The sequence below is a fragment of the Carnobacterium inhibens subsp. inhibens DSM 13024 genome, from assembly GCF_000746825.1.
In the GTDB taxonomy this organism is placed as follows: domain Bacteria; phylum Bacillota; class Bacilli; order Lactobacillales; family Carnobacteriaceae; genus Carnobacterium_B; species Carnobacterium_B inhibens.
This window is the reverse complement of the sequence record NZ_JQIV01000006.1, coordinates 1-57,671: the sequence shown is the minus strand read 5'-3', so window position 1 is coordinate 57,671 and position 57,671 is coordinate 1. Positions and strand designations below refer to the sequence as shown.

Annotated in this window: 64 protein-coding genes, 1 pseudogene and 1 other annotated feature (1 of these 66 running past the window's edge); of the genes and pseudogenes, 8 read left to right on the top strand and 57 right to left on the bottom strand. The window is 34.5% G+C overall.

From position 1 onward, the window contains the following. From BR65_RS01465 to dapG, 35 genes are all read right to left on the bottom strand, one after another. Positions 1 to 402, bottom strand: the 5' end (the start) of a protein-coding gene (locus BR65_RS01465) for an ABC transporter ATP-binding protein (protein ID WP_034538566.1). It extends 1,365 nt beyond the left edge of the window; 402 of the gene's 1,767 nt are visible here — the first part of the coding sequence; the start codon lies at positions 400 to 402; the stop codon falls past the left edge of the window. Between the two features lie 37 nt (positions 403 to 439). Beyond that, positions 440 to 2,218, bottom strand: a complete 1,779-nt coding sequence (locus BR65_RS01460; protein ID WP_034536421.1) for an ABC transporter ATP-binding protein — start codon at positions 2,216 to 2,218, stop codon at positions 440 to 442. 28 nt (positions 2,219 to 2,246) lie between these two features. Further along, positions 2,247 to 2,687: a MarR family winged helix-turn-helix transcriptional regulator gene (locus tag BR65_RS01455; RefSeq protein WP_051932611.1), complete on the bottom strand. Its 441-nt coding sequence runs from the start codon at positions 2,685 to 2,687 to the stop codon at positions 2,247 to 2,249. Between the two features lie 295 nt (positions 2,688 to 2,982). After that, the gene (gene cspD, locus BR65_RS01450; RefSeq protein WP_023177406.1) at positions 2,983 to 3,183 is read right to left on the bottom strand and encodes a cold-shock protein CspD; all 201 of its coding nucleotides are present in this window, start codon (positions 3,181 to 3,183) and stop codon (positions 2,983 to 2,985) included. Positions 3,184 to 3,339: 156 nt separating this feature from the next. Beyond that, positions 3,340 to 4,329 carry a diaminopimelate epimerase gene (gene dapF, locus BR65_RS01445; RefSeq protein ID WP_023177404.1) on the bottom strand — a complete coding sequence of 330 codons (990 nt, stop codon included), beginning with the start codon at positions 4,327 to 4,329 and terminating at the stop codon, positions 3,340 to 3,342. Positions 4,330 to 4,438: 109 nt separating this feature from the next. Then, a complete protein-coding gene (gene ileS / locus BR65_RS01440) occupies positions 4,439 to 7,222 on the bottom strand; it encodes an isoleucine--tRNA ligase (protein WP_023177403.1) in 2,784 nt (927 codons plus the stop codon). A gap of 122 nt (positions 7,223 to 7,344) precedes the next feature. After that, positions 7,345 to 7,568 (bottom strand) — a binding site (T-box leader). Between the two features lie 5 nt (positions 7,569 to 7,573). Continuing rightward, positions 7,574 to 8,260, bottom strand: coding sequence for a DivIVA domain-containing protein (locus BR65_RS01435; RefSeq protein ID WP_034536420.1), 687 nt, complete (start codon positions 8,258 to 8,260; stop codon positions 7,574 to 7,576). 82 nt (positions 8,261 to 8,342) lie between these two features. Continuing rightward, positions 8,343 to 9,125, bottom strand: coding sequence for a YlmH family RNA-binding protein (locus BR65_RS01430; RefSeq protein ID WP_034536419.1), 783 nt, complete (start codon positions 9,123 to 9,125; stop codon positions 8,343 to 8,345). 20 nt (positions 9,126 to 9,145) lie between these two features. After that, positions 9,146 to 9,433: a YggT family protein gene (locus BR65_RS01425; RefSeq protein ID WP_023177398.1), complete on the bottom strand. Its 288-nt coding sequence runs from the start codon at positions 9,431 to 9,433 to the stop codon at positions 9,146 to 9,148. A 20-nt stretch (positions 9,434 to 9,453) separates the two neighbouring features. After that, the gene (locus tag BR65_RS01420; protein ID WP_034536417.1) at positions 9,454 to 9,942 is read right to left on the bottom strand and encodes a cell division protein SepF; all 489 of its coding nucleotides are present in this window, start codon (positions 9,940 to 9,942) and stop codon (positions 9,454 to 9,456) included. A 47-nt stretch (positions 9,943 to 9,989) separates the two neighbouring features. Continuing rightward, positions 9,990 to 10,664, bottom strand: coding sequence for a YggS family pyridoxal phosphate-dependent enzyme (locus BR65_RS01415; protein WP_034536416.1), 675 nt, complete (start codon positions 10,662 to 10,664; stop codon positions 9,990 to 9,992). A 2-nt stretch (positions 10,665 to 10,666) separates the two neighbouring features. Continuing rightward, positions 10,667 to 11,926 carry a cell division protein FtsZ gene (gene ftsZ / locus BR65_RS01410; RefSeq protein WP_023177393.1) on the bottom strand — a complete coding sequence of 420 codons (1,260 nt, stop codon included), beginning with the start codon at positions 11,924 to 11,926 and terminating at the stop codon, positions 10,667 to 10,669. Between the two features lie 36 nt (positions 11,927 to 11,962). Further along, positions 11,963 to 13,294 (bottom strand): cell division protein FtsA, encoded by a 1,332-nt coding sequence (gene ftsA, locus BR65_RS01405; protein WP_034536415.1) that lies wholly within the window; start codon positions 13,292 to 13,294, stop codon positions 11,963 to 11,965. Between the two features lie 133 nt (positions 13,295 to 13,427). Further along, positions 13,428 to 14,390, bottom strand: coding sequence for a cell division protein FtsQ/DivIB (locus BR65_RS01400; RefSeq protein WP_023177389.1), 963 nt, complete (start codon positions 14,388 to 14,390; stop codon positions 13,428 to 13,430). A gap of 23 nt (positions 14,391 to 14,413) precedes the next feature. Beyond that, positions 14,414 to 15,517 carry an undecaprenyldiphospho-muramoylpentapeptide beta-N-acetylglucosaminyltransferase gene (murG, locus tag BR65_RS01395; protein WP_023177387.1) on the bottom strand — a complete coding sequence of 368 codons (1,104 nt, stop codon included), beginning with the start codon at positions 15,515 to 15,517 and terminating at the stop codon, positions 14,414 to 14,416. Positions 15,518 to 15,537: 20 nt separating this feature from the next. Further along, complete coding sequence (murD, locus tag BR65_RS01390) at positions 15,538 to 16,926, bottom strand: UDP-N-acetylmuramoyl-L-alanine--D-glutamate ligase (RefSeq protein ID WP_034536414.1); 1,389 nt, start codon at positions 16,924 to 16,926, stop codon at positions 15,538 to 15,540. 67 nt (positions 16,927 to 16,993) lie between these two features. Beyond that, on the bottom strand, positions 16,994 to 17,959 hold the full coding sequence (gene mraY, locus BR65_RS01385; RefSeq protein ID WP_023177384.1) for a phospho-N-acetylmuramoyl-pentapeptide-transferase: 966 nt from the start codon (positions 17,957 to 17,959) through the stop codon (positions 16,994 to 16,996). A gap of 12 nt (positions 17,960 to 17,971) precedes the next feature. Beyond that, the gene (locus BR65_RS01380) at positions 17,972 to 19,450 is read right to left on the bottom strand and encodes a UDP-N-acetylmuramoyl-L-alanyl-D-glutamate--2,6-diaminopimelate ligase (RefSeq protein ID WP_034536413.1); all 1,479 of its coding nucleotides are present in this window, start codon (positions 19,448 to 19,450) and stop codon (positions 17,972 to 17,974) included. A 15-nt stretch (positions 19,451 to 19,465) separates the two neighbouring features. Next, on the bottom strand, positions 19,466 to 21,520 hold the full coding sequence (locus BR65_RS01375; RefSeq protein ID WP_244877139.1) for a penicillin-binding transpeptidase domain-containing protein: 2,055 nt from the start codon (positions 21,518 to 21,520) through the stop codon (positions 19,466 to 19,468). A 101-nt stretch (positions 21,521 to 21,621) separates the two neighbouring features. Continuing rightward, on the bottom strand, positions 21,622 to 22,005 hold the full coding sequence (gene ftsL, locus BR65_RS01370; RefSeq protein WP_023177381.1) for a cell division protein FtsL: 384 nt from the start codon (positions 22,003 to 22,005) through the stop codon (positions 21,622 to 21,624). A 31-nt stretch (positions 22,006 to 22,036) separates the two neighbouring features. Continuing rightward, positions 22,037 to 22,993 carry a 16S rRNA (cytosine(1402)-N(4))-methyltransferase RsmH gene (gene rsmH / locus BR65_RS01365; RefSeq protein WP_034536411.1) on the bottom strand — a complete coding sequence of 319 codons (957 nt, stop codon included), beginning with the start codon at positions 22,991 to 22,993 and terminating at the stop codon, positions 22,037 to 22,039. Between the two features lie 78 nt (positions 22,994 to 23,071). Next, positions 23,072 to 23,503, bottom strand: a complete 432-nt coding sequence (gene mraZ / locus BR65_RS01360; RefSeq protein WP_034536410.1) for a division/cell wall cluster transcriptional repressor MraZ — start codon at positions 23,501 to 23,503, stop codon at positions 23,072 to 23,074. 440 nt (positions 23,504 to 23,943) lie between these two features. Next, entirely contained in the window at positions 23,944 to 24,297 is a 354-nt protein-coding gene (locus tag BR65_RS01355; protein WP_236620752.1) for a DUF3397 domain-containing protein, read from the bottom strand. 203 nt (positions 24,298 to 24,500) lie between these two features. After that, complete coding sequence (gene rpmF, locus BR65_RS01350) at positions 24,501 to 24,680, bottom strand: 50S ribosomal protein L32 (RefSeq protein WP_023177375.1); 180 nt, start codon at positions 24,678 to 24,680, stop codon at positions 24,501 to 24,503. A gap of 70 nt (positions 24,681 to 24,750) precedes the next feature. After that, entirely contained in the window at positions 24,751 to 25,314 is a 564-nt protein-coding gene (locus BR65_RS01345; protein ID WP_034536408.1) for a YceD family protein, read from the bottom strand. Positions 25,315 to 25,440: 126 nt separating this feature from the next. After that, the gene (locus BR65_RS01340; RefSeq protein WP_034536407.1) at positions 25,441 to 26,628 is read right to left on the bottom strand and encodes a nucleotidyltransferase; all 1,188 of its coding nucleotides are present in this window, start codon (positions 26,626 to 26,628) and stop codon (positions 25,441 to 25,443) included. A 15-nt stretch (positions 26,629 to 26,643) separates the two neighbouring features. After that, entirely contained in the window at positions 26,644 to 28,464 is a 1,821-nt protein-coding gene (gene recQ / locus BR65_RS01335) for a DNA helicase RecQ (RefSeq protein WP_201768287.1), read from the bottom strand. A gap of 47 nt (positions 28,465 to 28,511) precedes the next feature. Beyond that, the gene (locus BR65_RS01330; protein WP_034536406.1) at positions 28,512 to 29,246 is read right to left on the bottom strand and encodes a class I SAM-dependent DNA methyltransferase; all 735 of its coding nucleotides are present in this window, start codon (positions 29,244 to 29,246) and stop codon (positions 28,512 to 28,514) included. A gap of 5 nt (positions 29,247 to 29,251) precedes the next feature. Then, entirely contained in the window at positions 29,252 to 29,608 is a 357-nt protein-coding gene (gene rsfS, locus BR65_RS01325) for a ribosome silencing factor (RefSeq protein ID WP_023177370.1), read from the bottom strand. Between the two features lie 10 nt (positions 29,609 to 29,618). Continuing rightward, positions 29,619 to 30,206 (bottom strand): bis(5'-nucleosyl)-tetraphosphatase (symmetrical) YqeK, encoded by a 588-nt coding sequence (gene yqeK, locus BR65_RS01320; protein WP_211251494.1) that lies wholly within the window; start codon positions 30,204 to 30,206, stop codon positions 29,619 to 29,621. A gap of 10 nt (positions 30,207 to 30,216) precedes the next feature. Next, entirely contained in the window at positions 30,217 to 30,861 is a 645-nt protein-coding gene (locus tag BR65_RS01315) for a nicotinate-nucleotide adenylyltransferase (RefSeq protein ID WP_034536404.1), read from the bottom strand. A 41-nt stretch (positions 30,862 to 30,902) separates the two neighbouring features. Next, entirely contained in the window at positions 30,903 to 31,217 is a 315-nt protein-coding gene (yhbY, locus tag BR65_RS01310) for a ribosome assembly RNA-binding protein YhbY (protein ID WP_023177367.1), read from the bottom strand. A gap of 50 nt (positions 31,218 to 31,267) precedes the next feature. Beyond that, entirely contained in the window at positions 31,268 to 32,401 is a 1,134-nt protein-coding gene (gene yqeH, locus BR65_RS01305; RefSeq protein ID WP_023177366.1) for a ribosome biogenesis GTPase YqeH, read from the bottom strand. After that, positions 32,379 to 32,924 carry a YqeG family HAD IIIA-type phosphatase gene (locus BR65_RS01300; RefSeq protein ID WP_034536403.1) on the bottom strand — a complete coding sequence of 182 codons (546 nt, stop codon included), beginning with the start codon at positions 32,922 to 32,924 and terminating at the stop codon, positions 32,379 to 32,381. Before BR65_RS01300 ends, yqeH begins: the two co-directional genes overlap by 23 nt. 176 nt (positions 32,925 to 33,100) lie before the next feature. Further along, the gene (gene dapG / locus BR65_RS01295; RefSeq protein ID WP_034536402.1) at positions 33,101 to 34,300 is read right to left on the bottom strand and encodes an aspartate kinase; all 1,200 of its coding nucleotides are present in this window, start codon (positions 34,298 to 34,300) and stop codon (positions 33,101 to 33,103) included. Positions 34,301 to 34,541: 241 nt separating this feature from the next. Between dapG and BR65_RS01290 the strand changes: the two genes are divergently transcribed. Continuing rightward, positions 34,542 to 35,183 carry a copper homeostasis protein CutC gene (locus BR65_RS01290; RefSeq protein WP_034536401.1) on the top strand — a complete coding sequence of 214 codons (642 nt, stop codon included), beginning with the start codon at positions 34,542 to 34,544 and terminating at the stop codon, positions 35,181 to 35,183. Positions 35,184 to 35,247: 64 nt separating this feature from the next. On the opposite strand, the gene thrB is transcribed toward BR65_RS01290, so the two are convergent. The 4 genes from thrB to BR65_RS01270 all read right to left on the bottom strand — a co-directional run bounded on the left by thrB (position 35,248) and on the right by BR65_RS01270 (position 38,893). Then, entirely contained in the window at positions 35,248 to 36,114 is an 867-nt protein-coding gene (gene thrB, locus BR65_RS01285) for a homoserine kinase (protein ID WP_034536399.1), read from the bottom strand. Beyond that, positions 36,111 to 37,169 (bottom strand): threonine synthase, encoded by a 1,059-nt coding sequence (gene thrC / locus BR65_RS01280; RefSeq protein WP_034536398.1) that lies wholly within the window; start codon positions 37,167 to 37,169, stop codon positions 36,111 to 36,113. The genes thrB and thrC overlap by 4 nt, the downstream gene beginning before the upstream one ends. Continuing rightward, positions 37,169 to 38,458: a homoserine dehydrogenase gene (locus BR65_RS01275; RefSeq protein ID WP_034536397.1), complete on the bottom strand. Its 1,290-nt coding sequence runs from the start codon at positions 38,456 to 38,458 to the stop codon at positions 37,169 to 37,171. The genes thrC and BR65_RS01275 overlap by 1 nt, the downstream gene beginning before the upstream one ends. 201 nt (positions 38,459 to 38,659) lie before the next feature. Beyond that, positions 38,660 to 38,893, bottom strand: coding sequence for a YkuJ family protein (locus BR65_RS01270; protein WP_007723100.1), 234 nt, complete (start codon positions 38,891 to 38,893; stop codon positions 38,660 to 38,662). Between the two features lie 173 nt (positions 38,894 to 39,066). Here BR65_RS01270 and BR65_RS01265 point away from each other — a divergent pair, with 173 nt between their 5' ends. Beyond that, complete coding sequence (locus BR65_RS01265; protein ID WP_023177359.1) at positions 39,067 to 40,248, top strand: pyridoxal phosphate-dependent aminotransferase; 1,182 nt, start codon at positions 39,067 to 39,069, stop codon at positions 40,246 to 40,248. Positions 40,249 to 40,317: 69 nt separating this feature from the next. Here the strand turns inward: BR65_RS01265 and BR65_RS01260 are convergent, their stop codons facing one another. From BR65_RS01260 to BR65_RS01245, 4 genes are all read right to left on the bottom strand, one after another. After that, on the bottom strand, positions 40,318 to 41,205 hold the full coding sequence (locus BR65_RS01260; RefSeq protein WP_034536396.1) for an NAD(P)-dependent oxidoreductase: 888 nt from the start codon (positions 41,203 to 41,205) through the stop codon (positions 40,318 to 40,320). Positions 41,206 to 41,327: 122 nt separating this feature from the next. Next, entirely contained in the window at positions 41,328 to 43,049 is a 1,722-nt protein-coding gene (ptsP, locus tag BR65_RS01255) for a phosphoenolpyruvate--protein phosphotransferase (protein WP_023177357.1), read from the bottom strand. Continuing rightward, a complete protein-coding gene (locus tag BR65_RS01250; RefSeq protein WP_023177356.1) occupies positions 43,049 to 43,315 on the bottom strand; it encodes a phosphocarrier protein HPr in 267 nt (88 codons plus the stop codon). The genes ptsP and BR65_RS01250 overlap by 1 nt, the downstream gene beginning before the upstream one ends. Before the next feature lie 171 nt (positions 43,316 to 43,486). Further along, complete coding sequence (locus BR65_RS01245) at positions 43,487 to 43,672, bottom strand: hypothetical protein (protein ID WP_023177354.1); 186 nt, start codon at positions 43,670 to 43,672, stop codon at positions 43,487 to 43,489. Between the two features lie 202 nt (positions 43,673 to 43,874). On the opposite strand from BR65_RS01245, the gene BR65_RS01240 reads away from it, so the two are divergent. Then, positions 43,875 to 46,118: an ATP-dependent Clp protease ATP-binding subunit gene (locus BR65_RS01240; protein WP_034536395.1), complete on the top strand. Its 2,244-nt coding sequence runs from the start codon at positions 43,875 to 43,877 to the stop codon at positions 46,116 to 46,118. A 72-nt stretch (positions 46,119 to 46,190) separates the two neighbouring features. Here BR65_RS01240 and BR65_RS01235 read toward each other — a convergent pair whose 3' ends face one another. After that, on the bottom strand, positions 46,191 to 47,546 hold the full coding sequence (locus tag BR65_RS01235; RefSeq protein ID WP_034538563.1) for a TrkH family potassium uptake protein: 1,356 nt from the start codon (positions 47,544 to 47,546) through the stop codon (positions 46,191 to 46,193). A gap of 162 nt (positions 47,547 to 47,708) precedes the next feature. On the opposite strand from BR65_RS01235, the gene BR65_RS01230 reads away from it, so the two are divergent. The 5 genes from BR65_RS01230 (at position 47,709) to BR65_RS01215 (ending at position 50,860) form a co-directional block, all read left to right on the top strand. Further along, positions 47,709 to 47,990, top strand: coding sequence for a DUF1827 family protein (locus BR65_RS01230; protein WP_034536393.1), 282 nt, complete (start codon positions 47,709 to 47,711; stop codon positions 47,988 to 47,990). 853 nt (positions 47,991 to 48,843) lie between these two features. Next, the gene (locus tag BR65_RS01225) at positions 48,844 to 49,191 is read left to right on the top strand and encodes a hypothetical protein (protein ID WP_034536392.1); all 348 of its coding nucleotides are present in this window, start codon (positions 48,844 to 48,846) and stop codon (positions 49,189 to 49,191) included. A gap of 185 nt (positions 49,192 to 49,376) precedes the next feature. Further along, complete coding sequence (locus BR65_RS13935) at positions 49,377 to 49,544, top strand: hypothetical protein (protein ID WP_169741889.1); 168 nt, start codon at positions 49,377 to 49,379, stop codon at positions 49,542 to 49,544. A 359-nt stretch (positions 49,545 to 49,903) separates the two neighbouring features. After that, positions 49,904 to 50,125: a glycine zipper domain-containing protein gene (locus tag BR65_RS01220; RefSeq protein WP_051932609.1), complete on the top strand. Its 222-nt coding sequence runs from the start codon at positions 49,904 to 49,906 to the stop codon at positions 50,123 to 50,125. A 96-nt stretch (positions 50,126 to 50,221) separates the two neighbouring features. Continuing rightward, positions 50,222 to 50,860 carry a hypothetical protein gene (locus BR65_RS01215; protein WP_034536391.1) on the top strand — a complete coding sequence of 213 codons (639 nt, stop codon included), beginning with the start codon at positions 50,222 to 50,224 and terminating at the stop codon, positions 50,858 to 50,860. A 157-nt stretch (positions 50,861 to 51,017) separates the two neighbouring features. Here BR65_RS01215 and BR65_RS01210 read toward each other — a convergent pair whose 3' ends face one another. From BR65_RS01210 to BR65_RS13930, 13 genes and pseudogenes are all read right to left on the bottom strand, one after another. Next, positions 51,018 to 52,010, bottom strand: a complete 993-nt coding sequence (locus BR65_RS01210) for an N-acetylmuramoyl-L-alanine amidase (RefSeq protein WP_051932607.1) — start codon at positions 52,008 to 52,010, stop codon at positions 51,018 to 51,020. Further along, positions 52,007 to 52,144 carry a hypothetical protein gene (locus BR65_RS13775; RefSeq protein ID WP_156098835.1) on the bottom strand — a complete coding sequence of 46 codons (138 nt, stop codon included), beginning with the start codon at positions 52,142 to 52,144 and terminating at the stop codon, positions 52,007 to 52,009. The genes BR65_RS01210 and BR65_RS13775 overlap by 4 nt, the downstream gene beginning before the upstream one ends. After that, complete coding sequence (locus BR65_RS01205; protein WP_034536389.1) at positions 52,144 to 52,428, bottom strand: phage holin; 285 nt, start codon at positions 52,426 to 52,428, stop codon at positions 52,144 to 52,146. The genes BR65_RS13775 and BR65_RS01205 overlap by 1 nt, the downstream gene beginning before the upstream one ends. Next, a complete protein-coding gene (locus BR65_RS01200; RefSeq protein WP_156098834.1) occupies positions 52,429 to 52,677 on the bottom strand; it encodes a hypothetical protein in 249 nt (82 codons plus the stop codon). It lies immediately after the preceding gene. After that, a complete protein-coding gene (locus BR65_RS01195; RefSeq protein ID WP_034536387.1) occupies positions 52,620 to 52,859 on the bottom strand; it encodes a hypothetical protein in 240 nt (79 codons plus the stop codon). The genes BR65_RS01200 and BR65_RS01195 overlap by 58 nt, the downstream gene beginning before the upstream one ends. Then, positions 52,849 to 53,163, bottom strand: coding sequence for a hypothetical protein (locus tag BR65_RS01190; protein ID WP_034536386.1), 315 nt, complete (start codon positions 53,161 to 53,163; stop codon positions 52,849 to 52,851). The genes BR65_RS01195 and BR65_RS01190 overlap by 11 nt, the downstream gene beginning before the upstream one ends. A gap of 141 nt (positions 53,164 to 53,304) precedes the next feature. Next, a complete protein-coding gene (locus tag BR65_RS01185; protein ID WP_034536384.1) occupies positions 53,305 to 53,502 on the bottom strand; it encodes a hypothetical protein in 198 nt (65 codons plus the stop codon). Further along, a complete protein-coding gene (locus tag BR65_RS13435) occupies positions 53,471 to 53,713 on the bottom strand; it encodes a hypothetical protein (RefSeq protein WP_051932605.1) in 243 nt (80 codons plus the stop codon). Before BR65_RS13435 ends, BR65_RS01185 begins: the two co-directional genes overlap by 32 nt. 35 nt (positions 53,714 to 53,748) lie before the next feature. Further along, positions 53,749 to 53,982, bottom strand: coding sequence for a hypothetical protein (locus BR65_RS13430; RefSeq protein ID WP_051932603.1), 234 nt, complete (start codon positions 53,980 to 53,982; stop codon positions 53,749 to 53,751). Then, a complete protein-coding gene (locus BR65_RS01175; RefSeq protein ID WP_156098833.1) occupies positions 53,983 to 55,584 on the bottom strand; it encodes a tail fiber domain-containing protein in 1,602 nt (533 codons plus the stop codon). Between the two features lie 248 nt (positions 55,585 to 55,832). Next, on the bottom strand, positions 55,833 to 56,069 hold the full coding sequence (locus tag BR65_RS01170) for a hypothetical protein (RefSeq protein WP_156098832.1): 237 nt from the start codon (positions 56,067 to 56,069) through the stop codon (positions 55,833 to 55,835). Positions 56,070 to 56,268: 199 nt separating this feature from the next. Further along, complete coding sequence (locus BR65_RS01165; RefSeq protein ID WP_034536381.1) at positions 56,269 to 56,727, bottom strand: hypothetical protein; 459 nt, start codon at positions 56,725 to 56,727, stop codon at positions 56,269 to 56,271. A 172-nt stretch (positions 56,728 to 56,899) separates the two neighbouring features. Next, positions 56,900 to 57,671 (bottom strand): annotated as a pseudogene (locus tag BR65_RS13930) (hypothetical protein); the annotation flags it as partial.

Sequence of the window (57,671 nt, the reverse complement as noted above, 5' to 3'; positions counted from 1 at the left end):
ATTTGTTACACGGCTTAAAATATCTCCATGATTATTACTGTCAAAATAACGTAATGGCAGACGATTAATCTTTGATGAAATGTCTGTACGCAATTTTTTGGTTACATTTTGAGTTACAGTTGCCATAATAAAACCTTGGAAATAAGATAAAACAACTCCAAGAATGTACAATGTAACTAATAACAAAGCAATATTTTTAATTTTTTCTAAATCGATTTCACCTGTGATACCTTCAGTGATCACATCTGTAATTTCACTAAGACGATCAGGACCCACTAAATTGAATACTGTACCGATAATAGCAAAAATAAATGCGATGATAATATACCACATATATGTTTTACAATAATTGGCTAATTTACCGATAGATTCTTTGAAATTATCTGGTTTTCCTCCTGCCATAGGTCCCTTAAGTCCTCTTGCTGGAGTTGCTGTTTTTTTACTCACCTGCTAATTCCTCCTTAGAAAGTTGAGAATAAGCAATGTCTTGATAGACTTCGCATGTTTGCATCAATTCTTGATGTGTACCAATTCCAACAATTTTTCCTTCTTCTAAAACAATGATCTTATCTGCATCACGAATCGTACCAATACGTTGAGCAACAATTAATTTTGTTGTATCTGCTAACTCTGTATTTAGTGCTGCACGTAAAATACGGTCAGTTTTGTAATCTAATGCTGAAAATGAATCATCAAACACTAAGATTTCTGGTTTGCGTGAAATAGCACGTGAAATGGCTAAACGTTGACGTTGTCCACCAGATACATTGCTACCTGATTGAGCAATAGAAGCATCATATCCGCCTTCCATTTTCTCAACGAAATCACTACTTTGCGCTATTTCAATTGCTTTTTTCATGTCAGTATCTGTAACTTCATGACCAGCATCTCCATAACTCACATTTGAACGAACCGTCCCACTAAATAAGAACGCTTTTTGCGGAACAAAACCAACTAGAGAATGCAAGTGTTTTTGCGTATATTCTTTAATATCATGGCCATTGATTTTGATTGCTCCACTTGTTACGTCAAAGAAGCGGGGTACTAAGTTAACGAGTGTACTCTTTCCGCTACCCGTAGAACCGATAAAAGCAACCGTTTCACCTTTATTTGCTGTAAAGGAAATATTTTCTAATATGGCCTCAGTAGCATCTGGATATTGGAAGGTTACGTTGTCAAATACGATTGTTCCTTTTTGATCACTATCAGATTGTGTTAAGTTTCCATCTTTGATAGTTTCTTTTGTATTTAAGACCTCTAAAATACGTCCAGCTGATACTGCAGCACGCGGTACAATAATGAATACAATCGTTAACATCATGAATGACATAACAACTTGAACAGCATATGAAGAGAATACAACCATATCACTAAATAAACTGATACGTTCTAGAGCACTTGATTGATTCACTAGTTGAACATCATTGATTAAGTATGCACCTATCCAATAAATAGCTAAACTTAATCCGCTCATGATCAATGACATCCCAGGCCCCATAATGGCCATAATTCTAGTAATAAATAAGTTTGTTTTTGTTAATTTATTATTAGCTTCTCCAAATTTTTCTTCTTCAAAAGCTTCTGCATTGTATGCACGAATCACACGTAATCCAGTTAAGTTTTCGCGAGTAACCCGGTTAAGATTATCCGTTAAATTTTGAATAATTTTAAACTTAGGTAAAGCGAATATTACTATGATACTGATGATAAGTAATAATACTCCTACTGCACCAGCTGTTGAAAGAGTCCACTCCCAAGATTTATCCATTATTTTTGTAATGGCCCAAACAGCCATAATAGGTGCTTTGATCAATACTTGCAACCCTAGCGACATAGCCATTTGTATTTGTGTTACATCATTTGAAGAACGAGTAATCAAACTTGCAGTAGAAAAATGATTGATTTCTTCCATTGAAAATCCTTCAACTTTTGTAAATACTTCTTTTCTTACTGTGCGTGATAGCCCTGCTGCTACTTTTGAAACAAAAAACACTGTTACAAAAGATGCTAGTAAACTACCTAAAGCACATAACATCATAAATCCACCATTTTTGAATATATCTTCCATTTTTGATCCTGGAATTTGAATAAGCTCAGTAATTTTAGACATGCATTCGGGTAATTCCAAATCTAAATAAACTTGAGCAACGATAAAGATGACACTACATAAAATCATTAGCCATTCTTTTCGTTTTAAATACTTTAGTATTTTCAGCATAGTCGTTCTCCTTCATATCTTTAAATAATCATTTATCTTCAGTTTCAGCTTTAACTTGAGCTTCAGACATATTTTGTTGCATTTTTTGGATAATTTCAAAAAACTGATCCATCTCTTCTTCAGTTAAACCATTTGTTAACAATTTTTCGATCCTTTGTATTTCACTGTTTACTTCTTCAACCATACTTTTCCCTGTTTCTGATAGCTGTAATTTTTTGACTCGTGCATCTTTTTCACTAGAAATGCGTTCAATAAATCCTTTTTCTTCCATACTTTTCAGCATTGTTGAAGTAGTTGAGCGTCGCATTGAAAATTTTGTTTCAATATCTTTTTGAAAAACATCTTTCTCTTTATGACTACCTAAAAAAGCAATGATCATCCCTTGTACCTTAGTACATTGTTCATTGCCTATTGGCTTACTCGACTCTATTCTGCGATGGATGAAATTCATTAACTTCCGCATTTCCATTCCTATTTCCCTTTTTTTACTATTATCATTAGTAAAAATCTATCTCACCTCTATCTTCTATTGACTCAATAACAGCGACCCAAAATTGTTAGCACGCTAACAATAATAAATGTATTCAAATATAATGTCAATAACTTTGTGCAATTTCTGAAAATGATTACCCTTTCAACACTTTATCTTATAAAAAAAAGCACCAACAGATTAAAAATCTGTTGGTGCTTTAATATACTCTCTATTATTTAAAAACAATTTTTTTATCGTTTACACTTATAACAAAGAATTATCATTAGCTGACTTATAGTTTTACAACGTTTGCAGCTTGAGCTCCACGGTTTCCTTCAACAATGTCAAATTCAACTGCTTGGCCTTCTTCTAATGATTTAAAGCCGTCGCCTGTAATTGCACTGAAATGTACAAATATATCGTCTCCGCCTTCAACTTCAATAAATCCAAAACCTTTTTCACTATTAAACCATTTAACTGTACCTTTTTCCATAATTCCTGTACCTCCGCTAATTCATTTTGCAATTGATTCTTTTTTGACTACTTATTTTCTTAAAGTAATAAAATCGATTACAAAATTATTATAACTCAGGGTTTTTCTTTTTGCAAGGGTTTACTTTGCTTTAACAGAGACATTTTCAGAAATGAATCACTTTATATTAATATCGGAAATATGCTTTATAAAATCATGGTAATTTTTATTTTCATCTAACCTTATTTGTTTATTGTTGGCTAGCTGATGATTTAAAATATCTTTTAGTGAAATAGAAATCTTGCTAAGATACGTTGCATTGCCAATTAGATCCATCCAATAAGTTCCATCCTCTTTTTGATGAACGATTGTTTGAACCATGCCACCCGGATTAGTCACTTGAACTTTTTCTTCTAATTTACCGCTTTTTAATAATACATACATTAAACTGCTGGCTGCCATTGCTGTACCACAAGCATTTGTAAAACCTACTCCTCTTTCAAATGTACGAACAAATATTTTTTGATTGCCTAGTTCTTCGACGAAACTAACATTCACTCCATCAGGAAAATAAGGATTTGCTCCATTTAAATAAGTTGCTAGTTCTTTAAGCTGTGAGCTTTCCATTGTTTTATGATCGACAAAACTAATTAAATGAGGGTTTGGTACTGCTACGGCAGAAAAACGCAGCCCAGGTGCTAATTCAGGCAGTTCTTGATCAATAAAAGTTTCATCTGCCCAATTAAAAGGCAATGCATCTACATTAAAAGATACCGGGGAAATCTCTACTTGAAAAGTTTGAATATCTTTTCCTAAGTCTTCTGCTTTTTTTACATGGAGATCTGCATGCATCGTCTCAACCACCAACTCATCTTGGTTGTGTTTTTCAGAAAGATAACGAGCAACAGTTCTTAATCCATTGCCGCACATGCTGGCTTCGCTGCCGTCATAATTGATAACTCTCATGCTTTCGCCAGTTGCTTTATGCTTTGCAGCCCCGACTAAAAGAACACCATCTGCTCCATTTAAAAGTCCTTCATTGCGATCTGTAATAATTTTAGTTAAAGAAACCAGCTCATCTTCGCTCAATGTTCTTTCTAATACTGTTTCATCTAAAATAAAAAATTCGTTTTCTGATCCATGTACCTTGATCAACTCTAATTCCATTTAACTGTACCTCCTGCTTTTTTCTTATTTTACCCATCCTCATTTTAAAATACAATAAAAAATGTGTATTCAAGGACAATCTCTTGAATACACATTTTTCATATAAATTTTATTCAGCTTCTGGAACTAATGCTTCTGGAAAATGTTCTTCAACGATTGCTGCACAACGAGCACAAAGTGTAGGAGCATTTGGATTAGAACCCACATCTTCTTTAATTGCACGACATCTTTCACAAGTTTCGCCGTGGGCATGTTCTACAACTACTGCGACAGATTCAGAACGGGTAGCATAACTTGGTGCTTTATCAATCGATTCTGCTATTTCTAAATCTGAAACAATCAATAATTGAGCTAAATTACTATTCAATGAAACAAATAGATCTTTTGTTTGTTCTGTAGGATAAAGGGTCACTTTTGCTTCAAAAGATTTCCCTATGATTTTTTCATTACGTGCTTCTTCAAGTGCTTTTTGAACCACATCACGAACATCCATAAATGCATTCCACATATCCATTAATTCAGCTTCATTCTCATAGCTGTCAATAGCAGGCACATCAGCTAATTGAACAAACTCTTCTGATTCACTTAAAAATGACCAAATTTCTTCAGCTGTATGAGGTAAGATTGGTGTTAATAATTTTGTTAATTTTACCAATACTTCATAGAAGACAGTTTGCATTGCACGACGTTCGTAAGCATCTTCAGCTTCGATATAAACCACATCTTTAGCAAAGTCCAAGTAGAACTGAGATAAATCAACTGTACAGAAGTTATTGATTAATTGATAGATAGAAGAAAATTCATATCTTTCATAATGTCCTTCTACTTTTTCAACCAATTGATTTAAACGAATCATCATATATTTATCTACTGAACGCAAATCTTCAAAAACAACACTATTTTCTGAAGGTGTGTAATCAGCTGTATTTGCTAATAAGAAACGCATTGTATTACGAATCTTACGGTACACTTCAGATACTTGTTTCAAAATTTCATCACTGACACGCACGTCTGCTTGAGTATCTACACTAGAGACCCACAAGCGAATAATGTCAGCTCCCATTTGTTTGATAACTTTGCTTGGTGCAATCGTATTGCCAATAGATTTACTCATTTTACGGCCGTCACCATCTAAAACCATTCCTTGAGAGAGAACTGTTTTATAAGGAGCTTCTCCATTGATGGCAACACTGGTTGTAATGCTTGAATTGAACCATCCACGGTATTGATCTGATCCTTCAAGATACATATCTGCTGGGAAAGTTAAATTCTCTCTTGCTCTTAAGACAGCTTCATGGGATGATCCAGAGTCAAACCAAACATCCATAATGTCTGTTTCTTTTGTGAAAATATTGTTTGGACTTGAAGGATGAGTGAAACCTTCTGGCAATAAGTCTTTTGCTTCACGTTCAAACCAAACATTTGAACCAAATTCTCCAAATAAAGAAGCTACATGTTCAATCGTTTCAGGCGTAATGATGGCTTCGCCATTTTCACCATAAAAAATTGGTAACGGTACTCCCCAAGCACGTTGACGCGAAATAACCCAATCTCCACGATCACGAACCATGTTATACAAGCGTTGCATACCCCATTTTTGAACCCATTCGACCCCTTCAACAGCTTCTAAGATGTCTCCACGAAACTTATCAATAGAAGCAAACCATTGCGGTGTAGCACGGAAAATAACCGGTTTCTTAGTTCTCCAGTCATGCGGGTAACTATGAGTAAAGAAGTTTAATTTTAATAATGCCCCTTCTTTTTTCAACCACTCTGTGATTACTTTATTACCATCATCGTAGAAAATACCTTCTAATCCTGGTGCTTCATCTGTAAAGCATCCTTTATTATCAACTGGAGACAATACACTTAATTTATATTTTTGTCCAACGATAAAGTCATCGTCCCCATGTCCTGGAGCTGTGTGAACAAGTCCTGTACCAGCTTCAAGCGTCACATGATCTCCAAGGATCACTAAAGAAGTACGATCATACATTGGGTGTTGAGCTGTCATATATTCCAATTCTTTTCCTTTTAATTCTTGAATCGTCTCAACTTGATTCCAACCAATTTCTTGTGTCACTGTTTCAATCAAATCTTTTGCTACAACATATTTCTTCCCGTCAGCTACAACAACTGAATAATCGTATTCAGGATGAACAGTAATGGCAAGATTTGATGGAATAGTCCATGGAGTCGTTGTCCAAATCACAAAAGAAGTGTCTTCATCAATTAGACCTTTGCCGTCAACTACCTTAAATGCTACATAGATACTAGCTGATTTAACATCTTTATATTCGATTTCGGCTTCTGCAAGAGCAGATTCACTAGATGGTGACCAATAAATGGGTTTCAAACCTTTATAGATATAACCTTTTTCAGCCATTTTTCCAAATACTCGAATTTGTGCTTCTTCATATTCTTTAGTAAGTGTTACGTATGGATGATCCCACTCGCCAGCAACCCCTAAGCGTTTAAAATCTTCTTTTTGTTTATTCACTTGTTCCCATGCATATTCTTCACATAGTTTACGGAATTCAAAAATACTCATTTCTTTACGTTTTACACCTTTATTTGTTAATGCTTGTTCAATTGGCAGACCATGAGTATCCCAACCAGGAACGTAAGGAGAGCGGAATCCAGACATTGATTTATAACGAACTATAATGTCCTTGCTGATTTTATTTAACGCATGTCCGATATGAATGTTCCCGTTTGCATAAGGTGGGCCATCATGTAAGACGAATGTTGGTTTGCCTTCGTTTATTTTTTGACGTTGTCCATAAATATCTAATTCTTCCCAGTTTTTTTGCCATTCTAACTCGCGTACTGGTAAATTTCCACGCATTGGGAATTTTGTTTTGCCTAATTGTAATGTTTCTTTCATTTTCATCAAAGATCTACCCCTTATTCTTTATAATTTATATCTGTCCTAAAAAAATATCAAGCTCATCATACAGCTGAGATGGGCCAATTGCAACTTTTCTTCATTCCACAAAAAAAAGACTCCTTCCCCAGAGGGACGAAATCTTCGTGGTACCACCCAAATTCAGAAGAAAAAATAAGTTTTTCTTCTCTTAAGTAATTGTGTAACGCCAATTAAACGGTCAACTTTACTTTAATTCAAATTGACACTCATGGAGGATCTTACAAATAGAAGGGACTGTTAGGCTTTCACTATTCGCTAACTCGCTTAGTTTAGTATTCTATCGTTTTTCTGTTCCATTCTCTGCTTTAGTTTTATTTATTTAGGTAATTCAATTGCTGGCAATGTTCCTTCAATTGAAGTTTCTTGTGCATCGTTATTGTCTTCTGTTCCATCAGTGCTAACTACTTTTACCACTTCAGATGACTCATCATTTACTTCATTACTTGGTTCAGTATCCGTAGCTGTTGATTGAGTTTCAGCCTGATTCACACTAGATAATATTTCTTTCAAGGTAGGAATATTAAGGGTCTCTTCTTCAGTAGGTCTTAATAGATCATCCCATTCAGAATTTTTGACCATTTCTAATTGTGATTCTATCATAATTTGTAATCGTTGTTTAAAGACTCGGCTTTGTTTTTTCAATTCATCTGTTTCAGATGTGATTTTTCTAGCTTTCGAAACAGCTTCATCTAATAAACGATCCGCATTTTTTTCTGCTTCAAGACGAATAATGTTCGCTTCCTTAGCTGCATTTTCTTTCAATCTATCCGCTGCATCTTGTGCGACGATAATTGATTTGTTTAAGGCATCTTGCAAATTATTGAAGTGTCCTACTTTTTCTTCAGAAAATTGCAAACTTTTTTCTAACTCACGTTTTTCTTTTAAAACCATTTCGTAGTCCTTAATGATTTGATCTAAATAATCGTTTACTTGATCTTGATCGTAGCCTCGCATCTTGACAGGGAACTCTTTGTTATGTATATCTAAGGGAGTCAACACCATATAAGACACCTCCATTTTTTTAATTTAACGTGCTTTACTACTAAATTATCATAAACTCTATTACAAGTAAATGAGTTCATCCTTATTTATGCAAAACGCCTAATTGAAGACGCCATTTATCTTTTTTAGTTTTACCTTCAATTTCTTGTACCTGTAATCGTCCATACCCGCGAACTGAAACAATATCTAATAAACCAATCTCAAAATCGGGACGACTTAATTCTACCCAATTTAATTTTACTTTACCAGATTCAATCATTTGTTTTGCTCGTTGTCGAGAAATCTTAAACACACTAGAAACGACCGTATCCAAACGCATGGATGATACTGTTTCACTTTCAATAGTCCAATTATCTATCGGTATTAAAATATCCGTGTATTTTTTTTCTTCCATTCGGACCGAAACCTTACCAATACTGATAACTTGTTGTTCTACATAATTAATAGTAGTTTTTTCAACAAATACTTGCCAACGTACCCCATCTGAAACAATATCACCAAAGTAATCTCTTTTTAGTCCCGTTGAAAGTAAGGTACCTAATACTTTGCCATGTGATAACGTTGCAAATTTTGTAGGATACCGTATTTCAGAAATACTAATTTCGAAATCATCTTGTGTTGGTGTGAAATATGCAGGACAGATAAAAGCTCTTACTCTCTCTGCCGCTTCATATCCACCAAAAGAATGAATTGTAATCTCATTATTTTTTCCAACTATTGTCTTAACGATATGCAATTGACGAGGATCTAAAAAATTTGTTAAATAAGGAGTATACTGATCTTCTACGCTTCTTATCCAACCAATGACTGTATCAATAAAGGGTTGCTCTTCTTTTCTAAAATGTTGATAAACATTTTCAATCATAAGAAAAACACCTCCTTCATTTAATATAGAACATTCAAAATTAGTCTAAAGAGGGAAAATAATCCACCTTTAGCTAGATTTAAAACCACCAGTGCAACGATTCCTGAAATACTGAACATTCCAATTGGTGGAATATACCTTCTAAAAAAGCCTAAATAAGGTTCACATATCGTTCCTAATAAACGGCCAAATTTTGATTGATAAGCTCCAGGTAACCAAGACATTAAGATATAAACAACAATGAGGGTAGAATAAATATCTATTGCTTTTACAAGCACAACATAAAGTAATGAAATAAAATCAACCACTATTCTTTTTCCTCTTTTCTTTAATAAAAATCTTTTTCTTGCGTAATATCCGATAGCATTCCATCGATTTCAACATTCTTAGGTGTACAAAGGAAAATTTCGTCTCCGATACGTTGAATGTCTCCATTAATGGCATAAATCGTACCTGTCAAAAAGTCAACGATTCTTTTAGCTTGGTCTTCTTCAATACGAGTGAAATTTAATACAACAGATTGATTAGCAAGCAATAAGTCAGCAATTTCTTGAACTTCAGAATACACTCTTGGTTCAAAAACAACAATTTTTGATTGATGTGAAATATCCGGATTTTTCATTGAAATAACTTTATTTGTTGCTGCTGGTTCACGTCGAGTATTAAATGCTTTTTGATTCTTTACTTCTTGCTTTAATTCATTTTTCTTTGCTCTATTTACTACTTTTTCTTGCTGATGATCAGCTACTGGTTCTAACTCGAATTCTTCCTCGTCGTTTAAGCCAAAAAACTGAGAAAAATTAGTTAACATACCCATTCAAAGTCCTCCTTTTAAATCAATTCCAATTTTATCGAAATCGATTATTAGTCAAAAAAAGACGTTCCAATTCGAACAAAAGTTGCTCCTTCTTCAACAGCAATTGTGTAATCTTTACTCATTCCCATACTAAGTTCAGTACAGGGTGCATACGAAAGATTCTTTTTTTTAATCATTTCCTGTAATTCTCTTAATTGAATAAAAGCTGATCGGATAATTGTCTCACTAGCATCCAACGGTGCCATAGTCATTAAGCCGACTACTTTTATCTTAGTATACTGTGAAAGGCTGACAATAAATTCAGTCAATTCATCTGGGCTTAACCCACTTTTAGAATCTTCGCCCGTCACATTTACTTGAACAAAACAAAAAATTGTCTTTTGAGCTCTTTTTTCAATTTCTTTTGCTAACGACAAACGATCAAGAGCATGAAAGTAATCAATAGAATTGATTACTTTTTTTACTTTTCTGGTCTGAAGGTTCCCAATATAATGCCAAATCAGACAGTCATCGTCGATTTCTTCTTGCTTCAATGCTAAGCCCTCAGGACGGTTTTCTGCAAGATGAATATACCCTTCTTCAATTACAGCTCTTGTTTGTTTACTGGAGACGCTCTTAGTTACTGCTATAACTTGTACACTAGAACGTTCGCGACCAACTCTTTTTAATGATAAACCTAACTTGCGTTCGATTTCACCACAATTTTTTTTAACAGAATTCATTTTTATTTACGGCGTCTTCTAAAGAATGGTGGAGTATCAAGATTATCTTCTTCAGAGTGATTATCTTGTTCTTGCTTTTCTTCACGTTTAAAAATATCAAATTCTGGTTTTTCATTTTGCTGAGTTAGGTCATCTGATGGAGCTTTGGCTCTTTGCTCACGCAAACTAGGTTCACGGCGAATGTCCCAGTCGCCAAATGGATCTTTTGTTTGGTCAGATTGTGTAGCTGATGTTTCAGGCACAATTCTTTGTGTAGAAGCATTTCTGTTTCTATCACTTGTTTGTGGTTTTACTTCTTTTGCTTTAGTTGTATCGATCCCAGTCGCAATAACGGTTACGATAACATCATCACCTAAGTTTTCATTAATAGAAGTACCAAAAATAATATTTACTTCTGTCGTAGAGGCTGCTGAAACGATATCTGAAGCATCTTGAGCTTCGAATAATGTTAAATCAGATCCCCCAGTGATATTTAACAATACAGATTCTGCTCCATCGATTGAAACTTCTAATAAAGGAGAAGAAATAGCTTTTTTAGTCGCTTCAACTGTACGATTTTCACCACTAGCCATACCGATTCCCATCAATGCTGAACCTTGGTTTTCCATAACCGTTTTTACATCGGCAAAATCTAAGTTTACATATCCAGGTGCAGTAATTAAATCTGAAATTCCTTGTACACCTTGTCGTAAAACATTATCCGCTTCATGGAAAGCCTCAAGCATCGGCGTTTTCTTGTCAACGATTTCTAATAAGCGATTATTAGAAATAATCACTAGAGTGTCTACGTGTTCTTTCATTTGTGCTACACCTTCTGCAGCAAAACGTCCACGTTTTGGTCCTTCAAAAGTAAATGGTCTAGTAATGACCCCAACTGTTAAAGCCCCTTGTTCTTTAGCAATTCGAGCCACGATTGGCGCAGCACCAGTACCAGTACCGCCGCCCATACCAGCAGTTACAAAAATCATATCAGCTCCACGCAATGATTCAGCAATTTGTTCTTCGCTCTCTTCAGCTGCTTTACGTCCGATTTCAGGATTTGCACCAGCTCCTAATCCACGAGTCAATTTAGGCCCAAGTTGGATTTTAACTTCAGCATTTGAACCTGCTAAAGCTTGTAGGTCAGTATTTGCTACGATAAATTCTACACCTTGTACATTTTCATCTATCATGCGGTTTACAGCATTATTACCAGCTCCACCAACACCTATTACTTTAATGATTGCTCCATTAGCTGGGTTTGTATCAAATTCTAAGTCCATTCCGTTTTCCTCCTACTACAATTTGAATGCATTTATTTAATCAAAGAAATTTGAGATAAAGCTTTTAGCTTTAGAACTCCATTTGTCTTCACTTTTCTTTTCTTTTTTGATAGGTTTTACTTTTTTAAATTCTAAAGAACTATCTTCAATATGGTCTGAAGGATACTCTAATTTAGTATGATGAGATGTATCTTCATTTTTAGCAATTCCTAATTGATATTCTTTCACTATCTGATGAATTTCATCTAAATTAGCTTCGTGTTGAATCAAGCCTATTCCTGTAGTAAATGTAGGGTAACGCATACCCATTTGATTTGGTATATATAATTTCACTGGGATTTCAAAAATATCCTCAGCCAGTTCTACTATACCAGGCAAAGCAGCAGCTCCACCAGTTATAATAAGTCCCCCTGGCAATTCTCTTGCTCCTACTTTATCTAACTCAGTCTTGATTTTTTCAAAAATCTGAACCAACCGAGCTTCAATAATTTCTGATAAGTAGCGTTCGTCAATTTTTACTGGTTGGTTCTTGCCAATCACTTCTACTGGAAATTTTTCTTCTTGAGAAGTTTCTTCTGGCAAAGCGTATCCATAATCACGCTTGATTCTTTCTGCGTTTTCAACAGTAGTATTTAATACAACGGATATGTCTTTTGTTACGTAATCTCCGCCTTCTTGATCTACATAAGTGTATTTCAATTGGTGATCATGCATAACTGAAGCAGTTGTTTGACCGCCTCCCATATCAACAAGGATGGTACCAAAATCTCTTTCTCCGCTAGACATTGTTATACTACTAGCAGCTAAAGGTTGTAAGACAATATTTTGAATGTTTAAACCAGCTTTTTCAACACAACGTTTTGTGTTATGTAAAATGGTCTTTGGTCCAGTGATCATGATAGCATGCATTTCTAATCGAACGCCAATCATTCCTCTTGGATCTTTGATTCCATCAAATCCGTCAACAATAAATTCTTCTGGTAATATAGTCAAAATTTCTCTTTCTGGAGGAACCGATTTGACCATTGCAGCTGCCAAAACATTTTGGACATCTGTTTCAGTGATTTCACGATTTTCTCCTGATACTGCTATCATTCCGTGACAAGCTTCTATTTCAACAGAATTACTTGGAATTCCAACAATAACATTATAAATATCCACATTAGCTTTTTGTTCAGCTTGTTTAATAGCTTTATTAATTGATTGTACAGTTTTATCGATGTCTACGATAATTCCGCGATTTAAGCCTTCTGATTTTTCATTTCCTACTCCAATAATATTCATTTGTCCATTGATGTATTCAGCTACAACTACTTTTATTGAAGTGGTTCCAATATCTAGACTTACATACATTTCAGTATTTCCCATTCATTGAAACCTCCTGTATCATCTTTTTTATTAAAAACTATAATTAATACTAATTTTACCATATGCATTCTCAATTTACGAAGTATTTCAGTATTTTTTTGTAATTATACAAAAGAAATTTCGTTATTTAATGCTACTCTCCTGCTTCTTCTAAATCGATTTCAACGCTATTTTCTTCAGGAGTTGTTTTTTGAGCATTCTCTTCATCTTTTTTCTTGTCATTGTATTGAAAAGGAGAAAAATATGCGCCTACTTCTATATTAAAAGTTCCTTTTTGATCCCCAATTTTTTTCACCATATCAGGATAATAAACCATTTTTTCAGCAAAAGAAGGAATAGAAGCAATTACTTCATTTCCATCGTTCATGTAGATTTTAATAAGATAGTCATCAATATCGTCAGGAGTATACTCAATTTCTGAAATACTATTTTGAGTCGTTTCATTAATCGCTTTATATTGATCAATCATTAAAATTAAAGCTTTATTTTCTTCAAAGTTCTTGAATATTGGAGGATTTCCTATTGATACTTTTCTACTTTCATTTACAATTTTGCCATTTTCTAGAATATTGTAATACTTATTGTCTTCAGCTAAATAAGCCACTGTTTTATATTCTTCAACTTTTATAGTGTAGTCATTTAATCCACTCAAAGAAATCTCCATAGCTTTTACTTGTGGCAAATCAGCTAAGACCATTTTAGAGATATTTTTTCTTTCGAAGAAAATTCCCCATAGATTTTTCCCGGATTTAATCTGGCTGACATCAATTATTTCTTGATCTGCTACTTCTTTTGTACCACTAACAGATACCATGTCTACCTTACTTAAAGGACTTATAAAATATACAACTATTAAAATTGCAAATGAAAATAATAAAATAAGCGTAATCAACCGTGTAAGAAGATTTTTTTGACGTTGCTTTTTTAATTTTGGTAACGTGTGCTCTAATGATTGAGGCTTTTTACTTACTTGCTCTTTCTTTTTGTTAACAGAAAAAGATTGATTACCATTATTAGTTGTTTTACTCGTTCCAACTTTTTTGAATGGAGGCAGATGCAACTTAAATGATGATTGATTCTTTTTTTTCTTGTTCATGCACCTATCCTCCTTTCTAAAAGTTATTTTTTAACTATTTGGTTTATTACTTCAATCAATGTATCAGAAGCAAAAGGCATACCACTTTGCTTAGCATTTCCGGCCATTTCCTGGCGCATTTCCGGATTTAGCATTAGTTCATCCAATGTTTGAACTAAACTTTCACCAGTTAGTTCTGTTTCTTTTATTAACGTTGCAGCTTGCTTATTGACTAAACTTTCTGCATTTTTTGTTTGATGATCATTCGTAACATACGGACTAGGAATCAATACACTTGGCAAACCTAATGCTGTAAGTTCTGCCAATGTCGTAGCCCCACTTCTTGAAACAACTAGTGAAACAGTAGTAAATACTTCTGGCATATTGGAAATGTAAGATACAACTGAGACATTAAATTTGTCATTATTGATTTGAGTCAACTGATTTTTAATTTTTTCATAATGTACATCACCAGTAACCATTAAAACTTGATAGTCTTTAGTAGCTAACATAGGCAAAGCTTCGATAAATGCATCATTGATTCTTTTGGCTCCTCTACTTCCACCAAAAATTAATACCGTTGGTTTTTCTGAATCCAAATTGTAAGCTTCTAAAGCTGCTTTTTTTTGTACATTACTTACTTCTTGTGCTCTAGGATTACCAGTAAAAACAACCTTTTCAGCATATTTAGCAAAGTCATTTTTTGCTTCTTCAAAACAAATGGCAATTTTGGTCACATAACGTGCAAGAAATTTATTTGTTATACCTGCAACGCTATTTTGTTCATGAATAACGCTAGGAATTCCTAACTTTGATGCAGCATATACTACAGGGGCACATACATACCCTCCAGTTCCGATAACGACATCAGGCTGAAAGTTTTTAACAATTTTTTTTGCTTGCTTAATACTACTAATAAACAGCTGAATCGTTTTAAAAGTATCAAGAGACAGCGAGCGTTTGAATCCTTTTATTTCTACAGATGCAAAAGGAATACCATAATCTTTTACAATTCTGCTCTCTAATCCTTTTTCTGTTCCGACATATAAAAATTCGGCTGTTGGATCTACTTCTTGTATTCGACGCATTAGTGCGAGTGCTGGATAGACATGTCCACCAGTTCCTCCACCGGATAATAAAATTTTCATTAGTTATCAGACCAAATGGCCTATTCCTCCTCTGCTGCTGTTACTTCTTCTGCTACTTGCTCTACGGAGTGAATAAAGGCATCTCCACGAACTTCAAAACTTCGGTATTGATCCCAGCTAGCACAAGCGGGAGATAACAAAATCACGTCATTTGGTTCACTTAATTCATAAGCTACTGGAACTGCTGCTTCGACATTTTGAACTGGAATAATTGTTTCTATCCCAGCTTTTTTGCCTGCTTCGCTTAACTTCATTGCTGTCTCCCCAAAAACAATCAGGGCTTTTACTTTATTGCTCATTGTTGGAATCAAATCATCAAAATCATTTCCACGATCTAATCCACCAGCTAATAAGATTATCGGCACATCAAAACCTTTTAAAGCATTTTCAGTTGCCAATGTATTGGTGGCTTTTGAATCATTGTAAAAACGTCTTTCTTCCAACTCCATTACAAATTGTGTACGGTGTTTTACACCCGCAAAATTTTCTAAACTATTTCGAATAACGCCATTCTCTTGATTCAATAACTTAGCCACTGCGATAGCTGCCATCGCATTTTCAACATTATGCTCACCAGGAACTAAAATAGTTTCTTTTGCCATAACAGGCTCTCGTTGGTAATAAATAACGCCATCTTGTAAATAAACACCATTTTCTAAAAATTCTTTTCTAGAGAATGGAATAATTTGAGCTTTGCTTTGTTTCGCTAGCTTTCTTAATTCGAGTTGGTCCCAATTTAATATGAGGTAATCTTTTTCTGTTTGGTTTTTAGTAATATTCATTTTAGCCGTTACATATTCATCTCTTGTACCATGGTAATCTAAATGAGCAGAGTAAATATTTGTTATCACTGCGATGTGTGGCTTTAATTCTGTAATTCCCATTAATTGGAAACTAGACAATTCCATAACGATTTCATCATCTGCTGTCGCTTTTTGAGCCACAAGACTTGCAGGCGTACCAATATTTCCAGCTACGTATGCATGTCCTTTTGAACGTCCCGCATTTAACAACTCAGCAATCATTGTCGTAGTGGTTGTTTTACCATTTGTACCTGTAATTCCAATAATCGTACTTTCAGCTACTTCATAAGCTAATTCAACTTCGGTTATGACGGGTATACCTTTTTCGATTGCTTTCACAATAATGGGATTGTTGTACATGATTCCTGGGTTTTTCACAACCCATTCAAAATCTTCATCTAATAATTCAACAGGATGCCCCCCTGTGACAACTCGTATACCTGATTCTAACAACTCTTGTGCTTGAGGATTTTCATCAAAATTTTTGTAATCATTTACCGTTACTAAAGCACCTAGTGCGTGTAATAATTTAGCGGCATTTACTCCACTTAAAGCTAAGCCTAAAACCAATACTTTTTTATGTTCATATCGTTTTATGTTTTTCATCTCTAAACCTCTTCTTCTTAAAATAAAGGATTTTTTATAAAACTCAATATATTTTTACATTTCAGTATTATAGAACAATTAATAGACATAATACTGCAGCTACTAATCCAATGGACCAGAAAGTTACTACAACACGCCATTCACTCCAACCACTCATTTCAAAGTGGTGATGAATTGGGCTCATTTTAAACACTCTTTTACCTCTCAACTTGAAAGAAGTAACTTGGATCATAACGCTGGCCGTTTCCATAACAAACACCAAACCAATCAATAGAAGTGACCACTCTTGATGTAATAAAATAGAAACAGCAGCCAATCCACCGCCTAAAGCTAATGACCCAACATCACCCATGAATATTTTAGCTGGCTTTTTATTAAAAAAGAAAAAGCCAATCAATCCTCCGATTACAGTTAAACAAACAATTAAAATATCCGTCTGTTGTTGATTCCACGCAATAATCGCATATGCTCCATATGCAATACTTGCCGTTCCGGCTACTAGACCATCTAGCCCGTCTGTTAAGTTAACGGCATTTGAAAACCCAACCAGCCAAAAAATAATGAACAATCCATAGAACCAACCAATGTCGATTGTACCTAAGAAATAAAGATTCAATTCTGTTGGAAGCCCATCATAAAGATACGCTGCAAAAAATAAAACTCCTCCAAGTATTTGTCCAATTAATTTTTGTTTAGATGTTAATCCAAGGTTTCTCTTTTTAAATACTTTAATGAAGTCATCTAAGAATCCAAGCAATCCATATAAAACAAGAATAAATAAAGATAAACCAATTCCTAAAGAAAAGACGTCCTGCCACAAGGCAACCCAAATAGTCGAAATAATAGCAGCTACTAAAAACACGACGCCTCCCATTGTAGGTGTTCCTGTTTTTACTTCATGCCACTTAGGCCCTTCATCTCTTGTTGTTTGGCCTAATTGTTTTGTTCTAAAAAATCCAATCACGATCGGCATTGCCATAATAGTTAAAGCAAAACTACTCACAATTGCAACTATCATTTCTGTCCATTGCATTATATTACGCTCCTATTTATCTTTGTTTTTTATTTTAATTGCTTTTTCAGCTTCTTCAACATCATCAAAATGATGTTTTTCAGTGCCGATGATTTGATAATCTTCATGACCTTTTCCTGCAATCAACACAATATCATTTGATTTGGCTTGTTGTATAGCTGCTTGGATAGCTTCTCTTCTATCCGGAATCAATTGATAAGTGTCTGCACTTAAACCTGAGACCATCTCTTTTAATATCTCAATAGGATCTTCTGTTCTTGGATTATCCGCTGTGAAAATGACCCTATCAGAGTTCTTTTGTGCAATATCAGCCATTATTGGTCGTTTCGTGCGGTCGCGGTCTCCACCACAACCTACTACACAAAATACATTACCAACTTTAATTTCATTTACAGCATTTAAAACATTTAGCAACCCATCTGGTGTGTGTGCATAATCAACGATAACTGCAAAATCATGTTCACCTTTGACAATTTCAAAACGTCCTCTTACACCGCTTATTTCACTAATCGATTGAATAATAGAAGGCAAATCAAGACCCGCAGCATAGGCTCCAGCAATTGCTGCTAATGCATTTGATACATTGAATTTACCAACTAATTGTAATTGTACTTCGTAAACACGATTTTCAAAATTTAAATTAAAACGTGTTCCTTTGTTTGTGATACTTAAATCAGTAGCTTTAAAGTCAGCAGGTTGATCAATTCCATAAGAAAAAACAGTAGCAGCTGTTTTTTCTTCATAGCTTCTGCCGACTGGGTCATCAAAATTCAGGATAGCAAACTTAGGATTGCCCTGTTCGTACCCATTTCCTAATTGTGAGAACAACAAGCTTTTCGCTTCAGCATATTTTTCCATCGTATGATGATATTCTAAATGATCTTGACTTAGGTTAGTAAAAATAGCAACGTCAAAATCCGTCCCCCATACTCTTCCTTGAACCAATGAATGTGAAGAGACTTCCATCGAGCAGGTTTTCACTTCACTTTTCCGCATTTCATTTAATGTTTTTTGAAGAGTAATACTATCTGGGGTCGTATTCTTTGTTTCAAACACTTTAGAACCAATACGGCGATACATCGTTCCGATAACTCCAGTTTTTTCTTTGTGATCATGGAATATATAATCCAAAAGATGAGTAACAGTCGTCTTTCCATTTGTACCGGTTACACCTATTACACGTAGATCTTGGCTAGGATAATCATAAAAAGCAGCTGCTAAATGAGCCATAGCCTTCATTGTGTTATTTACATATACAACTGGAACTGAAACCTCTATGGGTTCGCTTGCCACAATTAATACTGCTCCTTTTTGAACAGCTTCACTAGCCAATTCATGTCCATTCTTAACAGAACCAATAATACAAATAAAAAGTGAACCAGGTTCAACTTCTCTCGTATCTTGGGTAATGTTAGCTATTTCCAAATTATCGGAAAAATCCATTGAGTACTTTGTAGTTTTTAATGGTTTGATCAATTCAATTGCTTTCATTATTTTCACCTTTTTCTATTCTTGTGGAGTTTCTAATACTATAGTAATTTTATCTGCACCATGCATATTTGCATTTGGTTCTAGGCTTTGACTAACTACATACCCTTCACCCTCAAAAGTAAATTCCAATCCTGTAATTTCTGAAACCTTCAACACATCATTCTTTGACCACCCCATCATATCAGGCATAGTCATCGCACCATTCGTCATCAAAACGATGCGTTGATTTTCAATAGTTGTTTCGTTTGGTAACGGTAATTGCTGTACTATTGTATCACCATTTCCAACAACGGTCACATTTAACTGAGTATCTTCTAATGATTTTAAGGCTTCTTCTTTTGATATTCCAGTAGCTTTTGGCATTTCGACTGAATTAGCTTCAGCATCTTCTTCTTCACCTAAAGCTAAATATTCTAATGCCCGTTTCATAATAGGATGATAAATTTCTTTTACTACTCCACTACCCGTTGTACTTCCATCCTTAATTTTAGGCTGTTTCACGGTGATGTAGAGTATTAGTTTTGGATCGTCTGCCGGAACCATAGCTGCTACAGAATAAATATAATTTGTTCCACCACTATAATACTGTTTTGTTTCAGGATTGACAATTTCTGCAGTTCCAGTTTTTGCAGCAATTTCGTAACCATCAATTTGATAGCCCACTCCTGTACCATTTTTGTTATAAACGACTTCTTTTAGATACTCTAATGTTTGATCCGCTACCTCTTCACTTATAGGTTCCCCAACAACTTCCGGCTCAATGACGGTTTCTTCCCCTGTGTCGGAATCAACGATTTTACTAATAAATTGTGGTTTCATCATTTGCCCATCATTTGCTACAGCAGTAAAAGCCTGCAGCATTTGAAATGCAGTTACGGTTAACCCTTGTCCAAACGCTGTATTAGCTTGTTCTAGAGGATAGTTAAAAGCAACTGAACCTTTAGCTTCATTTGCTAAACCAGAATCAGTCGTTTGGCCAATTCCGAATGCATCCATATATTCTTTCCAAGTTTCTGGACTCATTTTTTCCATTAGGTTAGCAAATGCCACATTACTTGAACGCGCTAAACCTTCCAAGTAGGATATAGTACCCCAACCGTTTGGATCGTGATCATGAATTGGTCCTCCTGAAACGTTTTTTACTCCTGATTTAAAGTACTCATTTGGATCAAAAACTCCTTCACTGACAGCAGCTGCCAAAGTGAGTATCTTCATTGTAGATCCTGGTTCATAGGTATTTTCTACCAATAAATTTTGCCACAATTGATCAATACCCTCTTTTGTAGTTCCATTAAATGTCGGTCTTTGAGATGCAGCAATAATCGCTCCAGTTTCAGGATTGATCAATGTTGCTGTTGCCATAGCTGGATCATATTTTTCATCAATTTCACTCATAACATTCTCCATGTAAACTTGCATGCGTTTATCTATAGTAAGATAAATGTCATCTCCGTTTACAGGCTCAGTTGTTTCTACTTTAGAGTTTGGGATAACATATCCAAAACTATCTTTTTGGTAAATTGTTTTTCCATCTGTACCTTTCAATATATCGTCATAAGCAAGCTCAATACCCATCATGCCTGTTAAGTCTGTGCTAGAAACATCCTCTTTTTCTCCTGAAGGTAATGCAGCATAACCGACTAAATGCGAAGCAAATATTCCATTAGGGTAAAGCCTTGTAGGTGTTTCTTCAAAAACAATACCCGGTAAATTTTCTTCTTCAATATCTTTTTTTGTATCATAGGATAGATTTTTTCCTGCTTCACCAAATTCAACTTGATCAAGATCTTCTTGATTTAATTTAGTTAATATTTCTTCTTTGCTCATTGAAATATGTTTTTCTAATGCCTCAGCAGTTTTTTGTTTGTCAGTTACATGTTGAAGTTCCTCAGCATTAGACCATTTATCCGTTAAAACCGCCACTAAAGAATAAGAAGTAGCGTCCATAGCAACCGATTCCCCCCCAACATCGTATATGGTTCCTCGGTTTGCTTCTAGTACGCTACTTCTTGTGTATAAATTGTTTAGGTTTTGGGATAAATCTTCTCCGTTGACTTCACCTTTTACCATTATAAATGCAATCCGTCCCGCAAAAACGACTAGTAAAAGAATGGTGCCAAAAAATAAAAGTATGGCAACCTTTTTTCTGTTTTTTAGAGGATTTTTATTATTCATTTTATAACATTCCTAACATTTTCTTCATTCATTTCTAGGCCGAATTTATTTGCTATTTCATATACACGATCATATCGAGATAATTCTTGAACTTCTTGTTTCAAATTATCATTGACAGTCGTTGACTCGGCAATAGATGTTGTTGTGTCTTGCAATGTACGGTTGGTACTAGCAATCGTAATCTCTAACGAAATACTGACAGCGATTAAAGCAAATAAAACAATTAAGACAGAACTAATAAGTAGTTTCTCACCTTTTGTGATGCCTATTCTTTTAGTTAAAGGAGTATGTATTTTTTCCTTTTTAGGAGTAGGAGCTACCTGCGGCTGAAAAGGTACTTCGATTTCAATATTTCTAGCTAGGTTACTTTCTAATGGCATATTCTAATACTTCCTTCCTGTCTTCTACTATTTAAATTAGTTTATTTTGTTTTTCTGCAATTCGTAATTTGGCACTTCTTGAGCGATTGTTTACTTCTAATTCTTCTTCTGAAGGTAAAATTGGCTTTCTAGTAATCAATTTTAATTCTGGTAGAAATTCTTCTGGAATAACTGGTAAACCACGTGGCAATTCAGGACCTTTGGAGTGATCTTTAAAAATAGACTTAACAATTCGATCTTCAAGTGAATGAAAAGAAATCACGCTGATACGACCACCTATTGCTAACAAATCAATAGCTTGTTCCAAGGAATCTTCAACAGATGACAATTCATCATTCACTGCAATACGTACGGCTTGGAAAACGCGTTTCGCAGGATGTCCGCCTTTTCTTCTGGCTGGTGCAGGTATACCTGCTTTAATTAATTCTACTAACTCATTAGTTGTTTCTATTGGCTTGATTTCTCTCGCCGCTTCAATTTTACGAGCAATTTGCTTTGAAAACTTTTCTTCACCATAACGATAAAAAATTCTTATTAGATCTTGGTATGACCATTCATTGATCACTTCTTTAGCTGTCAGGGGAGCATCGGTATCCATTCGCATATCTAAAGGTGCATCTTGATGATAACTAAAACCTCGTTCTGCTTCGTCTAATTGCGGAGAAGAAACACCTAAATCGTATAAAATACCATCTACTTCATTTATACCAAGATTTGTTAATTCTTCTTTAATATGACGGAAATTTGATTTGATAAAGGTAACCATACCTTTATCAACATACTCAGCCAATCGAACTTTTGCATTTTCAATTGCACGTTCATCTTGGTCAAAAGCAAATAAATGCCCGTTTCCATTCAATTGTGATAATAAATATTCACTGTGACCGGCTCCGCCTAGAGTGCAATCAACATAAATGCCCTCTGGAGATAACGACAGCCCATCGACTGTTTCTCGCAATAAAACTGTTTCATGATTAAATGCTGTCATTTTTTCGCCTACCTTACTCCATATTTTTCATTCTAAATTTTACATTTATTTATATTACCTTTGGACTTTTTTTAAAAATTAAAATCCAAAATCAATCATCTCTTCAGCAATACTATCAAACATTTCTTCAGCATCTTGGGAAACTTGGTTCCAACTTGTATCGCTCCAAATTTCTATTCGTTCTGAAACCCCTATGACATAGCAAATTTTTTCTAATTTAGCATGGTCTCTTAATGTTTGTGGAATATTGATTCTTCCTTGTTTGTCTAATTCACATTCAACTGCCGCTGAGTAAAAGAATCTTGTAAAAGCACGAGCTTCTTTTTTTGCTAAAGGGAGTTGTTTTAATTTTTCTTCGAGAGCAGTCCATGATTCTTGGGGATAACCAAACAAACATCCGTCTAATCCGCGAGTAAGTATAAATTTCTCACCTAAATCAGATCGAAATTTTGATGGCATAATCAAACGACCTTTTGCATCAATATTGTGCTTGTGTTCACCCATTAACATAGCTGTCTCACCCCAAACTCCAATTAGATATTTTCAGTCTACCACATTGCCCCACTTTCCTCCACAATTATTCAAAAAAAGGCATAAATATTTTCATTAGAATCTTTTTTATTTTTCAAACCCCTTACATTTCAATTCTAGAGGGTTTCCTTGTGGTGGGGGTTCCCACTAATTTAAACATTTACAAAAAAAAAGAGGTTGAGACCAAAGTCTCAACCTCTATGCTATTTCCTTCTGCTTATTCTAAAATGTGTTCCAAAAACCAGACTCGACCATGTCCCTTCACGAATGTTGTTCGATGGATAAGGACCATGTTGAGATTAGTTACTCCGTTTTTCTTAACTCTAACAGTTTTTGTCTCTTTAGGGATAGGATTATACGCTAGAAGATTCGGGTCTAAACGTTTGTTGTTTCCCTTCCCGTTTAAAAAGTAAATATGACTAGGTTAAAAAGATATTGGCCAAGACTAAACCATAGTAAGTAAAGATCGAACTGATAAAGACAAATCGCCAATACATTTTAAAAAAGCTTTTATACAAAATTTCTCCTTTTTTTACTGCTGTCCATACTAAAAGGATAATTCCCAAACTAAAAATAAAAATTAAAAAATAGGGAATCAACGAAAATTCATACGTTAACATACTAAGAATATGAATACCTATAATCAAAAATGGAATCATTAAATCTGGCAATTTTATTGTTGATTGTTGTCTTTTAAAATGATTTCGTATGCTCTTACTAAAGAATAACAATAGTATAAGCGGTAAACAATATAATATCACTTTCCCTATCATCAAGGAAGTTCCGGACTCCATTTCATCCCACCTTTTACATATATATATATACTTATTTTCAGATTTTCTAAACGATTCTTTTTAAATTTAACGTACTTTTTTGTTTTTGTACACTTTATTTTTTTGTCACAAAACAAAAAACCCTTATTGAGCCATGGTCTCAATAAGGGTTTTAAATTATCTCATGATAATTTCGCAAAAAATTAAGCTTCTTTGCTGACTACTTCTTTACCATCGTAATGTCCACATGATGCACAAACGTGATGGCTTTTTTTCAATTCACCACAGTTAGGGCATGCGTTCATACCTGGCACTTCTAATTTAAAATGCGTACGACGTCTGTTTTTTTTAGCTTTTGATGTTCTTCTTGCTGGTACTGCCATTCTACTACACCTCCTTAAAAAATTGCTTTTCTATACAAATTCATGTTAGAAAATAGCACTTATTCTATACTTAACCTTGAGTGTCAGATTCATCTTTAAACAAATCTTTCAACCCAGCAAAACGCGGATCCTCAGTTTCTGATTTTTCTGTTTCTAAATTCGAACTATATTCGTCTTCAGAGATAACAGCCCAATCATTTCCACTAGGCATGTCTTGCCCTTCTTGTTCCTCTTGCGTAAATACTTGCAAAGGAAGATTTAACAAAACTGAGTCCGTAATAGCATCAGTAAGATCGATCATATCTTTATCTAAAAGAATGACTGTTTCTTCCTCATTATCTATTGTAGGTCCAGGAGTAACAGAAGGTGGAATATAAATTTCATCTATTCCAACTGTCATAGGGAATAAAACTGGTTTTAGTGATCTTGCAGAGGGTAGTGTCACAGTTAATGAAACAACCATATGAAGCAAGATTTCCTTTTCATGAACAATGAGCGTTCCTTCTAAATCAATTGGAGAAACATCCAATAATTCTTTTTCTCGATTCATCATTGTCTTTTTCAAGTCAACAGTTTCAGAGAAAACTAACGGTTCATTGCGGTATTTTTGCAATTCGTTTAATGACCATTTCATTTTACATCACTCCTAAAGCAACAAAGATTATTATACTAGTGAATGAATCCTTTGTCAATGTATTTTACCTTACAGGTCTTCCTTATAAGAACTTGTTTTCATATGCATTTTCAAAAAAAATATATTTTATTTTACTGGCTGACGATAGTAATCTTGTTCTTTTATTAAACCCATTTGCCCCATTTGATAAATCTTACCTGCTTTTATATCAGTTGTCCACAAACTTTTATTTTTTTTAGTTACATTAGTGATCAATGGTAAAGTAAACTCTTTTTTCTTTTCTTTCAAGTAATTTCTTCCAGAAGGACTAAAACCTAACAAGTGAATGGCTCGCGGTTTTTTTATTTCCTCAACCATTTCGTCTTTTTTTAATTGTAATAAGATATATACACATAAACGCTGCAATTTAACCCAAGATACCCTTTTATTTTTCACCAATGAAATAAACTGTTCAAAACTTTCTGCCTCATGTACATATTCTTTTAATCGATATTCTATGCCTTCAGTTACCTGGTATATCGTACGCAATTCTTCAAGAGATTGTACTTCTATTTGATATTTTAAATAAGACCAATAATTTTCCCAACTAACTAGCGGTTTAGAGGTTACTAGTTTAAAACTGCAATCTGGCATGCTTAGTCTCAATTCTTCAAGTGCAGCATTATTCAACTGATTGCCAACTAATTTTTTTCGAATAGCTGTAGCACTTGAAAAATTCTGTTCCATCAATTCTTCATTATGATAATCAGATCCGACTCTTGTCGTCGTATAGAGTTCCATCGGATTTTTATGGCGCAGATTTTCCCTAGCATAAGCCAGCCCCAAGATATTATTCGGGGTAGAAAGAGAGAAAGTTTGATGAGGTGTAAGTTCTTCCAGAGTTTGAGCCATTTGAGTAGCATACGTCTGTCCTGAATTTTTATTTTCTTTGAATCGCTGATCAATCATAGCTTCATTTTGATTTAGGAAATGAGCCATCTGTTGATAGTCTTTACTGTCACCAGATTCTGAACCAAAGCAAATAGCGTCACATCCTAAAGCATGTAATAAACAAACTGATCCTTTAGCAAAATAATCTGCTGGTTGCGCACTAAATGAAACTGGCAATTCGATGACTAAATCTGCCCCAGCTGCTAAAGCCATTTGTGTTCTAGCCCATTTATCTACAATGGCTGGTTCACCTCGTTGCAGGAAGTTCCCACTCATAACAGCAATGACTACTTCAGCGCCAGATAATTCTCTTGTTTTTTCTAGATGATACACGTGTCCGTTGTGCAAGGGATTATATTCTACAACTACACCACAACTTTTCATAGTAAAGCCCTCTCTTTAACTGGTTACTTTAGTTTGTCTTAAAAATGTTAAAAAAGCTTCGCCATACTTCTCTAATTTATTTTCACCCACACCTTTTACTTTTAACATTTCTGTTTCAGTTTGAGGCATAAGGACACACATCTGATGCAATGTTTCATCTGAAAAAATAACATAGGGTGGCACTTTTTGCTCAGTAGCAAATGTGCGTCTCAGTTCTCTTAATTGATCAAACAAAGCATCGTCTACTGCTACTTTTTGCGCCACTTTTGCTTGTTTTCTAGTGACTGTCATTTCCCCTTTTAATACTGTAACAGCTTTTTCTGTTAATTTTAAAATAGGGTACTGGCCATCAGTAGGAGCTAAGAATTTTTCTGCCGTTAAATAATCAATTAGCTGTGTCACTTCTTTTTGAGGGACACCTTTCATTAATCCATAGGTTGATAGTTCTTCGAAATGCCATTGAGTGACCTTTTTATCTTTAGATCCGGTTAGAACTTTCATGATAAGTGATTTTCCATAGGTTTCACCCATTCGTTTCACACAAGACAACACTTTTTGGGTTTCTAATGTAATATCAATCGCTTCACGATCGTCTAGACAATTGCTGCATCTGCCACAATCGTTGCATTGATCTCCAAAATATTCAACAATATAACGTTGCAAACATACTTGTGTCGAACCGTATTGTGCCATCTCTCTTAATTTTCGATATTCTTGATTCTTCAATTCTTCCATTAACTCTGATTGGTCAATAAAAAATTTTTGAATCTGCATATCTTGAGGAGAAAATAATAAAATAGCATCACTTGGCAATCCATCTCGACCCGCACGGCCTGCTTCTTGATAATATGCCTCAATATTTTTGGGAATTTGATAATGAATCACAAATCGGACATTACTTTTATCGATACCCATTCCAAATGCATTTGTCGCTACCATTACCGTAACTTCATCATAAAGAAATTTTTCTTGCCAATCGTTTCGTTCATCTTCCCTCAGCCCGCCATGGTATTTTCCAGCTTTAATCTTTTTGGCGTTCAATAATTCATAAATACGTTCCACTTCTTTTCGGGTACTAGCATAAACGATTCCCGATTGCCCTTTATTTACTGTTAAATAATCCAGTAAAAAGCGATTTCGTTCTTGTCCTTTCACCACTTGAAAGGCTAAATTATCACGCTCAAATCCCGTTTTCACACGATTATCCGGATCAATATCCAACAACTGCAATATATCATTCGAAACAATTGGAGTCGCTGTAGCAGTCAAAGCTAATACAACAGGGCGATAATCCAATTGTTGAATAGACTCGCCTAAAGATAAATAACTTGGTCTGAAGTCGTGACCCCACTGAGAAATACAATGCGCTTCATCGATAGCTATCATTGAAATGGTTATTGCATGCATCAAATAAAAAATTTCTTCTGTTTGGAATCTTTCCGGAGCAACATAGATTAATTTATACTCACCATTTACGGCTTTTTTTAAACGTGCATTCATCTCGACAGCTGTTAGTGTACTATTTAAATAAGTAGCGGGTATCCCTAATTCTGTTAAGGCATCAACTTGATCTTTCATTAGCGATATAAGAGGCGATACTACTATGGTCACCCCTTCGAAAACTAGAGAAGGAATCTGGTAACAAAGAGATTTCCCACCACCTGTAGGCATAATAGCTAATGTATCTTTTCCTTGCAGGACCTTTTCAATAACTTCTTTTTGTCCCGTTTTAAATTCGGTAAACCCGTACGTTTCTTGCAATACTTGATAAGCCTGTGTTAACAAAGTACCTCTCCTTTCTTGAGGAATCGTTATGTAAAAAAACAGAAAAATCATAGTTGATTTTTCTGTTTTTCATTAAAAAAGTTTCATTCATAAACGATTTATTTGGTACAAACAAAAAACCAACGAGGGCTTTCATTTGTTATTTCTGCATCTCCAAAATCCGCACTTACTTCAATTGAAGAAAAACCGGCTTTAGAGAGCATATTTTTATATTGTTCTAATGGATATGTTCGTTCATTATGTGTTTCATCATAACGCATATAGTTGTCTGACTCTTCATCATACACAAAGAAAGTTAGATCATGTTCAACAGAATGTTCTTTCTCACCTGCATAGCTTGTCCATAAGAAACTGATGTCTTCAGATTGATCATTAAACATATAGCCTGGAAAGACAGTATCCGTTTGATAAATAGAATGAACATCGAATAAAAATTTCCCGCCATCTGTTAATACATTATAGACCTGTTGAAAAACTTTATATACCGCTTCTTCATCAGGCATATAACAAAGTGAATCTGAAAAACAAGTTACAGCTTCAAATTGTCCGATTTCAGAAAGATCCATCATATCTGCCTCAATTAAAGGAAGGGCTACTTCTTCTTTCCTAGCACGTTCATAAGCCAGGCTCAACATATTTTCAGATAGATCTAATCCCGTTACATCATACCCTCTTTTAGACAGCGCTACAGCTAAAGCTCCAGTTCCACAAGCAAGTTCCAGTAATTTTGGACTCTTATTTTGAAATTGACTGTCTACAAATACTCCCCAACGGTCATAAAGTGTTTCATCCATAATTGCATCATATACTTGTGCAAAAACTTGATAACTCATCTTTCTTAAACCATATTTGTGATGTCTACCAAAGGAGCATCACTCCATAATTTTTCAAGATTATAAAACGAACGTTCAGAATAGTGGAATACATGTACAATCACTTCTCCAAGGTCAATTAATAACCATTTAGATGATTCACGTCCTTCAACTCTTCTTACATCCATTCCAGCTTTTTCAGCTTGATCGATGATTTCTTCAGAAATAGCTTTGACTTGTTTTTCACTGTTCCCATGCATCACAATAAAGCAATCTGCTAAAATAGAGATTTTGCTCACATCCATTGCAATAATGTCCTCTGCTCTCTTATCATCTGCTGCTTTTACAACTAATTCTACTAATTTCATGCTTTCGTTTTCCATATTGTTCCTCCTAAGGATTTGCTACCCATTTATTATAAGTAGCAATTGTTTTTGGATAAATTCTTCTATTTTTTTCAATCAAATAGTGCAATGTTTGTTTTGTTTCGTAACCAACAGCTGCTTGTAAATCGTCTGCAGCAAGGGTACGGACTTGTTCTACACCGGGAAAATCTCTGCCAGGTTCTATATAATCGGCAACATAAATCACTTGCTCCAATAAAGACATCTTTTCTGCACCAACAGTATGATGTTTGATTGCATTTAAAATATCTAGATTTGAAATACCTAACTCACGCTCTACTAAAAGAGCTCCTAAAGGGCCATGCCAAATATTGCTCCCATAATCAAGCCACTCTAAATCAAGCTTTTCATGGGAAATCAACTCTCGCATTTCTTTATCGCTGCGTTCTTTAGCATAATCATGAGTTAGAGCTGCAATACTGGCTTTCTCAATGGATACACCGTATCTTTCAGCCAGTTGAACAGCGGCTTGCTCTACACCTAATACATGTTGGAATCTTTTCGAACTTATTTGGCTTTGAACAGCTTCGATCAATTCATTTCTAGTTAAGGATACGTATTTTTTTGAATAGACGATTTGATTTATATTAGTTGTCATCAAGATACAACCCTTCTTGACGGATATACTTTAATGTCTTTTCAGGAATCAAATAATTTACCGGACAGTTCATTTTCAAGTTTTTCCTTAATAGAGTTGAGCTGATGTCCATTGAAGGAACGTCTACCCAAATAATGGGATAAGGACTAAAAATTGGGTAACCTGGACGATTAACACCAACAAACTCCACGAGTTGAGCCAGTTCATCAATTTTGTACCATTTAGGCAAATATTCAACCATATCCCCACCAATAATAAAGTAGTACTCTGTATCTGGATTTTCTTCCTTCAGTTTTACTATTGTATCATAGGTGTAACTTTTCCCACCGCGTTCAATTTCTGCTTTCTCAACATTAAAATAGTCATTATCCTCAGTAGCCAATTCTACCATTCGAAGACGATGAGCAGCATCGATCGCTTTTTTTTCATCTTGATGCGGAGGATTTGCACTTGGCATAAAATAAATTTTCTCTAACCCGAGTTGATGGCAAACTTGATCGGCGATAACTAAATGACCAATATGTGGAGGGTTAAAGGTCCCACCCAGGATGCCCACTCTTCTCTTTGGTTGAATATCCAATTCGATTTCAGTTAATACTTGTGTCTTATTAGTAGAAAAAGATTGCCTTTTCAAGCTAATCACCTTTCTTCATGAAAATAGTATAGATCAAACGTTTATTTTGTTCTTGGTATTTCAGTAGAAACACGTCGATATTTTTCTTGAGTAGATGGCTTAAATAGTACGATTACACGACCAATTATTTGAACAGCATCACAACCGATTTCTTTTTCAAGAACCGCTGCTACTTCTTCAGCTACTTCATCTGTATTTTGCAATAAACCAACTTTGATTAATTCTCTTTTTTCTAAAGCTTCACTAATTTGTACGATAACTTCTTTGTTTAAACCATTTTTTCCTATTTGAAAAATGGGATTTAAATGATGTGCTTTACTTCTTAAAAAACGTTTTTGTTTACCAGTTAATTTCATTCTATTCACTCCATTAAGACCTTAACGATCTTTTCTACTTTATTTTCTAGTTATATCAAAGATTTTCGAATCAGAACATCGATTCCTTTAGGAGCCCATCCTGCTACGATACATCCCGGTTCATTTACCGTTACCCAGCCAAGACCTGCAAAAACAATATCCGCTTTTTCTTTAACAGAAAATTCAAAACGAACTAATTCGGGGAAACCTTCAACTTCGTCTTCACGAGGTGGTTGTAATAATTTACCTACTTGTTTTTGGTATAATTCATCTGCTTTTTCTAATTTTGTACGGTGAATATGCAAATCATTCGAAGTAAAACATGTAAAGGAATGTCTGCCGCCTTTTAAGTAATCAAAACGTGCTACTCCGCCAAAGAATAATGTTTGTCCTTCATTCAATTGATAAACAACTGGTTTAATCTCTTTTTTAGGCGCAATCAATTTTAAATCTTTATCGCCTAAAACATGAGCCATTTGATGACGATGGATAATACCCGGTGTATCAATCAAGAATTTTCCATCATCTAATGGAATTTCTATGCGGTCCAGCGTTGTTCCTGGGAATTGAGATGTTGTAATCAAGTCTTGCACACCAGCTGTAGATTTAATAATTTGATTGATTAATGTTGATTTTCCAACATTAGTCACACCTACTACAAAAACATTACGCCCTTTACGGTGTTTTTCAATAGCATCCAATAAAATTTCCATTTCAGCTGGTTTCATTGCGCTTGTCAATAAAACATCATCTGGTCGTAATCCTTCTTCATGAGCACGTTCACGCAACCATTGGGTCATTTTGCCGCGTTTTAGTGATTTAGGAAGCAAATCTACTTTATTTCCTACAAGCAGTACTGGATTATTTCCAACAAAACGGTGCAATCCAGGTATCAAACTACCATTGAAATCAAAAATATCAATAACGTTAACAATTAAGGCGTCTTCAGAACCTAATTCATTAAGTAATCTTAAAAAGTCATCGTCAGTTAATTGAACGTCTTGTATCTCATTATAATGGCGTAATCTAAAACAACGTTGGCAATATACTTCGCCTTTTTCTAGTCCTTTTTCTAAGGCTGAAGCTGGAGTATAGCCTAAAGCTTCTTTGTTCGTTGTTTGTATAATGGCTCCGCAACCAATACAACGAATTTCTTCCTCATTATTTAATTCTTTTGTCGTCATTTATTGACTTCCTCCATCTCATTGTTGGATCTTTTTTAATCATATAGTTCATTATATGCAATTCCATAAAACGATTAAATCGAGTATTCCAAGCGTCAGTATCCAATATCGGTTTTACTAATACATTACGGATCCCCGCTAGGTTTGCTCCCCAAATATCAGTCATGATTTGATCTCCTACCATGATGATCTCATCACTGGACAAATTCAATTTTTTACTTGCTCTTTTAAATCCAACTGTTGTGGGTTTTAAAGCTCTAGAAACATAATCTAAATGTAATACCTTAGCTACACGTTCAACACGCACTGCCTTGTTATTAGATAGAATCACGACAGGTATTCCTGCTTCTTCCATCACATTGATCCATTCAATTAGTTCTTGGGTTCCATCTGGATTGTTCCAAGCAATCAAAGTATTGTCTAAGTCGGTTAAGACAGCTTTTATGTTTTGAGCTTTTAACTGCTCTGGTGTGATATGGTAAATAGCTTCTACCATCCATGTCGGCTTAAATATATTCAACATTTTTTCTCCCTACTCACTAAAAGAGGAGTACCTCTTACAGTACTCCTCTAGTCTACTATTTACTTAATTATACGCCAAAATAACAAAAAAACAATCTTTAGCAAGCTTTTTTAGGCTAATTCTCATATGATAGACTTATTTAAGCCTTTAATAGAATTGACTGGCTCTTGTTCCAATTAATTGGATTGTAAAAAAGCTTCATGCAATTCCGTTAACGCTTCTTTTAAATCTTTTTCTTCAATCAGGATCCAAATAGTTGTATAGCTGTCAGCAGATTGATAAATTGGAATGTTTAATTTTGCCATTGCGGTAACAATTTTAGCTGTTACTCCAGGAACACCTGTAATACCAGCACCTACTATAGCTACCTTCGCACAGTTCTCATGAGTGGCGTAACTAATCTTTTGTTCATTTAATAGTTCTTTCGCTTTTTCAGAAATAGTTTGCGGAAGGGTAAAAACTATTTTCCCAGGAAATATGTTAATGAAATCTAAACTAAAACCTGATTGAGCTAAAAGATTAAATAAGGATTCTTGCAATTCTTTGGTGGTTTCAATTGTAAATTGCACGAGATGTGGCACATGTGCAATTCCTGTTACCAAGCGTTGTGGATCGCTTTGCATTTTTGTATTTGTAATAAGTGTCCCCGTATCGGTTACTGATTGGTAAGTAGAACGAATGCGAATAGGAATACCCGCTTGTTGTGCAATTTCAACTGCTTTAGGATCAATAACTTTTGCTCCTTCGTGTGCCATGTTGCTCACTTCATTGTAACTCACGACTTTTAAAAACTGTGCCTTTTCAACTAATCGAGGATCAGCAGTCATCATGCCAGATACATCTGTAAAGATGTCGATACACGCTGCTTTAAAAGCACCACCTAATAAAGCAGCAGTCGTATCGCTGCCTCCGCGTCCAATGGTTGTCACATGCCCATTATCGCTTACTCCTTGGAATCCTGCTACTACTACAACATCATTTATTTTCAAATATTCATAAATGGCAGAAGTATCGACATCTTGAACTTTCGCTTGCCCAAAATCTTCATTCGTTCGAATACCTGCACTTTGGCCTGTTAAACCTACTGCGTGAATACCATTTTTTTTCAACTGGTTTGTAAATACAGCAGTTGATATTGTTTCGCCAACTGATAACAACATATCACGTTCTCTTAAATCTAAATAGCTCTTTTCTCCATCAATTAAAGATAAGAGCGAATCGGTTGCGTAAGGATCGCCCATTCTTCCGATTGCTGATACAACAACGATTACTTTATATCCAGATGAAATAGCATGTTTGATATGTTTTTCTGCAGATAACCGGCTTTCTTCATCTTTTACTGATGTGCCGCCAAATTTTTGAACTAAAATTTTCATTTTACTACCATCCTTTAAACCTACTTGGCTGTAAAAAATTATTACTGTCAAGTTATCTTTAATTTTTCATTAGTATTCCTGCTTTATTATAGCGAAGACAATCCTTAGATTCAATTTATCTTACAAATTTCATAGAACTATTTAGTTATTTTTTTGCTATACTACTATTGATTAGCCTATTTAGAAAAAAACTAAGGATTTGTACTTTGCTTATAAACCTTTAAAAAAGGAGTTTACAATTATGTATTTAAAAGAAGTATGTTTAGAAAATTATAGTTCTATCCCTAAAGCAATTGCAAAAGGGGCCACTAGAATAGAATTATGCGATTATTTAAGTAGTGGTGGAACAACAGTCAGCAAAGGTGTTATGCATGAAGCAGCAGATTATTGTGCAGAAAAAATGATACCTTTAATGGCTATCATCCGCCCTCGATCTGGTAATTTTGTCTATAATGACAGTGAATTAAAAATCATGGGCTACGATCTTATAGAAGCACGTAATTTAGGTTTAGATGGAGTCGTATTCGGCTGCTTAACAGAGGACAATTGGATTGACGAGGATGCAATGGAACAATTATTAGAAGAAGCTTATGGCTTACAAGTAACTTTCCACATGGCATTTGATGCTATTCCAGTTGAAAAGCAATTTGAAGCTATCAATTGGTTAGCTGATCGTGGTGTGCAAAGAATCTTAACTCATGGTGGAAATTCGCATGTTCCAATCGAAGAAACGTTGCCCCATCTAAAAAAACTAGTAGACTATGCAAAAGATCGAATTCTTATTCTCCCAGGTGGAGGAATAACCAATGAAAATGCTGCTGACATTCAGCAATACCTTGGTGTAACAGAACTGCACGGATCAAAACTAGTCGGCGAGCTTTAAAAATTTACTCGAAGGAACTAGCTTTATAAAAAACGAGTCAGGAAAAATTTCCTGACTCGTTTTTTTATGCTTGTACTTTCAAACCCTCTCGTTCAACCTGAACTTTTTGCACAGTTGTATCATTGAAATTGGCTTTTACTACTTTCCTTATAGCATCTAAGCTTGAGTAAGGAGCTAAAATCAAGACAGTGGAACCAGCACCACTTAAAAAGGTAGCGTGCGCTCCATTTTTCTTTGCTAATTCCCGAATCGGTACTAAATGAGGCACCAGTTCTTTGCGATAGTTTTCATGCCATAAGTCATTTTCTATCATTGCGCCAGCTAAATTCAAGTCATCCGCTAAAATAGCTGAGATCATCACATTACTGATAGAACTTGCTTGGACCGCTTGTGCATAAGCCAATTTTTCCGGCAGTACTTCCCGACTTTCCTTTGTCAGCAATTCATGGTTTGGAATGACTGCTAAGATGCCGGTATCTGGAAACGTATGTTTTACAGCAAAAGTACTGTCTTTTATTTTGCTGGCTATCACAAAATCGCCTAATATAGCTGGTGCCGCATTATCAGGATGTCCTTCTAGATTAGAAGCAATCGCCACTTTCTCTTTTTTGCTTAACTTTAATTCAGCAAGTTGATTAGCCAATTCAATTCCTGCAACAATGGCTGCTGAACTACTTCCTAATCCACGCGTTGCCGGTATCTCACTTTCCATCCATAGTTCTCGAGGTTGGATATTCGGAACAAGCGAAAGAGCCGTTTTGATAATCAGGTTTGTTTCATCGCTTGGAATATTTTCTCCAAGGGTATGATGAATCACCCAACTTTCCGTTTCAGGCCCAACTTCTAGCGTCAGATATAAATTTAAAGCTAACCCACAGGAATCAAAACCTGGCCCTAGATTTGATGTTGTTCCTGGTACAATTATTTTCATAATTTTTCAACCCCTGCTTGCAAATGTTTCCTCATATCTTCTAAGTCATCCATCTTTGAAATAGGAATAGTTGTGACTTCAAGTGCTGTATCTGGATCTTTCAAACCATTTCCTGTAAATACACAGACAACAGTTTCGCCTTTTTTAATAGCACCACCTTTAACATCTTTAATCACTCCTGCTAAAGAAGCAGCAGATCCCGGTTCAATAAATACACCATCCATAGCAGCAACTTTTCGATAAGCATTGATAATTTCATCATCTGTAACAAAATCTATTTTACCTTTGGATTCATCTCGAGCAGCCTCAGCTAATTTCCAGCTAGCTGGATTTCCAATTCTAATAGCCGTTGCAATCGTTTCAGGATACTCAATAATTTCCCCTTGGACAATCGCAGCTGCTCCTTCTGCTTCATACCCATGCATCCTAGGTAGCCCTGTTTGCTTTATCTCATTCCATTCTTTAAACCCTTTCCAATAAGCAGAAATATTCCCAGCATTCCCAACTGGAATTGCTAATACATCTGGCGCTTTTCCCAGATCTTCACAAACTTCAAAAGCGGCTGTTTTTTGCCCTTCAATTCGATAAGGGTTTACCGAATTGACTAGAGTAACAGCTTCCGTTTCAGCTAACTTTCGAACTGATTTTAAAGCTTGATCAAAGTTACCTTGGATCGAGATAATATCAGCACCATACATGACGGCTTGTGCCAATTTACCCATAGCAATTTTTCCATCCGGAATAACAATATAGGCTTTAAGTCCTGCACGTGTAGCATATGCCGCAGCTGCAGCACTTGTATTTCCAGTTGATGCACAAATGATCGCTTTTGCTCCTTCTTCTTTTGCTTTAGCAACTGCCATAACCATTCCACGATCTTTAAATGAACCAGTAGGATTTAGTCCCTCATATTTTCCATAAAGTGTTACACCCAATTCTTTCGAAAGATTAGTTAACGGAATCAAAGGTGTGTTCCCTTCATACAAAGAAATCATGGGTGTTTTATCTGTTACTGGCAATTGATCTTTATATTTTTCAAGTAATCCTTGATACATTAATTTCCCTCCATCACTTTAAAGCAAACAAGTAAATTCATTTCGTTTGTGTCTTTAAAGGCATTTATTAATTCCTTTTGCTGCGCTTTAGTAATTTTATGTGTCACTATCACTACTTTTGCCATATCGCTTGAAAGGGGTTGTTGTATAATTTGGTCAAAACCAATATCAAATTGGCTAAATAATTTTGTAAGTGCCAAAAATTGTCCTGTTTTATCTTGCATTTCAATGGCAATGTAATACTTATTGAATACTTTTGTATCCTCTGCAAGATTCGTTTCATGCTGATAGGAACTAAAGACATTACCACTTGTGCCTAAACGTATATTTTTGGCTACTGTAATCACATCGCTTACCACACTATTTGCGGTCGGCAGTTCTCCAGCTCCAGGACCATAGTACATGGTTTCTCCAACAGCCGCACCTACTACAAAGACAGCATTGTTCTCATTTTGAACACTTGCTAGTGGATGATTTACTGGTACTAATATAGGACCTACATCTACGCTAATTCGACTTTCACTTTGAATAGCTGATCCAATCAATTTAATTTTATAGCCTAGTCTCTCAGCCATTTTAATATCTTCTTGTTGTAAATCACGAATCCCTTTAGTTTCAATTTGGTCTAGTTCCACATTCATTCCAAAAGCTAAACGTGTTAATATAACCATTTTACGAGCAGCATCAATACCGTCAACGTCATTTGTTGGATCACTTTCAGCAAAACCTAATTCTTGTGCTTCTTTCAAAGCCTCACTATAAGATTTCCCTTCATTTGTCATTTGTGACAAGATGAAATTTGTTGTTCCATTAACAATACCAAAAACCTTTTGTATTTCGTCAGAAGCTAGACTATCTACAATCGTACGTAAAATTGGGATTCCACCTGCAACACTCGCTTCATAGTATAAATCACAGTTGTATTCTTTTGCTAGAGCGACTAATTCATTCCCATGCAAAGCAATTAAATCTTTATTTGCTGTAACAACGTGTTTTCCAGCTGTCAACGCCTTTTTAATATACTCTTTTGCTTGATCGATACTTCCCATAACTTCCACTACAATGTCTATTTCAGGATCATTTATAATTTCATCTGCATCCATGGTCAACTCTACTCCATCCGCAATTGATCCACGTTGTTTCTTCAGGTCTCGTACCAAAACTTTTTTCACTTTTAAAGTTGTTCCTGTTACTTGATTTAACTTCGGCTCATGGTTCTTTAAAATACGTAATACACCACTTCCAACCGTTCCAAATCCTAAAATACCTATTCGCAATTGGTCTGCCATATACTTTCTCCTTCATTTCCCATTTCTTTAAAATGAGTTTTAAACAACCTTACTCTCATTTTTTTTTAATCATCAGTATATTTAGTATAACCATTTTTGAAAAAATTGCTAGTTAGAAAAAAATAAAAAAAGACCGATAAAAAATTCTTAAAGAATTTTTTATCGGTCTTTAGTAGATAAACCTTTATTACTAAAGTTATATTAATCTTGAAGCAATTCAAATATTTCCATAGCAACTAAGTCTACATCATCAAATTGATATACTTGTTGAGTAGAGGTTTCTAACAATTCAAATGTTTCAGTTTTTGCATCGTACGTAATAACACAACGTTCGTTTCCTTCTTTTTCAAATCGACGAACTTGAACTTCACTTTCTGTATCTTCTAGCATAGCTTCCAATCGGCGAATAATCCCAACTAATTGTGAAGTTGTCATAATTTCGTGCCCCTTTCAAACTTAACTCAGTAATCATTCTACCAGAATTTTTTATAAAAGACAGTAAACTTACCCTATTTTCATAAAAAAATAATCTTTATAGAAAAAAAGCCGAATCTTTTAAAGATCTTATGTTAATATAGTTGCAATACACATCCAAGGAGGCAAACGCAATGAACCCATTACAGGATCGTTTTAATAATCAAACCTACAAAATTGAAGTTTCAGATATTCGTAAATTTGACGAGCGTGTATCTATAATAGATGGCATGCTTAAATTAACGTTAGGTGAACCAGACTTCAATACACCTAGCCATATTAAAGAAGCTGCTATAGACGCAATTACTGCTAATCAGTCACATTACACAGGGATGGCTGGAGATATCAACTTACGAGAAGCAGCCTCTATCTTCATGAAGAAAAAATACGCTGTGTCTTATAGCCCCAAAAATGAAGTCTTAGTAACCGTTGGTGCCACTGAAGCTATATCTGCTTCGTTACTAGCCATTCTAAATCCTGGCGATAAAATATTGGTCCCTTCGCCTATTTTTCCAGGTTACGAGCCATTGATCACTCTGAGTCAAGCTATACCTGTTTTTATTGACACAAGCGTTAACGGGTTTGTATTAACTCCTGGAATGATTGATACTGCAATGAAAGAACACGGCAATGATGTCAAAGCCATTATTTTAAATTATCCAAGCAACCCTACTGGTGTTACCTACTTACGAGAAGAAGTTAAAGCTCTTGCAGAAACCATCAAAAAATATCCTATATTTGCTATCAGTGATGAAATCTACAGTGAACTAACGTATGATAATGAACATGTTTCTATTGCTGAGTATATGAGAGATCAAACCATCATCATTAATGGCTTATCAAAATCTCATGCTATGACTGGATGGAGAATCGGTTTTATCTTTGCACCAGAAGAACTTATAAGCCAAATTATTAAGGTCCATCAATATCTTGTAACTTGTGCCTCTTCTATCTCTCAAAAAGGAGCGTTAGCGGCTTTAACTACTGGAATAGACGATGCACTACCAATGAAAAAAGAATACCGTAAAAGAAGAGATTATTTATTTGAAGAATTTACCCAGTTGGGTTTTGAAGTTGCCCGTCCAAACGGTGCGTTTTATCTTTTTGCAAAAATTCCAGAAGGGCATTTACAAAATAGCATGAGCTTTTGTATTGATTTAGCTGAAAAAAACAAGCTTGCTTTAATACCAGGATCTGCTTTTGGAAGCGCTGGGGAAGGCTACATACGCATCAGTTATGCTGCCAGCATGGAAAAATTAGAAGAAGCGGTAAAAAGATTGCGCAGCTATATGACTATTCCTCCTAAAGCTGTTTAATACTTACTAAAAAATACTGCACGCCATAAGATCGACGATCTTATAGCGTGCAGTACTTTTATTTATTTATTAATTATTAGGACGTTGACCTTCCGGCCACCATAATTTAATAATAGCTTGTGTCCCATCGTTTTCAAAACCATTTTGTGCTAAATCTTCATATAGTTCTTTAGCTTGACGAGTAGCTGGTAAATCTAATGACATTTTTTCTGCCTCGTCCAATGCAATTTTTAAGTCTTTAATAAAATGTTTAACAAAAAATCCAGCGGTATAGTCTTCTTTAAGAATTCGTGGTGCATAATTTGCTAATGACCAATTTTGCGCACTGCCTCCACCAACTGTATCCAATACTTTTTCAAGATCTAAGTTTGCGGCATTAGCATAAACCAATAGCTCAGCCATTCCAGTCATTGTACCAGCAATCATAATTTGATTAGCCATTTTAGTGTGCTGTCCACTGCCTGCTTTTCCCTGTAAGTTCACTTTAGCAGAAAATAAATCAAAAACGGGTTTTACTTTTTCATAAGTACTTTCATCTCCACCTACCATAACAGTCAAGGTTCCATTTTTCGCTCCTAAATCTCCTCCAGAAACTGGAGCATCAAGAACTTTAATACCTCTTTTATTACCTTCTTCATATAATTTTTGAGCCAATGTAGGGGTACTAGTCGTCATATCTACTAAGATATGATTTTCAGTAGCTGTCTTAAAAATACCATTTTCGCCAAAATAAGTTTCTTCTACATCTTGCGGATATCCAACAATTGTAAAAACAAGTTCATTCTTTTCTGTTACTTCAGCTGGAGTATCAGCCCATTTTGCTCCTAAACTAATCAACTCATCTGCTTTACTCTTAGTACGATTATAGACTGTTACAGAATAATCAGCTGCTAATAAGTGTTTAACAATTGAAGCACCCATTACTCCCGTTCCAATAAAACCTATCTTTTTTGTCACTCTGATCCTCTCCTTTATATCAACTGATTCTAGTATATCAGTTCTAATAAGGAAAACGCATTATTTTAAATAAATACATGTAAAAAAACACAAGAATCCTAAGATCCTTGTGTTTATCCTACTTATTTAGTGTACGTTTGAACAAGTTCTACAACTTCATCAGCAGTATCACATTCATTGATTGCTTTATCAGCTAATTCAGCCATTTGTTTTGTATCTAAACGTTTCATTAAACTACGAGTTTTAAGAATACTTGAAGCACTCATTGAAAACTCGTCTAGTCCTAATCCTACTAGAAGAGGTACAGCCGTTTGATCTCCCGCCATTTCTCCACACATACCTGTCCATTTTCCTTCTTTGTGAGAAGCATCAATAACATTTTTAATTAAACGTAAGATTGATGGATTATATGGTTGGTAAAGATAAGAAACACGTTCATTCATACGGTCAGCAGCCATAGTATATTGAATCAAGTCATTGGTACCGATACTGAAGAAGTCAACTTCTTTAGCAAATTTATCTGCAATAACAGCAGCAGCAGGAATTTCGATCATGATACCAACTTCGATATTTTCTGAAACTTCCACGCCTTCACTTACTAATTTTGCTTTTTCTTCTAAAAGCATTCCTTTAGCTTGACGGAATTCTTGTAAAGTTGCAATCATTGGGAACATAATACGTAATTGTCCAAAAACAGACGCACGTAATAATGCACGTAATTGTGTTCTAAACATATCCGGTTGTGCTAAACAAATACGAATTGCACGGTAACCCAAGAATGGATTCATTTCATGTGGCAATGTTAGGTAAGGTAATTCTTTGTCTCCGCCAATATCCATTGTACGAACAACAACAGCTTTACCTTCCATACCTTCTAAAACTTCTTTATAGGCTTTGAACTGATCTTCCTCAGAAGGGAAATCAGGTGAATCCATATAAAGGAATTCTGTACGGTATAGTCCAACAGCTTCTCCACCGTTGTTTTTTACTCCTACTAAATCTTTAGGAGTACCAATATTTGCAGCTAGTTCAATATGTTTACCATCTGCAGTTATAGTTTGTTCATCTTTTAATTTGTCCCACTCAGCTTTTTGACCAGCAAAAGCTTTCGCTTTTGTTTCGTAAGTTGTAACATCTGATGTTTCAGGATGAACGATTACATCGCCTTCTAAACCATCGATGATAATAAGATCTCCTTCTTTAACTAAAGAAGTAATATCTTTCGTTCCTACAATTGCAGGAATTTCTAACGAACGAGCCATAATAGCTGAATGTGAAGTACGTCCACCAATGTCGGTAACAAAAGCTTTTACAAATTCACGATTTAATTGAGCAGTATCACTTGGTGTTAAGTCATGTGCAACCACAATCACTTCTTCGTCGATCATTGAAGGATTAGGAAGTTTGACACCTAATAAGTGACTCAACACTCTTTTAGTAACATCTTTGATGTCAGCTGCACGTTCTCGCATGTAAGGGTTATCTTCCATAGCTTCAAACATACCGATAAACATATCTGTTACTTCTTTTAAAGCGCTCTCTGCATTGACTTTGTTGTCTTTGATAGAGCTCTCAATGCTCCCGATTAATTCTGGATCAGATAGAACCATTAAATGAGCATCAAATACTTGAGCTTCTTCTTCTCCTAAAGATTCTGCTGCTTTAGAACGGATGATTTCAAGGTCTTTTGTTGCTTCTTTTAATGCTGAATTTAAGCGCTCAATTTCTGAATCAGAGTTCTCAACTGAAATTTTGTTGAAAGTTAAATCGGGTTCAGTTAGTAAGTATGCTTTTGCTACCGCAATGCCATCACTTGCTGCGATCCCTTTTAATTTTTCAACCATTATTCAGCTAAGCCTTCTTTCTTCATTGTTTCTTCGATTCCTGCAAGAGCTTCAGATTCATCAGAACCGTCAGCAGAGATAACTACGTCAGCACCTTGGCCAACACCTAAAGACATAACGCCCATGATTGATTTTAAGTTTACAGATTTACCTTTGTATTCTAAGTTGATATCTGAGCTATATTTACTTGCTGTTTGTACTAATAATGTTGCTGGACGTGCATGGATACCTGTTTCAGCTACTACGTGAAATTCGCGTTTTTCCATAATAAAAAATCCCCTTTTATATAAATATTATTTTTGAGGACTACATCCAGTTTTAACTGTTAATTACATTCTTTTCAGTAAAACAAGTGATACAGCCCTTACAACTTATAACAATAACATTTTTCAATTATTTAAACAACTATTTTTTCCTAATTTTAATGTTCTATTTTTTTACTTTGACCTATACCTGTAAATGATTTTTCCATTATGCAATGCTTCTCCTACAATAGATTCTTTTTCTTCATGGCTGAACCAAATCTCACGAAAAGTCATAAAATCATTTTTTTCAATCATTAAAGTGTCTACTTCACCTTGGATCAATTGATTTAAATTTTCTCGCAGCTCTTCCTTTGTCATTCTATCCGACTTCCTTTTCTCTCAATTACATTTTTCTTATGCCTCATTAGTTTAGTGCAAAAAACAAAAAATTTGTAGTGTTAATTACTTGAATGTCAAAAAAGGTCAGTGTATAATAATAATCAGAAAGGTCAGTAATGGTCAATTGATCATTCGCCTTATTCTATCTACTAAACCTACTATAATGAAAGGTTGTGCTGAGATGCTATGTCAAAATTGTAATCAACGTGAAGCAACAATCCATTTGTACACTAATATGAATGGCCAAAAAGGTCAATTAGATGTCTGTCAAAATTGTTATCAACTTATTAAAGATGCTCAAAATCGTGGAGAAATCAGAAATAGCCGGACACCACAAGATCCATTTGGTTTTGGTAATTTAGATCAATTCTTCCGTTCTATGCAAAATGCTCAAAATAATAACTTCCAACAAAATAACAGCGCTGTTCCACCAACTCAAAGTGGATCAGGTGGACAACCACCTATAAATAAAAAACCAGGACTTTTAGGCGAATACGGAACGAATTTAACAGAACTTGCACGTACTGGTACTATAGACCCTGTTATCGGACGCGATAAGGAAATTGAACGAGTAATCGAAATTTTAAATCGCCGTACTAAAAACAATCCTGTCTTAACAGGTGAACCTGGTGTTGGTAAAACGGCTGTTGTAGAAGGTTTGGCACAAAAAATCGTAGACGGAGATGTACCGCAAAAACTAATAGGTAAAGAAGTTATTCGATTAGATGTAGCTTCTTTAGTTCAAGGAACAGGTATTCGCGGGCAGTTCGAAGAACGAATGCAACAGTTAATGGATGAACTAAAGAAAAATCCACAAATCATCTTATTTATCGATGAAGTTCACGAAATCGTTGGAGCTGGAAGCGCAGAAGGAAGCATGGATGCAGGTAATATGCTTAAGCCAGCACTCGCTCGTGGTGAATTACAAATGGTTGGAGCAACAACTTTAAAAGAATACCGTACAATTGAAAAAGATGCTGCTCTTGAACGTCGGATGCAACCGGTTCGAGTCAGCGAGCCTTCTGTAGAAGAAACAGTTACTATTCTACAAGGTCTTCAAAAGAAATATGAAGATTATCATCATGTTCATTATACTGATGAAGCTATCAAAAGTGCTGTAACCCTATCAAATCGTTACATTCAAGACCGATTCTTACCTGACAAAGCGATTGATTTATTAGATGAATCTGGTTCGAAAAAGAATTTAACAATACAATTTGTTGATCCTAAACAAATTGAAGATAAAATTGCAGAAGCTGCACATCAAAAACAATTAGCTTTGCAACAAGAGGATTATGAAAAAGCTGCTTTTTATCGTGATCAAGCTAAAAAATTCTCTACTATGAGGGATCAACAAAATCCTGATTCTGATGAACCTACCGTAACAGAACAAGATATGATTGAAATCATTGAGCGAAAAACCAACATACCGGTTGGAGAATTAAAAGAAAAAGAACAAGAACAATTGCGTAATTTAGGAAACGATTTGAGACAACACGTTATTGGACAAGATGAAGCTATTGATAAAGTATCTAAAGCCATCCGTAGAAGTCGAATTGGATTTAATAATAAAAGCCGTCCAATTGGCTCGTTCTTATTTGTCGGTCCTACTGGTGTCGGTAAAACAGAGTTAGCTAAACAATTAGCCTTAGAGTTATTTGGAAGCAAAGATGCTTATATTCGTTTTGATATGAGTGAATATATGGAAAAACACAGTGTATCTAAATTGATTGGTTCCCCTCCTGGATACGTCGGTTATGACGAAGCAGGCCAATTAACTGAAAAAGTTCGTCATAATCCTTACAGCCTTATCTTATTAGACGAAATTGAAAAAGCTCACCCAGATGTATTGCATATGTTTTTACAAATTCTTGATGATGGAAGATTAACAGATGCTCAAGGTCGTACAGTCAGCTTTAAAGATACAATCATTATTATGACTAGTAATGCCGGTACTGGTAATGTGGAAGCAAGCGTAGGATTTGGAGCAGCTGCTTCTGGTACTCAAAAATCTGTATTAAATCATCTGACTGACTATTTCAAACCAGAATTTATTAACCGATTTGATGGAATCGTTGAATTCAACTCTCTTACAAAAGAAAATTTATTGTATATTGTAGATCTTTTGATAAAAGATGTAAATGATATGCTTGAACATCAAGGAATCACTATTGAAGTAACTCAATCTGCTAAAGAAAAATTAGCAGAATTAGGATATGATCCAAAATTAGGTGCTCGTCCTTTGCGTAGGGTTATTCAAGAACAGATTGAAGATCGCGTTGCTGATTTTTATCTTGATTACCCTTCTGTAAAAGAATTAGTAGCTAAAACGGATGAAGAAGGAAATCTATCGGTAGAAGGAAAATCATCAGAAACAGAAACGGATTCTTCTTTAGTAATAGAAGAATCTGAACCTAACGACTAATCTTTTACAATTAAAAACAAAAAGAGCTCTCAACCAGTGAAATCATGATTGAGAGCTCTTTTTGTATTCTCTTTAGCCTATGATGATTTTTTCGGTTGGATAATGGTAATTTTTATCTTCTTTATGTTTAGGAACTAATAACATCAGCATATATAACATACCTATTCTACCTATAAACATTAATACAATGATAATCAATTTTCCTACTACGGTAAGAGTAGGTGTCACGCCTAAAGATAATCCAGTTGTTCCAAAAGCAGATGTCACTTCTACGATCAGTGTAATCAAATCATGCGATTCACTGACACTTAAAACCATCACACTAAAAATACAGAGAACCATAGATAAAATAAATACGGTGATTGATTTCTGCACATCATCTCGATCGATCCGTCTTTTAAATAAAGCAACTTGGTCATGTCCTCGGATAAAAGAAATTAAGTAGACGACTACAATGGCTAATGTCGTCGTTCGTATTCCTCCACCTACAGAACTTGGACTTGCTCCAATAAACATTAATATAGAAAATAATAATAAACTTCCTTCACTAAAATTACTCAAAGAAGTAGTCATTAGTCCAGCGTTTCTAGTTGTTACAGAATAGAAAAAAGAATAAAAAACACTGTCGGTAAAAGGCATTCCTTTAAAAAATTGTTTAAATTCTAAAAGCCATATACAAATTGCTCCACCAATTAGTAAAATTAAAAATGAGAAAACGGTAATTTTAGTGAATAATGAAAAACGAAAAGGCAAAGCCTTTTTTTCTTTCTTGTATTGCAGAAAATCTTTAATTTCCAATAATACTGGAAAACCAATACCTCCAACAACAATCAACAACATAATAATAATTTGAACAAAATAATCATCATGAAAAGGGATCAATGCTTGTCCAGTTAAATCCACTCCGACATTTGCAACTGCTGAGAAGCTTGTGAAAAAACCTTGAAATAAGACTTCTTTTAAAGACCAGTTTGAAAATAAAAAAAAGTAGCTGCTTAAAATTACACCCCCAACAAATTCAAAGCCTAATATAATTAATATCGTATTGCGAATCAATCGCACAGTTCCGCTAAGTCTAGGTTGGTTCATATCCGTCATGATTAATTGACGTTGCTTTAAAGAAACTTTTTTCTTTCGAAGAAGCATGAATGAAGTAGATATCATCATGACTCCTAAACTTCCTAACATAAATAAAATTTGCAATAAAATAATTCCTGCAAAATTATAGGTTTCTCCTAAGTTTATGGTAGCTAGTCCAGTAACACTGACTGTACTGACGGCAGTAAAAATCAAATCTATAAACGAAATAGAAACATCAGGATTTCTAAAGATAGGCAAAGCTAATAACAGACAAGCCACTACAACAACAATAAAATAATACAATACAATTAATTGAATCGTAGAGAATTGATTAGAAAAACGACCCATAAATTTATAATAGTTCAAAAAAAATTTACCTCCTTATGATAATCAAGATTTTTTCATACTATGCTACATTTTTACTTATTAATAAGTAGAAATGTTTTGAATTGTGCTCCTTTTAATTATATAATATCTATAACCTAACCGGTATAAAAGAGGTGAAAGATTATGAAACTAATAGACGTTACAAATAATCATTCGGAACTTGTGATGGAACAATTGGAGAATACTGATGCACATTTTGTGAAAGTTTTTTCTTTAGGGCCTACTACAGTTATTTACTCAGGAGCTCCAACACATAAAGATGTACTTTTACTAAATAAAGTCCGCAATATTAAAAATGCGGAAATCAATTTTGCTCTAGAAAATGTACTTGAAACGACTCTTGACAATGTTGAAATTCTACATGCTCCACATATTGTTGAGTTATCTATTCCTGTTGAAGATTAATCATTTTTGTCTCATTAAAGCAGTAGTATTACTTTAATGGTAACCACCTTTTATTTCAAGCAATCTTTTAAAATGGTCATTTTTCACTATCAAAAAAACCAACTCTTCTATGATTATATGGAAGAGTTGGTTTTTTTTATAATAGTGACGTTAATTCAACATTTGGATATTTATCCGCGGACTATATAATAGTAGAAACAATATATATTTACAATAAATATATCTGTTAAACCTACGTTAAAAAGAGATATAAATATTTTGAACACATTTGAGATGAATCTATTATAATTAGTTTTCAGGTCATAAATAGGTCATAACCATTATGACCTGAAATTAAATTTCTAAACCTTAGCGAGTAGGATGATAAAATAATCATAACATAAATAAATCAATTGAGATAATTTGCATATATTATAGATACCCAACCTTCACTACTCATCCGGTGAGGGTATTTTAATATAAAGAAATAACCCCTAACCTTTGCGGAGACAAAGTTAGGGGTTACCGGTAACCTCCGTGAAAAGAATACCGTATACTTTTTTGAGCTCATACAAGCAAATGAGCTCTATTTTAAAATACTGTGACTAAAATTCTAATTACTCTCATAAATTGGCTCCGGAGATGGAGAGCAATGAAATTGAGTAATAGGAATTTTTTAAGTACAATGTTTTAATAATTTTATTATAAACTACATTTATTACATTATGAAAGCGATATCCATTGCTTTTTTTTGTAACTTGTAACTTTTTAGTCACAATATTCTTATTTCTAAATGTATTATTTTAATATCTATGTTATTTTTTTCGTTTAATCGTTATACTAACAGCATATTGAGCGCAAGGAGCGTGCACCTGTGTTAGTTAACTTAGATAATGAATTTTATGAAAGAATATCAGCTTTATCAGAAGCCTTGGAGATTACTCCAGGAGAATACTTAGAAAGACAACATGATAGTAACGCTAATTTAAAAGGGGTTCTCCTTACAGAAAAGGATGAATTCGTAAAATTTGTTAAAGACTATAAACACATTTTAGATGAATTATTTTTCTTATCAGACGATTCTTTACAATGTTTGAGTACAGTTGATGATTCTCCAGAAATGAAAAGAGTTTTTTCTCGTTTAAATACCCTCGTTGGTGAAGATGTTGGTTTTATTACTAAACTTTACATGGTATACAAAGAAAAATCACTAATTAATTGATGTATTATTAATAATCATAAGCAATTGATCATTCAAGTATATAAAATTTATAGTCAGCCAACCCTTCTTCGCCAATCGTGGGGTTATAAAGGAATAAGATTGCCCCATAAGAAAGTTATAATTCAAAATTAAAGTATTCTTTTTGAATATGATTGTTTACAATTGTGAAAAGAGGAGTTGGTTATATGCCAAGCGAATATTGTGAATGTAAAAATTCAACAAACGTTTTTACTAAGATTAATGATAAAGGAACATTTGACATATGTGATGATTGTAATAAAGAAATTGAAGGTTCTTTTAAGTACTTTAATCAGCATGATGGAAAAAAACACGATTTTTATGATGAATACTAAAACAATAACCCTACCTCAATTAGGAGGTAGGGTTTTGTTTATATATAAATAAAAAAAGGAACAAGCAGTTTCCGCTACTCGTTCCAATTAAGTATAAAAGTCTAAGTACAAATAAATTTTATCATTTTTTTTGATTTATCACAATATATTACGTTTCTTTATACTCAAAATTTTATATAAAAAAAAGCCACTTCAATTAAGAAGTGGCTTCTAAAATAATAATTGTTGGATAAACATAATTTAACATATTTTAAAAATTCACACAAGTGAAAACGGTTCATTTTATATAGTTTAAATTCAAATAATAGACTATTTATCCTACTATGCTAAAATTAAATCATAAGGAGGAGGTGTTCTTTATGGGAGAATTGAATAATAAAGAAAATAACCAGAAAAATGTTGAGGAGAAGACAGATGAAACGTCTTATCTTGCTTTAGGTATATCTTTAGGTCTTTCATTTGGTGCTGCTTTAGGACTGGTATTTGATAATCTAGCTATTGGAATTGCTATAGGTATGGCTCTTGGTGTTGCAGTTGGTGCAGGTGTGGATAGTCAAAAATCAAAAAACAAATCAAAATAAACAAAAAAGCCACCTCAATTAAGAAGTGGCTTTTACTATTTACTTAGTTATTTTTTGTCTAATATTATATACTCAAACGAGAAAGGAGTTGTTGATATGGATAAAGATGAGAAATTGAGTTGGAAAGAACGCAAAGACATTATTATAGAAGCGGGTATAGTAAGCATTCCTACTGTTGGAGGTGCTTTGCAAACTTTATATTTTGGAGCAAAAAACGAAAAAAGATTTAAGCGAGTGGAAAGATTTTACGAAGAATTGTACATAGAGATTGAGAGTATTAAAGAAAAATTACCTATTATTCATGAAACTGAGAATGCTGATGAAGCTATTAGTATTTTAGAGTCAATAAATGATGAAGTTGAAAAAGCCTCATCTCAGTCTAAAATTTATAATTATAAAAAAGCTTTTAAAAATGTACTGCTTAGATTTAATAACGATTCTTTTGATGAAGAAAAATACTATATACAGTTATTACCAGCTTTAACTGACTTAGAATTAAATATTTTGTTCAGTTCTAATAAAAATGAGTATAAGAAAGTGAGCAAAGGTGATTTCTATAATCATGACAAGAGCAATTCAAATCTTGTAATGGGAAATATAAATAGATTATCAGACTTAGGGCTTCTACACATAGTATTCGGAACTCTATTATCAGGTGGACAAGGTGCTTATATTGATCAGAGTTTTGCTGTAAGTGACTTAGGTTCAAAATTTATCAGTTTTATTTTTGAATAATTCATAAACAAAAGCAATAATTATAATGATTAGCCATATCCACCAGTATTTTACTAGTAATTCACCTTGAGTTAAATGTATAAAATCATTTAAACACACCATTTTAAACCTCCTAAAAATACCCCTACCTCAATTAAGAGATAGGGGTTTATTGTGTTTATTTTTTAATAGCATCCCAGTCGTATATAATACCTCTGAAAGTACCATTATCAATATACAATGTGTTGCCCTTGATACGTTCACGAACTGAATACTCTGCTTTTTTCATTGCATCTGTTAATTTAGAACCACCGAACCAATGGGTAGCTTGTGGACGTAATGTAATAATATCATCTTTCATAATATTATTATTGCGAACATTTTCGATGTCGCTTTCTAATACATTACCGCCCCAATCAGCACCTACTGGTTTAATATAAATCGTTCCATCTGCGTTTAGCCAATCAACTACATAAATTGATTTGAATGAACCTAAATCAAAACTGGAACTACGTAGCCACGTTTTTGCAGATGGTGATAACCTCACCTTATCTCCTCTTTTGAATTTTGTTGAACGTCCTTCTTTATCTGGATTTGATGCTAAACTTTTAACTACCACTGTTTTTCCTCCTTTTAATTCTAAATAACGAGCTTTCACTCTAGCAACATAAGTGTTCCAATACCCTTCTTCAATCATTCGTTGAGGGCAATTCTTTTTACTATGATCATAGTGTCTCCAAATATTCTTGCCAGCTTCAGGAGTTCCCCACTTCGGATGATCAATAAACAACCGAGCAATTAGTTCAATTCCATTTGACAAGGATTTTTGATACAAAGCATTATACTTAGGATCATTTTTAGTAGTTGCTTTACCATTCCAGTTATAACAATGTTCAACGCCAATTGTTTTTGCATTACCTGTTCCGCGACTTCCATCACTTGAATGATAGCCATTACGAGTTAAAGGCAAACCTTGCACTGCTCTTGTATCATCAACAGCAAAGTGATATGAAGTAGATGTATCGTTTCCGATCATATAAGAGATTTCTGACATAGCTGTAGCTTTATTACCAGTTTCATGAACCGTAACCCCGATTGGGTCCATTGCGTTAGGACATTTCAGATAGTATTTGCTAGCAGGCAACAACATTTTAGTAATCAATAAAGTCATTCTTCATCTACTCCTTTCCCATCTTTACCCTCATACGTTTCTTTTGGTGAAAAGTCATTTTCTTTCAAGTTTCTTTCGTAAAGTTCTTGATCAAACTTAACTTCATTGATTACTACTTTGTTTTCTTCGCTCACTATTTATCATCCTCTCTAGGTTCTGTATAGTTTAAAGCTTGCTTACTATCTGATAAACCTTTTGTCGTTGGATCAATTACAGCATTATAAACAGCTACCGCAATAGTAATAAGAACGTATGGGTTGCTTACTGCAGCTAGAATTAAATCAAATAAAATAGCCCAAGAAGTGATATCCTGCGCTGTGATTCCTGCATAAGCTAATATTGGTCCAAATACTGATACGATTAGCTGAATAATGAATTGTGGATTTTTGAATCGGACTTTCCAGTTAATAGTTTTCATTTAAATTCCTTCTTTCATTTTTTCTATTTTTTTCATTGCATCATTAAATTTCATTTGCATAGCCATAAAACTTTCTTTCCATTTTTTAGCTTCATCACGTGCAGCATTTCGTTCAAGCCTAAGACGGACATTATCTTTGTTGCTATTAGACAAATCTTTTTCTAAACCTTCGACTTTAGAAGATACTTTAGCTAGCTCTTTATAAACTTTTCTAAATTCTTCATCCTTGTCATCCATTCTTTCTTGCAAAGTTTTGATTTCAAATTCCTTATCTTTTTTATCTTTTTTATTTCGTCTACCCAATATTTATCAAGTCCGTCTTCTCTATCGCGATTCGCCTTTCTACTTTCAAAATATTTACTAACAATAACCGCAATAATACTACTTAACGTTCCTCCACCAAGTAAAGCAACCCAATCACTACCTTCCAATAGTTCTCCCCTCCTCAACATAAGCACCTACAAGATTGAGGATGACATAAGCAGAAAAATAAAGACCAACTGCCGGTATGCCGTTAATAAGTTGGATTAAATATCCGGCAAAAATCAAACTCCAAATGAATAATAGTACGATTAAAAATATTTGTTTAGTTTTCCAATTAAAGTAAATTGCACTCATTTTAAGTGCTCCAGCTATAATTAAGCATGCTGGTAAAAAAACATTTCCGAATACATCTGCCAATTCACTCATAAACTTATAACTCACTTGATTATTTATTAGATTTGGATTATCCAATAGATATCCACCATATCCAATCGAAAACAAAGTAGTTGTAAACGCTAAATAACGATAGAAAAAATATTAGTCAATCTTTCTTTTATTCTGCTTATCATTATTCACCTTCCTTTTCTCAAATTAAAAAGAGCAACCCGAAGGCTACTCTTCAATTTTTTCAACTAATTTCCCTTTAATTTTACTGACTTTATCACCAGTCGATTCCCATTCTTCAGCTGAAAACTCGACTGTTCCACTAATATAAATATTTCCACCAACATTTCCAAAATCAACTGTTACTGCTTCCACTTCACCGTTTTCACCATATCTATAATTTGCTGTTTTTAATCTGATTTCCATTATTTTTCCTCCTTAGTTTTGCTTTTTTATTTTTTTTATTTGTTTTTGCTTCTTCTTCGCTTGATTCATAAGCATCTAACAGCTCATCATAAGATAGTGCATCTTCACCACAAAGTTCAACTTCGGAATTTTCTAAAGCCTCAAACATTGCTTCGAATTTACTAGTATGTTCTGAAAAACTGATTTCAAATTCTTCATTATTTAATTCCAATAAGCGATCACCAAATTCCTTTTTACCTTCTTTAGTTATATCCTTTTTAAAGTATATTTATTTTCTTTAATTAAGAGTTCTCCTGTTTCATCAGTTTCAAAATAATCTTTTCGAATAACAAAAATACCCTCATTAAAATCATTTTGCTTTTCCTCAAGTCGCTTTATGAACTTAATTGCTCCGCGGCTTGCTGCTCCTTTAAATTTAGTTTTCTTTAGAAACTCCCCTGTTCTAATAATTGCATCATTCTTCATTTTGATTGTTTTCATTTATGCCACTTTCCCTTCAAGGTCTTTTATTTTTTTTTCTAACTCTTTGATTCTTTTTTCGTGATCTGTTAGTTGTAACTCGTTCACTACAGTTAGGTTAATACAATCATTCAGCTCTTTTTCTACTTTACTTAATCGAACTGAATCTAAATCAACGATATTGCTTAATTCTTGGATTGCTTGCGTATTAAGCATATTTTGTTTGCTGCTGTCTAACACTAAATATCCATCAGGTCCTACACTACTTAGATACTCAGTTTCCTGAGCAATCAAACCAGTCTGCAATCCTTGTGGCTTATCTTTATTTATCCATAAGAAATCTACAAACCGATAACTTTTAATTAGATCTAAGGCTCTTAAATCTGTATCTCTGATTGCTGTTTTTAAACGGCTATCAGATTGATTAGTGATAGAGTTCCCATTCATATTGAGATTTTTGAAAAAGGTAATATCATTGACACCAAAAGCTGCTCTTTCATAGACAGTTTTACCATCGTCTGATAAGTGGCCAATTCTTGTACCCCACTTACCACCCATCCACAGCCAATTATCTGTTGAGTTAAAAACTCTTGACCCTGACTTTGAATCTAAATCATTAACTAGAGAAATCATATTTACGTTATTTAAATCATTTAACCTCATATTAATAGGGGCATAAGCATCAATAAATGGGTTTATTCCATTTCCTCCACCAACTGCAAATCTAACTGAATGTTGGCCATTCACTACAGCGCCTAATTCAACACCGTTATAACTTGAAATAGCAATACGTGCATTACCTGCAATGTATTCAACTTTAGCTGGTACTCCTCCACCAGAAGGATAAAACGTAAATCCTGTAGAAGTATAAGACGTTGCTTTCCCTTCATATTCAACACTTAAGCCTTGAGAGGTTAACTCCCAACCCCAAAACTTTGTTCCGTTACTTTTATAATTTGTTGACGACAAAGCAACTGGTGATATGAGGGTATTCCCATATTGCCCTGTGGTAGGTATTCTATAATCAACTGTATAGTTTCCGGAAATAGTAGTGGTACCAGTCATGGTAGCTCCCTCAGCAGTTATTGAGAATGGGTTAGTGATTTTAGAACCGGTAATATTGATTGACGTTAATATACCTGAAGTGATTTTTGAAGCATCCAAGTTAATAATAGTTACATTGGCAGCATTTAGTATTCCTGTTTTAATTTTGTCTGCTGAAATATCAATAGCCTTTATATTGGTTATAAAGGCTGAATTAGATGTCAGGATATTAACATTAGCTGCTGTAGCAAATAACTTAGTTATCGTAGCTACATCAGCTTTAAGCATGGTTGCATCTACAACATTAGCGATTAGTACTTGAGATCGAATAGTCGCAATGTTTGCAGTAATAGCAGTCAATGTTTTGGCGTTTAAATTATCTACAAAAGCCGTCTTAGTAAACAAATAATTAACTACTGCAGTAGTTGCGGTTAGTTTATCCATCATGGCATTATCGACTTTTAAATGAACGGAAGTAATCACATCTGCTGTTAAGAATTTAGTTCTTAAGGTAGCGATGTCAGCATAGACAGATTCTAAAGATTTGGCTTTAATATCATTTGCAAAAGTAGTACCCATGATGTAAGTGTCTGCGTCAAGCAATAACTGTCCGTTTTTAATGAGCGTTCTTCCAGCTTCTACAGTGATTTGCCCAATTACATCACCTTTAACTACCCTTAAATCAATCTGCTCTCCTAAGTTGCTGATTTGACCCGTATGTCCATTAGCTAATGTTGTTGTTTGATTCCATTGATTAGCTAATTGGGTAACTTGTGTTTTATCAGCTTTGTCACCAACAGTCGTTTGAATACCGTTTACTTTTATATCTAAAGTTGTGATTGTTCAAGCGTAGCTTGATCTTCAGGCGCTGGTGTCCAATCTGCAGAAGCTTTGTTTCCTTTGACTATTTTAATCCACTCAACATTTAAGGCAAATGAATCATTTGGAAATTGAAATAAATAAACTTCGTTTAATACAGTTGTACTCCCCAGGTTTGCAGTGGTTACGACACCGGTTCCGATATACACACCTTTAACCGCATCATACTGAATTCTTTTAAACACAAAAGTTCCGCCATTATAGTAAACCCCAATGTCTTTTCCGGTTTTGAAATCGGCTTTAATAACTACGGTATACTCTGAACAACCGACCAATTTTCTGATAATGTGTAATTGGCGAAGTTGTAGCTTGTTCCCGGTTTTACTGTTTTATTAGATGCAAGTACTAGATTTCTGTCACAACATTTAAATTACTTCAACTTCATTACTCACTTGTGTTAATGCTAAACTCATGTATTTGACGTGGCTGATAAAGTAGCCTCATTAACGTATTTTTTGTGGATAAAAGATTATCTACTTGTATAGTTGTCAATCGTGCATTGATTGCTTGTGCTTGAATACCTAATTCAGCCGTATGGTTATCTACAGTACCTTTTATTGTGTTAACTAGACTAGCATCGGCTTTCACTTTCAACCCTTCAGCATTCGCCTTAATATCCAGTGTATGCTTATCTACCGTTTGATTAAGGATATTAACGACTTCTTTATCCGCTTTTAAACCAACAGTTCTTGTTAAAGCATCATAATTAGTCGTTAACGTTCCTGTAATAGTCTCTATAGCTGTTGCCTTATTTAAAGCTTTAGTTGCTTCTGTTAATGAATTTTGGGCTGTACTAAAGGCATCATTTGCCCTGGTTGTTACTGCAGTTAAATCCAGCTTCATAAACCTACATCTGCTATTGATTTATCTGCTTTTATTATTGCATCATTCGCTTTATTCGAAATAGAAAGAACATCTAGTTTGACGGTTTCTAAATAGTTATTTAGTTCCGTCGTTTTAGTATTCGTATAACTTTTAGCATCAGCAATAGCAGCAGTCCTTGCATCATTAATATCTATATTGATTTATTTACTTCAAGGTTAAAATCTTCATCCCACTTTACAGATAAAAATTCAGCATAATCATTGGCTTCTTGAATGGCGTTTTTGATATCTTGCTCTGTTTTAATACGATCTAATGCTACCTGTCCAATTATAGCTTCTAATTCTGCTCTCAATTCTTCTTGAGTAGCATCTGATAACTCAAGAACCCATTGTAGTGCACTATTGACTTTCCTTAGAATCCACATCTCCGTTTTATCGCCATTTTTTCTAAACCATAAATCACCTTCAGTACTGTTCTGATTTATAACCGGTTCAATTTCTCCTGTATGGATTTGGTTCTTTCCATTTGCGGATAAATAAACTAATTCAATTTGATCATTAAGATCTTTTAAATCCGTTTGAATTTTATCTAATTTATTGACCGTAGACGTAAAACTTTTTTCGTAATTCCCTAAAGTAAGATCAATGTATTCTTTTAATAAAGGATTCCAATTGTACTCCATTTGAGCGGTGATGTTTACACCATCTTCTACGTGCTTAACGGCTACTACATCACCTGGTAAAATTTGTTTTAAAGGAATAAAGTTTTTATATTCTTCAGTTTCTTTTAAGTTTACAAAATCAATTTTGTATACACCGTTTGGGACATCTACTTTATTTTGACTGTATTCTAATTTAGCTAAACGTCTTAATTCAGCGTAAGCCAATGCAGCTGTAGGGAACTCACCTTCTTCTGTCCCTACCTTTACATCAGAATACTCATACTCTTGTATTCGCGGTTCA

Coding starts and splice junctions, on each gene's coding strand:
- BR65_RS01400 (WP_023177389.1), bottom strand. CDS start 14,390: ATGAACAAGAAAAAAAAGAATCAATCATCATTTAAGTTGCATCTGCCT.
- ftsL (WP_023177381.1), bottom strand. CDS start 22,005: ATGCCATTAGAAAGTAACCTAGCTAGAAATATTGAAATCGAAGTACCT.
- BR65_RS01270 (WP_007723100.1), bottom strand. CDS start 38,893: ATGACAACTTCACAATTAGTTGGGATTATTCGCCGATTGGAAGCTATG.
- thrC (WP_034536398.1), bottom strand. CDS start 37,169: ATGTATCAAGGATTACTTGAAAAATATAAAGATCAATTGCCAGTAACA.
- BR65_RS01290 (WP_034536401.1), top strand. CDS start 34,542: ATGTATTTAAAAGAAGTATGTTTAGAAAATTATAGTTCTATCCCTAAA.
- thrB (WP_034536399.1), bottom strand. CDS start 36,114: ATGAAAATAATTGTACCAGGAACAACATCAAATCTAGGGCCAGGTTTT.
- BR65_RS01165 (WP_034536381.1), bottom strand. CDS start 56,727: ATGAAGCTGGATTTAACTGCAGTAACAACCAGGGCAAATGATGCCTTT.
- BR65_RS01210 (WP_051932607.1), bottom strand. CDS start 52,010: ATGACTTTATTGATTACTAAAATGTTGTTGCCTGCTAGCAAATACTAT.
- ptsP (WP_023177357.1), bottom strand. CDS start 43,049: ATGGTTGAAAAATTAAAAGGGATCGCAGCAAGTGATGGCATTGCGGTA.
- BR65_RS01420 (WP_034536417.1), bottom strand. CDS start 9,942: ATGGGTATGTTAACTAATTTTTCTCAGTTTTTTGGCTTAAACGACGAG.
- BR65_RS01330 (WP_034536406.1), bottom strand. CDS start 29,246: ATGAGTTATCAAGTTTTTGCACAAGTATATGATGCAATTATGGATGAA.
- BR65_RS01220 (WP_051932609.1), top strand. CDS start 49,904: ATGGGAGAATTGAATAATAAAGAAAATAACCAGAAAAATGTTGAGGAG.
- ftsA (WP_034536415.1), bottom strand. CDS start 13,294: ATGGGAAATACTGAAATGTATGTAAGTCTAGATATTGGAACCACTTCA.
- BR65_RS01265 (WP_023177359.1), top strand. CDS start 39,067: ATGAACCCATTACAGGATCGTTTTAATAATCAAACCTACAAAATTGAA.
- BR65_RS01235 (WP_034538563.1), bottom strand. CDS start 47,546: ATGGGTCGTTTTTCTAATCAATTCTCTACGATTCAATTAATTGTATTG.
- BR65_RS01230 (WP_034536393.1), top strand. CDS start 47,709: ATGAAACTAATAGACGTTACAAATAATCATTCGGAACTTGTGATGGAA.
- BR65_RS01215 (WP_034536391.1), top strand. CDS start 50,222: ATGGATAAAGATGAGAAATTGAGTTGGAAAGAACGCAAAGACATTATT.
- ileS (WP_023177403.1), bottom strand. CDS start 7,222: ATGAAAATGAAAGAAACATTACAATTAGGCAAAACAAAATTCCCAATG.
- rpmF (WP_023177375.1), bottom strand. CDS start 24,680: ATGGCAGTACCAGCAAGAAGAACATCAAAAGCTAAAAAAAACAGACGT.
- ftsZ (WP_023177393.1), bottom strand. CDS start 11,926: ATGGACTTAGAATTTGATACAAACCCAGCTAATGGAGCAATCATTAAA.
- murD (WP_034536414.1), bottom strand. CDS start 16,926: ATGAAAAACATAAAACGATATGAACATAAAAAAGTATTGGTTTTAGGC.
- BR65_RS01185 (WP_034536384.1), bottom strand. CDS start 53,502: ATGGAAATCAGATTAAAAACAGCAAATTATAGATATGGTGAAAACGGT.
- mraZ (WP_034536410.1), bottom strand. CDS start 23,503: ATGTTAATGGGTGAACACAAGCACAATATTGATGCAAAAGGTCGTTTG.
- BR65_RS01300 (WP_034536403.1), bottom strand. CDS start 32,924: ATGTTGAATATATTTAAGCCGACATGGATGGTAGAAGCTATTTACCAT.
- BR65_RS01375 (WP_244877139.1), bottom strand. CDS start 21,520: ATGGTAAAAGGTGAAGTCAACGGAGAAGATTTATCCCAAAACCTAAAC.
- rsfS (WP_023177370.1), bottom strand. CDS start 29,608: ATGGAAAACGAAAGCATGAAATTAGTAGAATTAGTTGTAAAAGCAGCA.
- BR65_RS01205 (WP_034536389.1), bottom strand. CDS start 52,428: ATGAAAACTATTAACTGGAAAGTCCGATTCAAAAATCCACAATTCATT.
- cspD (WP_023177406.1), bottom strand. CDS start 3,183: ATGGAAAAAGGTACAGTTAAATGGTTTAATAGTGAAAAAGGTTTTGGA.
- yhbY (WP_023177367.1), bottom strand. CDS start 31,217: ATGAAATTAACTGGTAAACAAAAACGTTTTTTAAGAAGTAAAGCACAT.
- BR65_RS13935 (WP_169741889.1), top strand. CDS start 49,377: ATGCCAAGCGAATATTGTGAATGTAAAAATTCAACAAACGTTTTTACT.
- dapF (WP_023177404.1), bottom strand. CDS start 4,329: ATGGAATTAGAGTTGATCAAGGTACATGGATCAGAAAACGAATTTTTT.
- BR65_RS13430 (WP_051932603.1), bottom strand. CDS start 53,982: ATGAAAACAATCAAAATGAAGAATGATGCAATTATTAGAACAGGGGAG.
- BR65_RS01340 (WP_034536407.1), bottom strand. CDS start 26,628: ATGAAAAGTTGTGGTGTAGTTGTAGAATATAATCCCTTGCACAACGGA.
- BR65_RS01175 (WP_156098833.1), bottom strand. CDS start 55,584: ATGGGTACTACTTTTGCAAATGATATTAAAGCCAAATCTTTAGAATCT.
- BR65_RS01250 (WP_023177356.1), bottom strand. CDS start 43,315: ATGGAAAAACGCGAATTTCACGTAGTAGCTGAAACAGGTATCCATGCA.
- recQ (WP_201768287.1), bottom strand. CDS start 28,464: ATGATTTTTCTGTTTTTTTACATAACGATTCCTCAAGAAAGGAGAGGT.
- mraY (WP_023177384.1), bottom strand. CDS start 17,959: ATGCAATGGACAGAAATGATAGTTGCAATTGTGAGTAGTTTTGCTTTA.
- BR65_RS01355 (WP_236620752.1), bottom strand. CDS start 24,297: ATGATAGGGAAAGTGATATTATATTGTTTACCGCTTATACTATTGTTA.
- BR65_RS01345 (WP_034536408.1), bottom strand. CDS start 25,314: ATGAAATGGTCATTAAACGAATTGCAAAAATACCGCAATGAACCGTTA.
- yqeH (WP_023177366.1), bottom strand. CDS start 32,401: ATGACGACAAAAGAATTAAATAATGAGGAAGAAATTCGTTGTATTGGT.
- BR65_RS01460 (WP_034536421.1), bottom strand. CDS start 2,218: ATGCTGAAAATACTAAAGTATTTAAAACGAAAAGAATGGCTAATGATT.
- BR65_RS01275 (WP_034536397.1), bottom strand. CDS start 38,458: ATGGCAGACCAATTGCGAATAGGTATTTTAGGATTTGGAACGGTTGGA.
- BR65_RS01240 (WP_034536395.1), top strand. CDS start 43,875: ATGCTATGTCAAAATTGTAATCAACGTGAAGCAACAATCCATTTGTAC.
- BR65_RS01430 (WP_034536419.1), bottom strand. CDS start 9,125: ATGATTGAAAATGTTTATCAACATTTTAGAAAAGAAGAGCAACCCTTT.
- BR65_RS01245 (WP_023177354.1), bottom strand. CDS start 43,672: ATGACAAAGGAAGAGCTGCGAGAAAATTTAAATCAATTGATCCAAGGT.
- BR65_RS01415 (WP_034536416.1), bottom strand. CDS start 10,664: ATGAATTCTGTTAAAAAAAATTGTGGTGAAATCGAACGCAAGTTAGGT.
- dapG (WP_034536402.1), bottom strand. CDS start 34,300: ATGAAAATTTTAGTTCAAAAATTTGGCGGCACATCAGTAAAAGATGAA.
- BR65_RS01380 (WP_034536413.1), bottom strand. CDS start 19,450: ATGAAAGCAATTGAATTGATCAAACCATTAAAAACTACAAAGTACTCA.
- BR65_RS01455 (WP_051932611.1), bottom strand. CDS start 2,687: ATGGAAATGCGGAAGTTAATGAATTTCATCCATCGCAGAATAGAGTCG.
- rsmH (WP_034536411.1), bottom strand. CDS start 22,993: ATGACAGCATTTAATCATGAAACAGTTTTATTGCGAGAAACAGTCGAT.
- BR65_RS01435 (WP_034536420.1), bottom strand. CDS start 8,260: ATGGTGTTGACTCCCTTAGATATACATAACAAAGAGTTCCCTGTCAAG.
- murG (WP_023177387.1), bottom strand. CDS start 15,517: ATGAAAATTTTATTATCCGGTGGAGGAACTGGTGGACATGTCTATCCA.